This window comes from Kamptonema formosum PCC 10802 (assembly GCF_000332335.1).
Classification (GTDB): domain Bacteria; phylum Cyanobacteriota; class Cyanobacteriia; order Cyanobacteriales; family Oscillatoriaceae; genus Oscillatoria.
On sequence record NZ_KB235948.1, the window covers coordinates 5605720 to 5654660 of the forward strand.

42 protein-coding genes and 2 tRNA genes are annotated in these 48941 nt (G+C 54.9%); 20 read left to right on the forward strand and 24 right to left on the reverse strand.

Annotated elements, in window-relative coordinates:
- Positions 1-1057: 1057 nt before the first annotated feature.
- Positions 1058-1414, forward strand: coding sequence for a hypothetical protein (locus tag OSC10802_RS0124600; protein ID WP_017719434.1), 357 nt, complete (start codon positions 1058-1060; stop codon positions 1412-1414).
- A 364-nt stretch (positions 1415-1778) separates the two neighbouring features.
- Here OSC10802_RS0124600 and OSC10802_RS0124605 read toward each other — a convergent pair whose 3' ends face one another.
- Together OSC10802_RS0124605 and pdxA are read right to left on the reverse strand one after the other, a co-directional pair.
- Positions 1779-2003, reverse strand: a complete 225-nt coding sequence (locus tag OSC10802_RS0124605) for a DUF4327 family protein (RefSeq protein WP_017719435.1) — start codon at positions 2001-2003, stop codon at positions 1779-1781.
- Between the two features lie 60 nt (positions 2004-2063).
- Positions 2064-3134 carry a 4-hydroxythreonine-4-phosphate dehydrogenase PdxA gene (gene pdxA / locus OSC10802_RS0124610; protein WP_017719436.1) on the reverse strand — a complete coding sequence of 357 codons (1071 nt, stop codon included), beginning with the start codon at positions 3132-3134 and terminating at the stop codon, positions 2064-2066.
- A 268-nt stretch (positions 3135-3402) separates the two neighbouring features.
- Between pdxA and petM the strand changes: the two genes are divergently transcribed.
- Positions 3403-3507 (forward strand): cytochrome b6-f complex subunit PetM, encoded by a 105-nt coding sequence (petM, locus tag OSC10802_RS0124615; RefSeq protein WP_017719437.1) that lies wholly within the window; start codon positions 3403-3405, stop codon positions 3505-3507.
- 178 nt (positions 3508-3685) lie between these two features.
- Here the strand turns inward: petM and OSC10802_RS0124620 are convergent, their stop codons facing one another.
- Positions 3686-4096, reverse strand: a complete 411-nt coding sequence (locus tag OSC10802_RS0124620; RefSeq protein WP_017719438.1) for an ArsR/SmtB family transcription factor — start codon at positions 4094-4096, stop codon at positions 3686-3688.
- A gap of 295 nt (positions 4097-4391) precedes the next feature.
- On the opposite strand from OSC10802_RS0124620, the gene OSC10802_RS0124625 reads away from it, so the two are divergent.
- Positions 4392-5363 carry an SDR family oxidoreductase gene (locus tag OSC10802_RS0124625; protein ID WP_017719439.1) on the forward strand — a complete coding sequence of 324 codons (972 nt, stop codon included), beginning with the start codon at positions 4392-4394 and terminating at the stop codon, positions 5361-5363.
- 162 nt (positions 5364-5525) lie between these two features.
- Here OSC10802_RS0124625 and OSC10802_RS55830 read toward each other — a convergent pair whose 3' ends face one another.
- The gene (locus OSC10802_RS55830) at positions 5526-5657 is read right to left on the reverse strand and encodes a hypothetical protein (RefSeq protein WP_255349169.1); all 132 of its coding nucleotides are present in this window, start codon (positions 5655-5657) and stop codon (positions 5526-5528) included.
- Between the two features lie 27 nt (positions 5658-5684).
- On the opposite strand from OSC10802_RS55830, the gene OSC10802_RS0124630 reads away from it, so the two are divergent.
- From OSC10802_RS0124630 to OSC10802_RS0124650, 5 genes are all read left to right on the forward strand, one after another.
- Positions 5685-6602 (forward strand): NAD(+) kinase, encoded by a 918-nt coding sequence (locus OSC10802_RS0124630; protein WP_017719440.1) that lies wholly within the window; start codon positions 5685-5687, stop codon positions 6600-6602.
- Positions 6603-7458: 856 nt separating this feature from the next.
- Positions 7459-8154 carry a response regulator transcription factor NblR gene (nblR, locus tag OSC10802_RS0124635; RefSeq protein WP_017719441.1) on the forward strand — a complete coding sequence of 232 codons (696 nt, stop codon included), beginning with the start codon at positions 7459-7461 and terminating at the stop codon, positions 8152-8154.
- A 78-nt stretch (positions 8155-8232) separates the two neighbouring features.
- Complete coding sequence (locus OSC10802_RS0124640; RefSeq protein ID WP_232731749.1) at positions 8233-8811, forward strand: DUF192 domain-containing protein; 579 nt, start codon at positions 8233-8235, stop codon at positions 8809-8811.
- A gap of 820 nt (positions 8812-9631) precedes the next feature.
- Complete coding sequence (locus tag OSC10802_RS0124645; protein ID WP_044171500.1) at positions 9632-9823, forward strand: DUF2949 domain-containing protein; 192 nt, start codon at positions 9632-9634, stop codon at positions 9821-9823.
- A gap of 57 nt (positions 9824-9880) precedes the next feature.
- A complete protein-coding gene (locus OSC10802_RS0124650) occupies positions 9881-10210 on the forward strand; it encodes a hypothetical protein (RefSeq protein ID WP_017719444.1) in 330 nt (109 codons plus the stop codon).
- A 626-nt stretch (positions 10211-10836) separates the two neighbouring features.
- On the opposite strand, the gene OSC10802_RS0124665 is transcribed toward OSC10802_RS0124650, so the two are convergent.
- The 4 genes from OSC10802_RS0124665 to lpdA all read right to left on the reverse strand — a co-directional run bounded on the left by OSC10802_RS0124665 (position 10837) and on the right by lpdA (position 15175).
- Positions 10837-11991 carry a pyridoxal-phosphate-dependent aminotransferase family protein gene (locus tag OSC10802_RS0124665; RefSeq protein ID WP_017719447.1) on the reverse strand — a complete coding sequence of 385 codons (1155 nt, stop codon included), beginning with the start codon at positions 11989-11991 and terminating at the stop codon, positions 10837-10839.
- Between the two features lie 106 nt (positions 11992-12097).
- Complete coding sequence (locus tag OSC10802_RS0124670; RefSeq protein ID WP_017719448.1) at positions 12098-12379, reverse strand: DUF5340 domain-containing protein; 282 nt, start codon at positions 12377-12379, stop codon at positions 12098-12100.
- A 293-nt stretch (positions 12380-12672) separates the two neighbouring features.
- Entirely contained in the window at positions 12673-13569 is an 897-nt protein-coding gene (gene trpC, locus OSC10802_RS0124680) for an indole-3-glycerol phosphate synthase TrpC (RefSeq protein WP_026098769.1), read from the reverse strand.
- A gap of 172 nt (positions 13570-13741) precedes the next feature.
- Complete coding sequence (gene lpdA, locus OSC10802_RS0124685; protein WP_017719451.1) at positions 13742-15175, reverse strand: dihydrolipoyl dehydrogenase; 1434 nt, start codon at positions 15173-15175, stop codon at positions 13742-13744.
- A gap of 1111 nt (positions 15176-16286) precedes the next feature.
- Here lpdA and OSC10802_RS0124700 point away from each other — a divergent pair.
- The gene (locus OSC10802_RS0124700; protein WP_017719454.1) at positions 16287-16544 is read left to right on the forward strand and encodes a hypothetical protein; all 258 of its coding nucleotides are present in this window, start codon (positions 16287-16289) and stop codon (positions 16542-16544) included.
- On the opposite strand, the gene OSC10802_RS0124705 is transcribed toward OSC10802_RS0124700, so the two are convergent.
- Positions 16534-17319, reverse strand: coding sequence for a TrmH family RNA methyltransferase (locus tag OSC10802_RS0124705; RefSeq protein ID WP_017719455.1), 786 nt, complete (start codon positions 17317-17319; stop codon positions 16534-16536). The two genes, OSC10802_RS0124700 and OSC10802_RS0124705, sit on opposite strands and share 11 nt — an antisense overlap.
- Positions 17320-17553: 234 nt before the next feature.
- Positions 17554-17637: transfer RNA gene (locus OSC10802_RS0124710), tRNA-Leu, on the reverse strand.
- Between the two features lie 212 nt (positions 17638-17849).
- Between OSC10802_RS0124710 and murA the strand changes: the two genes are divergently transcribed.
- The 4 genes from murA to OSC10802_RS0124735 all read left to right on the forward strand — a co-directional run bounded on the left by murA (position 17850) and on the right by OSC10802_RS0124735 (position 20570).
- The gene (murA, locus tag OSC10802_RS41670; RefSeq protein ID WP_044170193.1) at positions 17850-19241 is read left to right on the forward strand and encodes a UDP-N-acetylglucosamine 1-carboxyvinyltransferase; all 1392 of its coding nucleotides are present in this window, start codon (positions 17850-17852) and stop codon (positions 19239-19241) included.
- 36 nt (positions 19242-19277) lie between these two features.
- On the forward strand, positions 19278-20153 hold the full coding sequence (locus OSC10802_RS46615) for a M48 family metallopeptidase (protein WP_026098771.1): 876 nt from the start codon (positions 19278-19280) through the stop codon (positions 20151-20153).
- Positions 20132-20213, forward strand: a tRNA-Leu gene (locus tag OSC10802_RS0124730). The genes OSC10802_RS46615 and OSC10802_RS0124730 overlap by 22 nt, the downstream gene beginning before the upstream one ends.
- Positions 20214-20336: 123 nt before the next feature.
- Positions 20337-20570, forward strand: coding sequence for a hypothetical protein (locus OSC10802_RS0124735; RefSeq protein WP_017719458.1), 234 nt, complete (start codon positions 20337-20339; stop codon positions 20568-20570).
- Between the two features lie 24 nt (positions 20571-20594).
- On the opposite strand, the gene OSC10802_RS44790 is transcribed toward OSC10802_RS0124735, so the two are convergent.
- Entirely contained in the window at positions 20595-24392 is a 3798-nt protein-coding gene (locus OSC10802_RS44790; protein ID WP_017719459.1) for a putative Ig domain-containing protein, read from the reverse strand.
- A 769-nt stretch (positions 24393-25161) separates the two neighbouring features.
- Between OSC10802_RS44790 and OSC10802_RS50950 the strand changes: the two genes are divergently transcribed.
- Together OSC10802_RS50950 and OSC10802_RS0124750 are read left to right on the forward strand one after the other, a co-directional pair.
- Positions 25162-25335: a hypothetical protein gene (locus OSC10802_RS50950; RefSeq protein WP_017719460.1), complete on the forward strand. Its 174-nt coding sequence runs from the start codon at positions 25162-25164 to the stop codon at positions 25333-25335.
- A gap of 120 nt (positions 25336-25455) precedes the next feature.
- The gene (locus OSC10802_RS0124750) at positions 25456-27645 is read left to right on the forward strand and encodes a DEAD/DEAH box helicase (RefSeq protein WP_017719461.1); all 2190 of its coding nucleotides are present in this window, start codon (positions 25456-25458) and stop codon (positions 27643-27645) included.
- A gap of 51 nt (positions 27646-27696) precedes the next feature.
- Here OSC10802_RS0124750 and OSC10802_RS0124755 read toward each other — a convergent pair whose 3' ends face one another.
- The 5 genes from OSC10802_RS0124755 to OSC10802_RS50955 form a co-directional block, all read right to left on the reverse strand.
- Entirely contained in the window at positions 27697-29214 is a 1518-nt protein-coding gene (locus OSC10802_RS0124755) for a DEAD/DEAH box helicase (protein WP_017719462.1), read from the reverse strand.
- 182 nt (positions 29215-29396) lie between these two features.
- On the reverse strand, positions 29397-29660 hold the full coding sequence (locus OSC10802_RS0124765) for a WD40 repeat domain-containing protein (RefSeq protein ID WP_017719463.1): 264 nt from the start codon (positions 29658-29660) through the stop codon (positions 29397-29399).
- A gap of 131 nt (positions 29661-29791) precedes the next feature.
- Entirely contained in the window at positions 29792-30280 is a 489-nt protein-coding gene (locus tag OSC10802_RS0124770) for a heavy metal-responsive transcriptional regulator (protein ID WP_017719464.1), read from the reverse strand.
- A 78-nt stretch (positions 30281-30358) separates the two neighbouring features.
- Positions 30359-30652 (reverse strand): hypothetical protein, encoded by a 294-nt coding sequence (locus tag OSC10802_RS0124775; protein WP_017719465.1) that lies wholly within the window; start codon positions 30650-30652, stop codon positions 30359-30361.
- Between the two features lie 451 nt (positions 30653-31103).
- Positions 31104-31274, reverse strand: coding sequence for a CAB/ELIP/HLIP family chlorophyll-binding protein (locus tag OSC10802_RS50955; RefSeq protein WP_017719466.1), 171 nt, complete (start codon positions 31272-31274; stop codon positions 31104-31106).
- 208 nt (positions 31275-31482) lie between these two features.
- Here OSC10802_RS50955 and ald point away from each other — a divergent pair, with 208 nt between their 5' ends.
- Complete coding sequence (ald, locus tag OSC10802_RS0124785; RefSeq protein ID WP_017719467.1) at positions 31483-32571, forward strand: alanine dehydrogenase; 1089 nt, start codon at positions 31483-31485, stop codon at positions 32569-32571.
- Positions 32572-32607: 36 nt separating this feature from the next.
- On the opposite strand, the gene OSC10802_RS0124790 is transcribed toward ald, so the two are convergent.
- From OSC10802_RS0124790 to OSC10802_RS50965, 8 genes are all read right to left on the reverse strand, one after another.
- Complete coding sequence (locus OSC10802_RS0124790; protein WP_017719468.1) at positions 32608-33123, reverse strand: COP23 domain-containing protein; 516 nt, start codon at positions 33121-33123, stop codon at positions 32608-32610.
- 168 nt (positions 33124-33291) lie between these two features.
- Positions 33292-35295, reverse strand: coding sequence for a dynamin family protein (locus OSC10802_RS0124795; RefSeq protein ID WP_017719469.1), 2004 nt, complete (start codon positions 35293-35295; stop codon positions 33292-33294).
- A 137-nt stretch (positions 35296-35432) separates the two neighbouring features.
- Positions 35433-37964 (reverse strand): dynamin family protein, encoded by a 2532-nt coding sequence (locus OSC10802_RS0124800; RefSeq protein ID WP_017719470.1) that lies wholly within the window; start codon positions 37962-37964, stop codon positions 35433-35435.
- Positions 37965-38032: 68 nt separating this feature from the next.
- Entirely contained in the window at positions 38033-38866 is an 834-nt protein-coding gene (locus tag OSC10802_RS41685) for a C39 family peptidase (protein ID WP_017719471.1), read from the reverse strand.
- 620 nt (positions 38867-39486) lie between these two features.
- Complete coding sequence (locus OSC10802_RS0124810; RefSeq protein ID WP_017719472.1) at positions 39487-41418, reverse strand: dynamin family protein; 1932 nt, start codon at positions 41416-41418, stop codon at positions 39487-39489.
- A gap of 255 nt (positions 41419-41673) precedes the next feature.
- Positions 41674-44355 (reverse strand): type I DNA topoisomerase, encoded by a 2682-nt coding sequence (topA, locus tag OSC10802_RS0124820; RefSeq protein ID WP_026098772.1) that lies wholly within the window; start codon positions 44353-44355, stop codon positions 41674-41676.
- A gap of 164 nt (positions 44356-44519) precedes the next feature.
- Positions 44520-44783 (reverse strand): hypothetical protein, encoded by a 264-nt coding sequence (locus tag OSC10802_RS50960; RefSeq protein ID WP_155968337.1) that lies wholly within the window; start codon positions 44781-44783, stop codon positions 44520-44522.
- A 123-nt stretch (positions 44784-44906) separates the two neighbouring features.
- The gene (locus OSC10802_RS50965; protein ID WP_155968339.1) at positions 44907-45209 is read right to left on the reverse strand and encodes a hypothetical protein; all 303 of its coding nucleotides are present in this window, start codon (positions 45207-45209) and stop codon (positions 44907-44909) included.
- Between the two features lie 384 nt (positions 45210-45593).
- Between OSC10802_RS50965 and OSC10802_RS0124825 the strand changes: the two genes are divergently transcribed.
- From OSC10802_RS0124825 to OSC10802_RS0124840, 4 genes are all read left to right on the forward strand, one after another.
- The gene (locus tag OSC10802_RS0124825; RefSeq protein WP_017719475.1) at positions 45594-45848 is read left to right on the forward strand and encodes a hypothetical protein; all 255 of its coding nucleotides are present in this window, start codon (positions 45594-45596) and stop codon (positions 45846-45848) included.
- Between the two features lie 31 nt (positions 45849-45879).
- Positions 45880-46134 (forward strand): hypothetical protein, encoded by a 255-nt coding sequence (locus OSC10802_RS0124830; RefSeq protein ID WP_017719476.1) that lies wholly within the window; start codon positions 45880-45882, stop codon positions 46132-46134.
- On the forward strand, positions 46115-46534 hold the full coding sequence (locus tag OSC10802_RS0124835) for a PIN domain-containing protein (RefSeq protein ID WP_017719477.1): 420 nt from the start codon (positions 46115-46117) through the stop codon (positions 46532-46534). Before OSC10802_RS0124830 ends, OSC10802_RS0124835 begins: the two co-directional genes overlap by 20 nt.
- Before the next feature lie 251 nt (positions 46535-46785).
- Positions 46786-48351 carry an NAD(P)H-quinone oxidoreductase subunit N gene (locus OSC10802_RS0124840; protein ID WP_017719478.1) on the forward strand — a complete coding sequence of 522 codons (1566 nt, stop codon included), beginning with the start codon at positions 46786-46788 and terminating at the stop codon, positions 48349-48351.
- Positions 48352-48941: the final 590 nt, after the last annotated feature.

The window sequence follows — 48941 nt, forward strand, 5'->3', positions numbered from 1 at the left end:
ATAGCCGCGATTTCCAATCGCCAGGAACCTACCGATTCTCGAAAAAAACCCCCACATTTTGAGAGCCTCGCTCTAGTATAAAAGCCCGCGTAGGCGGGCTTTGTTTGTATAGCCGCGATTCCCAATCGCCAGGAACCTACCGATTCTCGAAAAAAACCCCCAACATTTTGAGAGCCTCGCTTTACTTTGAAAGCCCGCGGAGGCGGGCTTTGTTTGTATAGCCGCGATTTTCAATTGCCAGGAACCTACCGATTTTTGAAAAAAAAACCCAACATTTTGAGAGCCTCGCTCTACTCTGAAAGCCCGCGTAGGCGGGCTTTGTTTGTATAGCCGCGATTTCCAATCGCCAGGAACCTACCGATTCTCGAAAAAAAACCCCAACATTTTGAGAGCCTCGCTCTACTCTGAAAGCCCGCGTAGGCGGGCTTTGTTTGTATAGCCGCGATTTCCAATCGCCAGGAACCTACCGATTCTCGAAAAAAACCCCCAACATTTTGAGAGCCTCGCTCTACTCTGAAAGCCCGCGTAGGCGGGCTTTGTTTGTATAGCCGCGATTTCCAATCGCCAGGAACCTACCGATTCTCGAAAAAAACCCCCAACATTTTGAGAGCCTCGCTCTACTCTGAAAGCCCGCGTAGGCGAGCTTTGTTTGTATAGCCGCGATTTCCAATCGCCAGGAACCTACCGATTCGCCAACAGCTTCATAGCATTGTCCCCCAGAATAGGAAGAGTCACCCCTAGCTGGGGAAAAAGACAAAGGTATAATTGGCTCACCGCCTCACCTGTTTCCACAATAGCATGTTTTTTGGAGCGTGGGGGAAAAGCAGCATTTATTATTTAGCGCTATTTCCCGCTATTTCCAGCAATTAAACCCTATATCCCGCTCGCTTCAGCTATTTTTGCATCGCTCCAGCTAGCAAGTCCTATTTTTTGCTCTTCCCGACAATTCCAGCCTGAAATATCGCTCTGCAAAAGTGATAGACAGCTATTTGTTTACTCGCTCTTACTAGAGATAAGAGAGCTTTGAGAGCTTACAATAATAAGCGAGGTAAAACCGATGACTGTTTTGCGCCCAACCCACAAACAAGAGTTGCCGAATCCCCAATCAGCCCAAAGGGAGCTGACAAACCAAAGCCAACTGCCCAAAAAATATAAGAGAATCTGGGAGCTATTCGATTGTCTTGCCCTTAACATTGTAGGATTTTGGGTCAACCCTTACCTGAGCTTGTGGTTGAGCCTCATCTGGCTGCTGCTGTCGTGGATAATAGAAGACATCGCCGAGAAACGGCGAGCCGGTGAGCGGAAAAAGACTGGCGTGCCGGCACTCGCCCTCTACCTAGCCCTGCTCGCCGGCACCCCAATTCTCACCTTCCAACTCCTCTCCCAAAACCCCACAGAACAGCTCAAACAATAACTGCCAATTCCATTGTAGGGTGGGTTAGCGCTTCCCCCAGCCCGCGCAGGCGGGCTTCGTTTGTCGCAGTGAGTTTCAATCGCCAGGGATCTATCGCTTAAAGCTGGGGGGCTTGGCGGTTATAAACCGCAGCTATACAGACAAAACCCGCCTTCGCGGGTTTCAAGAATTTCAAAAGTCCGCGTTGGGCGAAGCCCTTCCCGCAGGGTAGGCGGACTTCGTTTGTCGCAGTGAGTTTCAATCGCCAGGATCTTAGCAACAAAGCCTTCTACGGAAGCACACGAACATCCTACAGTAGGGGCGGGCTAACCCGAACTCTTTATACCACAGCAAAGAGTATTAGTCAACCCGCCCCCCACAGAGATCAATCATCGTCCCAATCCTCTCTGCCCATCAGATCGCCAATGCAATCTCTGAGCAAGAAATTGTTTTGTTCCAGCTCCGACTCCACCGCAGCCCACTCACGGGCGGGAATATAGCGGCACAGATTGTAAATCGGTTGCTTGCGACTGACAGCTTGGCTGCGCACCAGCCGGCGAGCCTCCTCTTGGATAAGATCCAGGGAGTATTTGAGAGATTGGAGCACCATAAGAAAAATTTTGTATTAAGCTCAGTCAAAGCCTAGCTTAACACAAAAAAGTAACAATTTTTACCCTGCCGGTGGCGAAACTTCCCCCCTGAGCGCCGCTCTCTGGTGAGCCAACTCAGCCCCTAGCTGAATTGCAGCTTTCATGCTAGAATCATCCGCTACCCCCCTGCCGGCAATATCAAAAGCCGTCCCGTGATCCGGAGACGTGCGGACAAACGGCAACCCGACAGTGGTATTGACAGCGCGGTCAAAAGCCATTAACTTTACAGGTATCAACCCCTGGTCGTGATACATCGCCAAATAAGCGTCGTGAGCGCCACCACCGGCACCCGATTTGTACCACGCTTGTGCCGGTTTAACCCACATCGTATCCGGAGGCACCGGCCCATCTAACTGCAATTCTGGCCACCACTCGCGCTCCTCTTGCAGCCAGGGAATCAGCCAATCTTTCTCCTCCACTCCCAACTGCCCATTTTCCCCGCTGTGCGGATTCAACCCCGCAATCGCAATCCGGGGTTTTTCTATGCCAAAATCCTGCCGCAAGCACTCCACCAGCAAGTCGAGCTTTCTGGCGAGCAATTCTGGCGTCAGAGCCGCAGGTACTTGACAGAGTGGAATATGTGTGGTAGCTAGTAAAGTGCGGAGAGTCCAGCCGGTGTGGGGCGAACGCGCCACAAACAGCATCCCAAATCGCCGCACACCGGCACGCTCAGCCAGGAGTTCCGTCTGGCCCGGGTACTCGTGGCCCGCTGCCTTCCAGCACGCCTTGGAAATTGGGCCGGTGACAATCCCCTGGAACGAACCGGCAAGGGTGCCGGCAATCGCCGCCTCCATATAAGCAAAGCTCGCCGCCCCACTGGCAGCACTGCCGGTGCTGGTGGCCATCCCCGCCTCACCGGCACCCGCCTCCAAAATGTCCAGCCCCTCCGGGTTGGCCAGCACAGTCGCCCCCACACCCCGATCCAAAAGCTGCCGGTGCAGCTGGGCATAGGTCCGCTCCAGCACAGCCCGACTCCCCACCACCGTCACCTCACAGGTGCCGGTGACTGCTGGATCGGCCAAAGCCTTCAGAACCACCTCTGGCCCAATCCCCGCAGGATCGCCCAGAGTTACAGCGAGCTTCGGACGCATATTCTTGATTATCCGATTGATTAGTGTAAGTTATTAATTGAGTGGCGTTAAGCTGAAACCCAATCCTATTTTGGATTATACCAGGTTTCCCCTCCCCGCCATCTAAAACCTAAACTCTCGAATCCGGCGGGCCGGCTTCCCGGGCAAAAATCCCCCTCACTCAGTGCCGGCGTTCTTCAAGTGCCACAACAGGGTTAGAATAAATCGCGTAAAGGGGACTGCAAAATCCCAGCTGACCTTAAAGTGATTGTAAAGGAGCGTTAAGAAAATGAGCGGCGAGATTTTCACCACGGCATTTCTGTCTTTTAGCCTGATCCTGGTTGGGATAGTCCTCGGTTACGGATTGCTGAAACTGCAAGGCGGCGAAGAATAGCCCGCCCGGTGCCGGTGGGGCTAATGCCCCACTGCAAACTTTTGGGCATTAGCCCAACTACGAACTTTTGGGCATTAGCCCAACTACGAACCTTGGGGCATTAGCCCAACTGCGAACCTTGGGGCATTAGCCCAACTGCGAACTTTTGGGCATTAGCCCAACTGCGAACGGGGCTCGCTCACTCCGCCGGCTCATCCAAGTGCTCCGCCACCTCCCGGTAAAGGTTGAGGACGTGGCCATCTTTCAAACAGTAGAAAACATTCCGCCCCTGCTTGCGATAGCTCACCAGGCGCATCGCCCGCAACAGACGCAGCTGGTGGGAAACAGCAGACTCACTCATTTTCACCGCCGCCGCCAAGTCGCAGACGCACAGCTCTCGCACCGCCAAGGCAGACACGATGCGCAAACGGTTGGCATCGCCCAGCAAACTGAAAAATTCTGCCATCCGCTGCGCTTTTTCCGAGCTGAGAATGTCCCGGTGCAAAAGACGCACGCTGCTCAGATCCACGGGATGCGCCACCTCGCAGCCGAGGTCATCTGCTACCGGCACAGAAGCACTTTCAGTTTCAGCGTAAAGCGGGTTGGACATAACAAGCTTGGGAATATTGCAGCCGACTCTTAACTTTACCTTAGCTTTAACACGTCTCAGCTGTCAGGGCATAGGGCATAGGGCATAGGGCATAGGGGTTATATGCCCAATGCGAGCGTGCCCAATGCGAGCGTGCCCAGTGCCCCACGCCCACTGCCCCATGCCCACTGCCCCATGCCCACTGCCCCATGCCCCATGCCCCACACCCCTGTCCGCTTTTTGTTAAGTTTTGTGTCAAAATGAGAAAAGGTCTGATAGCATTTAAGAGAACTTTTAAGATTCCTAATAATCCGGCATGAGTTTATTGGTTGTCGGTGCCACCGGCACATTAGGCAGACAGGTCGCCCGTCGTGCCTTGGATGAAGGGCACCAAGTACGCTGTTTAGTCCGCAGTCCTAAGAAAGCAGCCTTTCTCAAAGAATGGGGCGCTGAACTGGTGCGGGGAGACCTGTGCGACCCCGAAAGTCTGCCACCGGCCCTTGCCGGTGTTACTGCTGTCATCGATGCGGCAACTGCCCGCCCCACGGACTCCCTGAGCGTCAAACAAGTGGACTGGGACGGAAAAGTGGCACTGATTCAAGCAGCCAAAGCCGCCGGAGTCGAGCGCTACATATTCTTTTCGATTCTCGACGCCGAGAAATACCGTCACGTCCCGCTGATGGAGATTAAGTGCTGCACCGAGCTTTTCCTGGCGGAATCCGGCTTGAACTACACCACCCTGCAGCTTTGCGGCTTCATGCAGGGGCTGATTGGCCAGTACGCCATTCCCATATTGGAGAATCAGGCGGTTTGGGTAACAGGCGAATCCGCGCCGGTCGCCTATATGGACACCCAGGACATTGCCAAATTTGCCATCCGCGCCCTTTCCGTTCCAGAAACCGAAAAGAAAGCTTTTCCCGTTGTGGGGACTCGCGCTTGGAGTGCCGATGAAATTATCGCTCTGTGCCAGCGACTGTCTGGGCAGCAGCCAAAAGTCACCCGCCTCCCGCTCAACCTGCTGCGTACCGTCCGCAAAGCCACGATGTTTTTTCAGTGGGGCTGGAATGTGGCTGACCGGCTGGCCTTTGCCGAAGTGCTCGCCACCGGCAAACCCCTAACGGCTGAGATGGATGAGGTCTACAGCGTCTTCCAGCTAGACCCCAGAGAAACCACCACCCTCGAAGAGTATTTTCAAGAATACTACAGCCGGATTTTGAAAAAGTTGAAAGAGCTGAATTACGAGCAAGCTAAGCTCAAGAAGGAGTCAAAAAGAAAAGTTCCTTTTTAATATTAGTCTCACTTCCGAGAGGTTTATTGGCATATAGCCGCGCCGGTGACAGCCACAAGGCCCCTCGGCAGCAGTGGCTGCATTTCCTGGAAGGAGAGGGTTGCCGGTTTGGGGTGTGCCTAGCAAGCGCCGTCAAAATGTGGCAGGATAAACCTAACCAACTCAGCCAACAACTTGCTGGAGGGGCTGAACGCTCTCTGACGGAGAGCCGGCGCAGCCAGCAGTAGCGGCGATCAGTTCCATTGGCCCCCGGCGCACCGGCAGCCGTGGGTGGCAACCAGATTCCGAATTCAAGCAACATCTCAACTCTAACCCAGACTCGTGCCCAAAGCTGGCATTATCTACAACGACGTTAAACCCGTAGCTTGTCGAATTGCCGAAGAATGGCAGGACAAGCTAACTTCCTGCGGTTGGGAAGTGTGTGTGACCACCGGTGCCGGAGGGATTCTGGGCTATTCCAGCCCGGATAAGCCAGTCTGCCACACACCCATCGACCACCTGGTCCCTCCCGGTTTCGACAGCGAGATGGCTTTTGCCGTGGTGTTGGGGGGAGATGGCACAGTGCTGTCGGCCTTTCGCCAAGTAGCCCCCTGTGGCGTTCCGCTGCTAACCGTCAATACCGGCCACATGGGTTTCCTGACGGAAGTCTATATCAACAACCTGCCGCAAGCGATGGAAAAAGTGCTCGCCGGCGAGTACGCCATTGAAGAGCGGACAATGCTCTCAGTGCAGCAGGTCCGCGACGGTGTGGCGCAGTGGGAAGCGCTGTGTCTCAATGAAATGGTGCTGCACCGGGAACCGCTCACCTGCATGTGCCACTTTGAAATCGAAGTGGGCAGGCACGCGCCGGTGGATATTGCCGCCGACGGCATCATCGTATCCACGCCCACCGGCTCGACAGGCTATGGGCTGTCTGCCGGCGGGCCGGTGATCACCCCCGGGGTGCCGGTGTTGCAGCTGCTGCCCATTTGCCCCCACTCCCTGGCCTCCCGCGCCCTCGTGTTTGCCAACACCGAGCCGGTGACCATTTTTCCCGCCAATCCCGACCGGCTGGTCATGGTGGTGGATGGCAACGCCGGCTGCTACGTCCTGCCAGACGATCGGGTGCGCGTGCAGCGCTCCCCTTACCCCGCCCGCTTCATTCGCCTGCAACCCCCTGAGTTTTTCCACCTGTTGCGCGAAAAATTGGGCTGGGGTCTGCCCCACATCGCCAAACCCACCTCTGTCGAGCTGCCCTAACACCGTTTCCGGCTTTCAGCTTTGCTGTAGCGGGGCAGCTTCCCAACTGCCCCCAAAAGGCGAGAAACCCCTCAAATTTACCCTGCGATCGATAAAATGATATCGTATCCGGTTGTATATTAATTTTAATAAACTATCGGGTTCAGGGAACAATCTAGCCAGCTAGGAATTGCGTCTAATACTTAGTTTTCAAAGTCAGTATTAACCCAAGTTACTACTTAGAAAAAATTCTGGCTTTCAGCCCTTCTAACCCCTCCTGCAGACTAGAAAAGCCCCCTTCTCTAGTCTCCGTTGGTGCGGCACGACCGATCCGTCTGGGGGGAGCGAAAAACTTGCGGTTTGGAACTAGCAACTTGAGTTAGCCCAGAACCCCGGTTTCTTAAAGAAACCGGGGTTCTGAAATTTACGCGAAGGTTATTAACGCGCTATATCTCAGGGAGAAAGCCGGCCCCTTATTTCCTGGCTGTTAACCAGAGAGAAGCCTGGAAACCGATTTGCAAGCAGTCATCACAGGGCATTGCCGGCGTCACCGGATAAAAAAATCCGCACTTCACTGAATGCCCGACTCCCCACACCCGACCTTAAACCCCAACCCCTAACCCCCGGGACTGAGGCGCAATTCAACCTGTAAATTTTTCACAAGAGGAATCCAGAACGGGAGGGGAGCACCTCAAAAGTAGCTGAGAGAGACACAGGCCGGCAAGTCTCTGGCGGGGTGCTGTTAACAATTCTTCACCATTCAGCCGCATGGTCTTGGTGACAGGAGCCGGCAGTGCTGCGCAACTGGTCGAGAAGATGCTACAACAGATAAAAGACAAAACCGTCACAGTATTTATACTCAACTTGGCCCATCTCTATGAGTCACGTCACCGTTGAGCGCAGTCCTTGCCTGCTGGTGATTGAAACGGACGAAGTGCTGGCGCAACACGTCAGTCTGGATTTGAAAGAAGCGGGCTATGACCCAGTTGTGGCGTATGACGCCACCACCGGCCTCCAGAAAGCCCGGGAACTGCAGCCGGCTCTGATAGTCGTAGATCGGATGCTGGCGGGAGACTCGGGGCTGTCTGTGTGCAGCCAGCTCAGGAGCGCCGGCAATCGGGTGCCGGTGGTGATATTAATGGCCCGCGATACAGTCGAAGATCGAGTGGCTTGCTTGGAGGCGGGGGCGGATGATTACTTTCTCAAGCCCTATCGCAGCGAAGAGTTTTTGAAGCTGGTGCGCCTCTACCTCAAGCCGGATGACGGTGGTGCGGAGCAGTTGCGCTTTGGCGACCTGGCACTCGATTTGTCCAACCGCAGAGCCCTGCGCAACGGACGGGTGATTGAGCTGACGATGAAGGAATTTGAGCTGTTACGTTTCTTAATGGAGCACCCCCGGGAAGTGCTGACCCGCGAACAGATTCTGGAAAATGTTTGGGGTTACGACTTCATGGGAGAGTCGAACGTCATAGAAGTGTATATCCGCTATTTGCGCCTGAAACTGGAAGATGACGGCCAAAAGCGCCTGATTCAGACAGTCCGGGGCGTAGGTTACGTTTTGCGGGAATCCTAGCGGGGTGTGCGGGGGATTTTCCTGGTGTTCTCGTGGCCGGAGATATTTTCGGCAGCCCGGAAATCCAAAATCTAAAATATGAAGTCTAATATCGATATGAATGATTGTGACACTTGGTTGGCAATATTGCTCAGTATGTGGTTGACTGGCTGTTCGCCACCGGCACCGGCTCTCTCTGGGCCAGGAGGTGTCGGCGCGCCTCCAAGTCCAGCACCAGCGGCGCAGATGTTCCCGTCTAGGGGACAGCAGCTGCCCATTTCAGCGAAAGCCACCATAGCTGGCCAGGTGATTCAGCTGGAAGTGGCCACGACACCCGAACAGCAGGCCACAGGCTTGATGTACCGGACATCCCTGGCGGATGACCGGGGCATGCTGTTTCCCTTTGACCCGCCGCGCCAGGTCGCCTTCTGGATGAAGAACGTTCCCATTAAGTTGGATATGATCTTTCTGAGGAATGGGGAAGTCAAAGAGATCGCCGCCAATGTTCCTCCGTGCGAGGAAACGCCGTGCTCTGCCTACGGGCCGGCGGCAGCGGCTATCGACAGCGTGATTGAACTGCGGGGCGGGCGAGCCGCTGAACTGGGCCTCAAGGTCGGCGACCGCATTGCCGTCGAGTTTTTAGACGCTGACAGCAAAGGTGCCGAAGACGGGAGATAGGGATCTGCCGCTCTCCCCCAGACCGCACCGCAAGAGCCCCCTCTATCACTCGGGGAATGGTTATAGAAATGATTTAAAATGTATACCGATTGACTCCTCACACGGCTGTCAGGATTTGCTAGTCTGTTTGTCTTAGGAGAAGTAAATTTTATATAAGGCTTCTTCAAAAATTCTCAAAATTTCCAGACAATCTTGGCCCTCTGGTGGGGAAAACAAGGTACGGTTAGAGTACGCTTGCGCCCAAGGCGGTAGGGAGTTGGAGCTACAGCCGGCGCTTGAGTTGGGGGTTCCCCTCAACGCCCTTGCGCGGCTCTTGAAGTGAAAAGCGTGACTCGGAAGGGTTGGGACACTCAAGCTGAATTTTTTGTGGTGTGAGAGTGACAGAGGAGTGAAATCCCGCCGAAATACCCCTTAGGGTAGATACGGAGTCGCGCAAAATCGGTTCGGTCAAGTTGGCCGGATATGGCTGATTAAAGTTTCAGTGGAACAGCTGAGGCGCTAGTTGGGTTCCGATCTAACGAACTGTAAATCTACTGGTGTGGGAAATGGCAGAGCCTGATGTTCTGAGTCAGGCGCTTTAGAGCCGGCGGCTGCACGCTGCCTGGGTTTTTAGCCGCACTGCCACTCGAATGGCGCGCGCAATCGCCAGCTCCTTTGTCGCCTAGCGGCAGGTGTTGGAGATAGGAACCTCTCTGTCCCACAACTGGGCGGATTGCCACCCGCCCTTGTGTATAGACAGATAACAGACTGGCTACCTACTGCTAATGAAGGTTCTGTTTATGTAAGAAAATCAGGTTTAATGAAGGAGGTGAAAGTCTCAATGGCACCCGCAACTTATTCTCAATTCATTCGCTTTCTGCAAGAAGATTTGGCTATTTCGGCGTCTTCTATCCAAATCGCTCTGCGGCGTCGTGAGCAAGATCCAGGACCGCTGCCGATGATTCTCTGGCAGTATGGCTTGATAACGATTGAACAATTGGAGCGAATCTATGACTGGCTCGAAACCGCCTAGGATTCCAGGCGGGCGAAACTCCGCCGGGCAACACTCATCCCGAACTTTGAGATTGGGATGAGTGGCGGATTTAATCCAAAGTCACTCCAGCAAAAACAAGAGATTTTCCGATCCAATCTCAATTTTGTGCCGGAAGTCGGACCCCACCCTGCGGTAAGGCTGACGCCAAAGGAAATTCCGCAGGGGCGCGCAGGGCGAGCCAAACCTCCGAGGGAAAGCTGTAAGCTGCGCCGGCTGATCGCTTCAGCCCCAACAGCTGGGAAAATCCAGGTCTGCTCCCCCCCTCACCCGCAGCCAGAAGGAGCGCGGATGAAAAATGGGATGTCCCGCTTTCAGCTGACCGCCTGCATGCCGGCAGAGCCGGCTAAATATAGGCTTATAGTATAGGTCATTTATAAAAAAAAGTGAAGTCACAAGAAACCGGGTTTCTTGTGGCGGTCCGCCGGATCTAGGGGCGGGTTGACAAAGAATCTTGGATTCTCACAGAGATATTGGCTGAACCCGCCCCTACAACTGGAGCAAGAGTGCCGGTTTCTGGCCCCGGATCTGCCTTAACAATTATATCGGTTTTCAGTTGGATGAAGTACATGCCAGAAACCCGGTTTCTTAAAGAAACCGGGTTTCTCATTCCCTCACAAAGGATGAAAACCGCTATATTTTCTCAACTCGCTCTGACGCCCGGTTAATTGTTTCTAATGGGTTTATCTCTGCCGCACCGCGAGGAACGGGTGCGTCCGGCACTCTGAAACATTCCAGGAGTGGGGGCGAAAAGCGGAACCCACCTTGCGGCCAGCCGGCCAAAATTACCCACCGGCATTTCCTTGACAAATAGGCTAAAAAAAGCGGGTCTGGCAATCAGCCCGCAGTTGGTGATTTTAGATTTTTGATTTATATTAATATAGCAATGGACAGCTCAGTAATGAACACGCTCGTCCGATGGAACGCCTGTCCTGTGAGAGCAAGGGCGGACTGCCGGCAGGCGCTCGCCCCCGGCAGCCCCGATCTCAAATTCCCTAAGACCCGACAAAAACGCTGGCAGCAGCAGCCACACCGGCACCCGGGGTGAAGGTGTCGCAGCCCAGTTCGCGCAGGGCCACTTCCAAAGCGGAAATCGCCGCCAGAATATCCCGGTCGCTGACAAAGCCCAGGTGGCCAATGCGGAAGATTTTGCCTTTCAGGTGATCTTGCCCGCCGGCCATAGCGATATCAAACCGCTTTTTGAGCACAGAACGCACCTTTTCCGCATCCACCTGTGCCGGTGCCACAGCAGTAATCGCCGGACTGGCGGCCTCATCCGGTGCGAACAGCGGCAGACCGAGAGCCTTAACCGCCGCGCGGGTGGCCAGCATCAAGCGCCGGTGCCGGGCAAAAATATTGTCCAGCCCCTCTTTTTGCATCATCCCCAGGGTAGCTTGCAGGGCAAAAAACATATTCACCGGCGGCGTAAACGGAGTCGTATTTTTCGCCGCATCTTTGCGGTACTTGCCCAAATCCAAATAATAGCGGGGCAGTTTCGCCGTTTTATAAGCCTCCCAAGCTTTGGGGCTGACAGCCACAAAACCCAGTCCGGGAGGGATCATATAGCCTTTCTGCGAGCCAGACGCCACCACATCCAGACCCCACTCATCCACCGGCACGCTGACTGCGCCCAAACTGGTCACCGTGTCCACCATAATTAGCGCTTCCCCGTGCGCTTTAACGTGCCGGTTAATCGCTTCCAGGTCATTGAGGACGCCGGTGGACGTCTCCGAGTGGGTGACAATCACCGCTTTAATTTGTTTTTCCGTATCCGCTTGCAGTTTTTCGCCAATCTGGTCTGGATCGAGAGCTTTCCCCCACTCAGCTTTCACCTCGTCCACATTGAGGCCGTAAGCCAAGCTCACTTCGGCCCAGCGCTCGCCAAACTTGCCGTTGCTCGCCACCAGAACCCGGTCGCCCGGACTGAGAAAATTGATAATTCCCGCTTCCATCGCGCCGGTGCCGCTGGCGGTCAAAATCAGCACGTCGTTTTGGGTTTGGTGCAGCCACTTGAGGTTTTGAGTCACCTCTGCCATAATTTTGCTAAACTCGCCGCTCCTGTGGCCCATCGGGTGTTTTGCCAGGGCGAGTAATGCCTGCTCTGGCACCGGCGTCGGGCCAGGAATCATCAGCATCAGCTTGTCGTCCATGAATTCGTCCTACTGTCTGAAAAATCTATTTTTAGAGGCGCTGACGCCCCAGTAGCGGCCCCTTTCCAAGGCCCGTATTTTTTCCCTTCTTCCTTTTTCCCTCGCCCTAGACTGGTGGGTGCGGGCGCACGATCGGAAAATCCGAAACGGCTGCCGGCTCAACCCTGTAATCATTCACAGACCACCGGTATTCGATGGCCAAATTCGCTCGCTCGCAGCTTTCTTCCAGCTGTTTCTGCTGAGCGATAGCTTTGCGGAGGGTAATAATCAGCTGGCGTACCTGCTCCCGCTGAGGCGACTTTTGCCCCACAGCCAACATCGTCTGGCGCTCTAACAGCTGGAGTAACAGCTCGTAGTGCACATGAGAAGGAAGAGGAACAAACTCCATTTATCTACTCCCGCTGGGACAATCCCGCCTTTCCGAATAACGATGAATGATGTTTTAATTTTTCATTCAGCATTAATCAAGCTGCTTTCTTTTGGCGGCGAGGAGAAAGCGGGGCGGGGCGGACCGCTTCCCAAGTAAACAGATTAGCAGCCGCGCGTAAAAATTTGGATGCGTGGATACGAGACATGTCGCGTCTCTACTTTCAAGGGCTCCCCAAAAGGCGTCACTGGCTAACGCTATTTTATCACCGCCGCTCTTCCCAAATTTCCCCCTTGCCCAAAGCCTTTACAAAATTAGGGTTTGGCCTCACCGGCACACAGCTGCGCCACCGCACCGGCAATATCTGGCTGTTTCACCAGAGACTCGCCGACGAGCACCGCACCCGCACCCGCACCGGCAACCAAACTCAGGTCATCCCTGCTGTGCAGCCCTGACTCGCTCACTACCAGGATACCCCGCTCCCGCAGCCGGTCGCCTCGCGCCAAGAGCAGCCCCACAGTTGTTTGCAGGTCCACTGAAAAATCTTCCAGGTTGCGATTGTTAATCCCCACCAAGGTCACGCCCTCGATCCCCAACACCCGATCCAGTTCCTCTATCGTGTGCACCTCAATCAGAGGAACCATCCCCAACCCCTTGACAATTTTCACAAAATATTGTATGTCTCTGTCCGGCAGGATCGCCGCAATCAGCAGAACCGCATCAGCGCCCCGGGCGCGGGCGAGATAAATCTGGTAAGGATAAATCAAGAAATCCTTGCACAGCACCGGCAGGTCCACTGCAGCGCGGACAGACGCCAAATTCTCAAAGCTGCCTTGAAAGAACTTTTCATCCGTCAGCACAGATATGCAGCTAGCGCCGCCCTTGCTGTACGCCAAAGCTATCGCCACCGGGTCAAAATCCGGACGGATCACCCCCTTACTCGGAGACGCCTTCTTCACTTCAGCAATAATAGCCGGTGAGGGTTTCCCCTGGCGCAGAGCGCCCAAAAAGTCGCGGGGTGCCGGTGCGCCGGCGACTTGGCGCTGCAACTCTGGCAGAGACAGGCGCTCCCGCATCTGGGCCACTTCAGTCTCCTTGTGCCAGACAATTTCCTCTAGGATATGCTTCGGTTCAGAATCAGGCAGCTTCACCTGATAGCGCAGGGATTCGACGGCAACAGCTGGGGAAGGCGGACGGCGACGGATTTGCATAGTGCGGAATGGGGCATTGGGCAGTGGGCGATGGGGCAGTGGGCGATGGGACATCGGGGTTTCGGCATTGGACATTGGCCATTGGGCATGGCGAATCATCTTTCCTATGCGCCATGCGCCATGCCCCCTGCCCAATCCAAAATCGAAAATCCACGCATCCACGCATCCAATTTTAATGGGTTGCGACCGCTCGTTTATAAGCTTCGTCGAGAACTTCCGAAAGTGTCGGGTGGGTGTGCACCAAAAACGCCAAGTCGCGGACAGACTGCCGGTAAGCGATAGCATTCGCTGCTTCCTGAATCAAATCAGCCGCGTGCAGGCCCAGGATGTGGACGCCGAGGACTTCGCCCGTATCCTGCCGGTAAATCACCTTGGCCAGACCTTCCGTTTCTCCCTCCGCAATCGCTTTGGAGTTGCCCTTAAAATACGTCCGCACCGCTGCCACCTGAAAGCCCTCGGCTTTGCCCAGTTCCTGGGCTGCCGGTTCCGTCAGGCCCACAAAGCTAATTTCCGGGTGGGTGAAAGCCGCCGCTGGGATGCTGCGATAGTCCACCGTGCGCTGACGCCCGCAGATATTCTCCACAGCGGTGATGCCTTGGGCGGACGCCGCGTGCGCCAGCATCATCTTGCCGGTGGCGTCGCCAATGGCCCACAAATTGGCCACCGGCTCCCCGCCGGCCAGCACCGCCATGCGGTCGTCCACCGGAATAAACCCGCGCCGGTCTGTTTCCGCACCGGCACTCTCCAAACCCAAGTTTTTCGTAGCTGGAATCCGGCCCGTGGCCACCAAGCAGGCGTCCACTTCCAGGACTTCCACAACTTCCTTCGTTTTCGTATCGGCGAGTTCGATCAGCACCGGCGATCCGGGGGTTACTTTCGCCGCCAGCAAGCCGGCGCGAGTTTCGATGTCCCGGGGCGCAATCAGCACCCGCTGCGCCTGCTTGGCGATGTCCGGGTCAAACGTGGGCATCAGCTGGTCGAGGGCTTCAATCATGGTGATTTCGCAGCCCAGTGCCGTATAGATGTCCGCAAACTCCAAGCCGATATAGCCGCTGCCAATAATAGCGATCCACGACGGGAGCGATTCCAGCTTCAGGGCGTCGTCGCTGGTAAACACGGTTTTGCCGTCAATTTCAATGCCAGCCGGCACCCACGGCACCGAACCGGGGGCGAGTATGATATCTTTTGCCGTGACAGTTTTCTCGCCCCTGTCTGTACTGACCGTCACTTTTTGCGGACCTGCCAGCTTGCCCCAGCCTTGGATACTATCAATTCCCAGGCGTTTGAGGCTGTTGGTCATGTCGCCGCGAATCTTGCTGACGATGTTAGCGGCGTGATTGGCTATCGCTTGCCGGTCGAAACCGACACCCTGCAACTGAATGCCCAGCGTCTTCAGGTGGTGGGCGTCGCGCAATTCCCGAACGCGACCGGCAGCGGACAGCAGGGCTTTTGAGGGAATGCAGCCCCGATTGATACAGGTGCCGCCCATCTCAGCCGCTTCCACAATGGCCACTTTCAATCCGCAGCTGACCGCGTGTATGGCAGCCCCATGTCCGCCCACACCTGCTCCCACAATCAGCAAATCATAATCAAATCCTTGGCTCACATTCCTCTCCTGGTGCGCGTCGCCCTACTTATTTTGAACTGGACTGGGGCGATCGGACAACTCCTTCCGGGAAGGAGCGAATAACCGGCCTTGACCCCAGCCTACCCCCTGCTTTCGGGGGTGGGTTTTTTAGATATGGGGTATTTTGAGGCTTCTCCGTTGGGGGATAACACCATTCCGACTCAGCTCCCACTGCGGGATGTTCGGTTTACCGCATGATAACTTACGGAAAACCGAATAAAAAGTGCGGCAGTGCGGCAGACAGCCGTCACCCCTCTCCCGAAATGCCAGCAGAAGGGGGATTTCACCATTCCGAATCAGCTGCCACTGGCGGTATGTTCGGTTTACCGCATGATAAATTACGGGAAACCGAAGCATAGGGGCTACCGGCTGCAGACAGCGGTCACCCCTCTTCCGAAATGCCAGCAGAAGGGGGATTTCACCATTCCGACTCAGCTGTCACTGGCTGTATGTTCGGTTTACCGCATGATAAATTACGGGAAACCGAAACAAAAGTGCAGATCTAACATGGATGAGTAACGGGAGTTGCACGCCCAACACAGAAAAAAAACTGGCCTCTGGAAGCCTACCCCCTCCCCCCAAGCGGGGAAGGGGAGAAAGAGATGGGGGGTTCGACTGATGGACCTCCGAGCTCGACTGATGGACCTCGGAGCTCGAACGATGGACCTCCGAGCTCGAACGATGGACCTCCGAGCTCGAACGATGGAGCTCGGAGAACGCCGAGTCGTGTCTCTATATAGTGATGGAGATTATCGACAGACAACCGCTCAAAAACTGACCTCTGAAAGGACTTCCCCCCCCTCTATTCTCTTGGCCCTCTAAGAAAGTAAGGAAGCCGTATGCCGGAAGGATTCGCGCTTTCTTGCCGCGCGTCCTGTGGCGGTTCGTTACAAACGCGCAGGTGTGCCTCACATGAATTCCAGTAGATCCACGCAAGAAAACCGGCTCAGCGCAGGATTATGATTTTTATCAAATCGCACCATGACTGGCGACATCTATTATTATTTCAAAAAACTGGCGGTCAGTCTCTCAATCACTTGTCAGGGCGGACAGTCTGGGTTTTTCGTCCTCAATTCAGGAGTCAACTATTATGGATAACTATCAGCGAGAGTTGCGTCGCGACGCCGCACGGTCTTTTTTCGAGTCGTTAGACAAGTTGCAGGACAATTTGCAATTGGGCGACCGGCAGCAGGCTAAATCTCAGGAGCAGTCTGGGATGGGCAGTCAAAGCAAGCCTCAGAGAGGGAGACCGGCGCGGTTCACATTTGCGGATTTGGAACAAGCAGCGGCTGACATTGAGGAATTTTTCCAAGAGCGGAATCGGTTGCCCACAGAACCTAAGGACTGAAACGCGCTTGGCGCTGAGCTTCGTAGAGGATTGCCGCCGCCGCTATCGCCACATTCAAAGATTCCACACCGGCACTCAGGGGAATTCGCACCTGCCGGTCGGCTAGGGCTAGTAAATCCGCTGACAGACCGGCACCTTCGTTGCCCAGCAAAATTAGGGTCGGCTGCCGGTAGTCCACTTCCCAGTAAGTGAGTGCGGCGCTGCCACTGGTGGCCACCACCCCGACGCCTTGCTCCTGGCAGCGGCGCACCTCAGCGCTCAAATCTGGACTCACCGCCACCGGCAGCCGGAACCAGGCTCCTGCGGACGCTCGCAGCACTTTGGGCCCTTCTGGATCGGCGCTGTCATCGCTCAGGCACAAACCGCTCGCGCCGGCGGCGGCGGCAGTGCGGATAATCGTGCCGAGATTGCCGGGGTCTTGCACCGTTTCCAAGGCCAGTGCCAGACCCGTTTGCGGCACCTGAAACTCAGCTTCCCGCTGTGACGCCGCTGCTACCACCCCGTCCGGGTGAACCGTGGTGGCCATTGCTTCTAAGACCTCAGGGCTTACCAGCTCCCACCGGCTCGCCCGCTGTTGCGCCAGCTCCCACAGCTGCCGGTGGGCCTCCGCCCACTTGGGCGTGCAGCAAACCGTTTCCAGCGGATAGCTGACCGCGCAAGCTTCCTCAAGCAGGTGCGTCCCTTCCAAGAGAAACAGCTGCTGCTCGCGCCGCCCTTTGGAGGCGTGCAACTTGCGGAAAAGCTTTACCAGAGGATTTTGAAGGCTGGTCAGCATCGGTTAGGGGTTTATCAATAAGCTGTTAGGCGTTTAATCTGCTTCTCCGCCATAAGGGACAGGGCATCTAGGAATGATTTACCAGCCATCCTGTAAACTCGGCCATGAAATTATTGTGCAAATTAAATATGCAATATTTTAATGGTTCAAGGGCAGGCGAGACGCCTGCCCTACGGCAACCTCTTTTGCTGTCGGGAGATATCTTGGGCGAATCCGCCCTTACTGGCCTTGTTATGCGGAACCCGGGACTTGAACCCGGAAGTCCTTGCGAACACTAGAACCTGAATCTAGCGCGTCTGCCAATTCCGCCAGTTCCGCGTCTGTGGTGTTAACCACCTGACAATTTCTTATGATGCAGCAGGAAATTGTATTTGTCAACCCCCTGAGCAAAAATTTTTTTTAGGGGGGGGGGGGGAGGTAGGGGACCGGCAACTTTTTTGGGCTGTCCCCTGGACATATGACATGTTTCCGGTAAAATCGGAACCAACTGTGAAATCACAGCTTATCCATCGATTCCGGAGGGTACGGCCATTTCTTCCTCACTTAGTATAACAGATAATCACGCTTCTCCCGCAGACAAGTCCGTGCTTCAAATCTGGGGCCGGTCTCCCCTGCAAGGCCATGTGCGGATTAGCGGGGCCAAAAACGCTGCCTTGGTGGTGATGGCCGGCGCTTTGCTGTGCCCCGAGGACTGCCGCCTGCGCAATGTTCCGGATCTGGCAGATGTGGCTCGCATGGCGGAAATTCTCTCCGCCCTAGGGGTGAAGTTAGAGCGGCACGGGGACATGATGGACATCAATGCGGCTGACATCGGCCACTCACAAGCCCCCTACGATTTGGTGAGCCAGCTGCGGGCGAGTTTCTTCGCCATTGGGCCCATACTGGCGCGGCTGGGAGTGGCCAGCATACCGCTGCCGGGAGGCTGCGCTATCGGTGCCAGACCTGTTGAGATCCACGTCCGGGGCTTGCAGGCGATGGGAGCTGATGTCCAAATAGAGCACGGGATGGTGAATGCCTGCGTCAGCGGGCCTTCGCGGAGGTTGCGGGGAGCCAAAATTTACCTGGACTACCCCAGTGTCGGGGCGACAGAAACTTTGATGATGGCGGCGACTCTGGCAGAGGGAGAAACGATCCTGGAAAATGCCGCTCAAGAGCCTGAAGTGGCGGATCTGGCCAATTTCTGCCGGTCGATGGGGGCCTCAATTCACGGTGCGGGGACTGGGACGATTGTGATTTCTGGGGTGCGGAGCTTGCACTCGACAGATTACAGTATTATTCCCGACCGGATAGAAGCGGGGACATTTTTGGTGGCGGGGGCGATTACCCGTTCGGAAATCAGCCTGTCGCCGGTGGTGCCGGAACACCTGACTCCTGTAATCTCTAAGTTGCGGGATATCGGGGCCACAATTGTCTCGGACGAGCCTGGGATGCTGCGGATTATTCCAGAACTGCACCAGAAAGCAACTGATATTAAGACGCTGCCCTATCCGGGTTTTCCCACGGACATGCAGGCGCAATTCATGTCCCTGCTGACGCTGTGCGAGGGGGACAGCACCATTACAGAGACGGTGTTTGAAAATCGTCTGCGCCATGTGGCGGAGTTGAATCGCATGGGGGCGGACATTCGCGTCAATGGCAATCTGGCAATTGTGCGCGGGGTGCCTCTGCTGTCAGGTGCGCCGGTGGTGGGTACGGATCTGCGGGCTTCTGCGGCTTTGGTTATCGCTGGACTGGGGGCAGAAGGCAAAACGACTATCCAAGGATTGCAGCACTTGGATCGGGGGTACGAGAAGCTGGAGGTTAAGCTGCAGCAACTGGGCGCTCGCTTGCAGCGGGTGCCGGCTGAGGCTGATGCTGAGGCTGATGCTGAGAAGCCGAGCGCCCCACCGGCAGGCGAGCCGGCCCAATCGGCATTAAACTAGAGGAGTGGAACTGTTTACCTGGTTGAACGCACCGGCATGGACTTTTTTAAGACACCGCTGATCGGTCTGAAAGCAGACCACTTCCGCCATCCGCTTGACTTGGAAGCGACTAACGCTCTCAAGCAGCTGCCCGGTTTAGACCTGTTGGTGCGCAACCTGCTGGGCCCACTGGGTGAGCAGTTTTTTTACCTGGAGAATATTGCCTCTAGTGTTCTCGTCAGCGAACAGCAGCTGCCCCATCTCCACCACCTGCTGCTGGAAGCTGGCAAAATTCTGGATATTGAGCCGCCCCAGCTTTATGTGCGCCAGCATCCGGTTCCCAATGCCTATACGTTTGCCATGCGGGGGCGGCAACCTTTTATTGTCCTGCACACTTCTCTGATCGAGCTGCTGACACCGGCAGAGATTCAGGCGGTGATCGCTCACGAGCTTGGCCACCTGAAGTGCGACCACGGGGTTTACCTGACGCTGGCCAACTTGATGGTGCTGGCAGCGGGCCAGCTGCCGTCCTGGGGCGGTTTTATCGCCCAAAGCCTGCAAGCTCAACTGATGGAATGGTTGCGCTGTGCGGAATTTACTTGCGACCGGGCGGCTCTGCTGGCCACGCAAGACCCGAAGGTGACGATCTCTCTGCTGATGAAGCTTGCCGGCGGTTCCCCAACTCTGGCTCCGCAGCTGAATGCTGAGGCTTTTCTGGCTCAAGCTCGCGCTTACGATCAAACCGGCACCAGCCAGCTGGGCCAACTGCTGAAGCAGGCCCAGACAGCTGGCCTGACTCACCCGCTGCCGGTGCTGCGGGCCAGAGAAATAGATCGCTGGGCGAGCAGCAAAGATTATGAATCCCTGTTGCAAAATCGAAAAGTTGTGTATAATGAGAAGAGTGAACCCAAGGGCGGGTGGCGAAACTGGTAGACGCATCAGACTCAAAATCTGACGCCGAGAGGCATAAGAGTTCGATTCTCTTCCCGCCCACTCCTGAAAAGGGGGAACCCCAACCTCCAACCCCCTCTCCCACAAGGGGAGAGGGGGAGCAAGAGAGAAAGGCGTAGCACAGGCGTCTCGCCTGTGCCGTTTGATTAGATGAGGTTAAGGACAATGGCTCAACGACTGAAAAACTGGGAGTCGCCTCGCCGTGAGGGGCGGAACTCCAAGGGTAAAGGTGGCTCCGCACGAGCGCGACAGCTCAAGAAGCAGCAGCAGATGATGCGGAACAAGCTGAAAGGGGAAACCCAAAGCAAAAATCAAGGAGGGAAGAGGACACCGGTTCTCTTCCCTTTTTGTTTGCCGGCAGCCGGCACCTCTTGTGAGGCGGGCGTGGGAGCTGGCTAGGAAAGCCAGACTCACAAGAATGCCCTACCACACCGGCGTGAAATCCTGAGCGCCAATCAGGTTGGATTCCACGCCCTGGAGGAACATTAACACTTCGCCGGTACTCGCCAGACAGATATTCGTGCCGGTGCTCCCAGAGGTAATGGACAGTTCAGAGAATTGGAAACCTTTGCGCAATGCCATCAAATCTGTGCCATCTTCAAAGTCGGTGATGGTTTCACTGCCGTTGTTTTTTCCTAATGAAAAAAGGTCGCGCCCGCTGCCACCAATGAGGGTATCGTTGCCCAGTCCGCTGTTGAGCAAGTCATCACCGGCACCTCCGCGCAAGACGTCATCTCCACTGAGTCCGGAAAGGGTGTCATTCCCGCCCTGACCGTTGATAGTATCGCTGGAGTTATCGAATCCGTGAGTGAAATTATTCAGGTCGTTGAGGAAAGTGGTGGTGTTTTCCTGGTAAATGGTGCGGTTGAATGGCAGTTCAGAATTGATGACATCGAAGCCATCTTGATTTTCGGTTTCTCCGTCAAACAAGATATTCCCCAAATCTGCATCAGATCCCGTGGATTTGAGTATGTTATCCAGGTTTTCTAGAGCAAAGTTTTTCAGGGTGACAGAGGTGTCGGGAACTCCCTCGAATGAGACAGTCAAGTCGGCACCGTTTTGAGTCAGGAGCATGTTGCTGGCGGTTAAACCGGCACCATCAAATTGCAAGATATCGGCAGCGGCTATAGTGGCTTGACTGGGATTGCCGCCCCTTCCCACACCGGCAAAATCTGTAATAATATCAGCGCCGTCTCCCCGCCGGATGACAAATACGTCGTTTCCGCGCCCGCCGGTGATTGTGTCGCTGTCAAAAAGGCCGATTATGGTGTCGCTGCCGGCACCGCCATCGATGCTGTCGTTTCGGGCGCTGCCATAGAGTGTATCATTTTCGGCAGTGCCGGTCAAGGTTTGTCCGGCAGCCGGTTTAGCGGCGAGAATTTGGCTGTCTAAAGCTGCGCCGGTGTTTTCCGCAACGGCTTGCTCAATTGTCTTCGTTCCCGCTGTGACTTCTTGCAGGTCTTTGGTGATTTCACCGAGGGTGATGACTTGTGCGCGGGCTACTTCTTTGGTAATATTGCTGCCAGTATTGTTGGCTGCGGCTTTGTCGATGCTTTGATTGCTTTCCGCCATGATTTGGGCGGCTTGGGTGGCAGCGCTCAACACCGCCTGCAGGTTGAGATTGGGGTCAATCTGTTGCGCTTTAGTAGCCGCCTCCCGAATCAGTTTGTCTAAGGTTGCAGCGCCGCTTAAATCCAGGGGCTGATCTGTCTGAATTTGAGTGGCAATTGCTCCGACTGCTGCTTGAGTCAGCTGACTCACAGAAGCTGAGGATGCGCCGTCTAGTAAACTGACAATTTGGGTGACGGTGTTTTGCGCTTTAATCATCGCCGAGAAGACTTGAGCGCCACCCGGTTCATTGCTGTTCGTCGCGGCGACGGGATCTAGAATGGCGAGGTCAAGATCAGCCGGCAGTGAGAGTGCGGATTTTAGCTTTGTCTGCGCTTCATCTGGGGTTAAGCCCCGGTCAACTAAGTCTGCCACCACGCTGGTTAACATGGTGACGACAAAGGAATCGGGTAGGGCTGTTATAGGGGTTGCTAGGGGCAAGCCGGTGGCTACATCTGTGCCGCCGGTGACTACAATGCGGCCTTCTTCTGGGTCGAGGGAGCCATTCTGATTGGTGTCGAAGGTATCGAAGTTGATATCGATATCAAATTCGCCGTTTTCAGTGGTAGTGGCAAAAGGTTCACCGGCATCCTGCACCCCATTCTTGTTGGCGTCGAAGAAGGCGGTGCCGCCAGAGATGTAGTTGTCAATACCTAGGCCCCGGCCAACGTTATAGATATGGAATAAGTCCTTAGCTGTAGCGCCAGCTTTGTCTATTGCTTTTACCTCAATCCAGATATCACCTCGCAGCGCCGGAGAGATAGTGAAAGTGCGGGTTGCGGAGTCGAACTGGATTGTGTTGGGCAGGGGGGTTTTTTGAGCCGCAGAGAGCAAAACAGGTGAGTTTGTCCACCCACTAACATTTTGCCAATTCCAATTGAACCCATGAACCCAATTAGCCGTGTATGTCAGGCTGTCACCTGGATCGGAGTCAGTGAAAGTGTTGCTAGCAAAAGTAAACTTGCCGCTCTTCTTTAAGTGATAATTTTTTGTCCACTGAACGCCCTGCAAAAAGAGGGGATTCTTCAGCACCGGCGCGTGATTTATGACTCCCAGGTTAAAGGGAGTGCTGGCGCTAGCACCGGCTTTGTCGGTGGCGGAAACTTTCAGGCTGAGATTGCCGGCATTGGCATTGGCAACTGTCGGTGTGCCGGAGAAGGTGCGGGTTGCGGGGTTAAAGCTCAACCAGCTGGGGAGAGGAGAACCATTCGCCAGAGTTGCCGAATAGGTGAGGGTGTCACCGGCATCCACATCAGTAAAAGTGTTGCTGGCTAACTGGTAGCTGAAGGCGTTCCCAAAACCTGTGGTTTGCGTCGGAATGGCGCTGCTAACAGTTGGCGCTTCATTAACATTCGTGACGCCAAGTGTCAAGTCTTTTTCAAAAGTCTTGCCGCCAATATCGGTGGTTCTCACCCGAATAGTATGGCTGGTGGCACTTTCAAAGTTCAATAAGCTGCCATTGGCAACTTTTAGCTTGTTCCCGTCAATACTGAAGCGTCCGCCGGCGTTATTGAGCAGAGTGTAAGTGTGGCTGTCGTTTGAGTCGGGATCAATAGCAGACAGGTTGCCAATAACCGTGCCGGTGGGGCTGTTTTCGGCAATGCTGTTCTTGCTGAGAGTAATGTCAGTGGGCGCGTAATTTACTCCGGGGTTGACTGTCAGGTTAAAGGGAGTGCTGGCGCTAGCACCGGCTTTGTCGGTGGCGCGGACTTGGAGGCTGAGATTGCCGGCGTTGCTGTTGGTGGGTGTGCCGGTGAAGGTGCCGGTTGCGGAGTTAAAGCTCAACCAGCTGGGTAGAGGAGAACCGTTCGCCAGAGTTGCCGAATAGGTGAGGGTGTCACCGGCATCCACATCAGTGAAAGTGTTGCTGGCTAACTGGTAGCTGAAAGCAGAACCGGCGGTTGTGGTTTGGTTAGAGATGGCATTGGCTACTGTTGGCGCTTCATTAACATTAGTGAGGGTAATTGTAAAGGGTTTCCACGAACTGATTTTGTTGGGAGTCCCGCTATCCGTGGCTTGCAGGAAGATATTGTAACTGCTGAGTGTCTCAAAGTCGAACAGGCTGCCATTGGCAACTTTTAGCTTGTTGCCGTCAATCGTGAAGCGCCCGCCAACGGTATCGTAGAGTTTGTAGGTGTGGGTGTCTGCTTTGTTGAGGTCAATAGCAGACAGGTCGGCAATAACCGTGCCGGTGGGGCTGTTTTCGGCGATGCTGTTCTTGCTGAGAGTAATATCGGTGGGTGCGTGGTTGTATGGACTGACGGTAATGTTAAAGGTGGTGGGGCTAATGTTGCCCCCCTTGCCATCAGTGGCGGTGAAGCTAAAGCTGTCGCTGGTGCTTTTGGTGCCGTCGTGGGTGTAGGTGAGCCGGTTACTGTCAATGTCAGCTTGAGTGAAAGTTTTGTTGCCACTCAAGTTGAGCGCAGTACCGTTGAGCTTGAGGGTGCCGTGCGCCGGCAAAGCCGTCAGGGTGTAAGTAATCGCATCGCCGTCAGCATCTTCTGTTCTGAGGAGGCTGTTAGGAATGGTGGCGTTATTGCCTTCATCCAGGTTTAAGTTCTTGTTGCTGTAAAGAATCGGGTCTGTGTTGGGGGGTAAGTTACTGGCTGGCATAAGATTAGTGTGGGTGATTTGTACAGTGCGGTGGCGCGGCGGTAGGGCTCACCGGCGAGCGCTGGTTCCAGATCCACCGGCTCTCAGTTCCGCAGGGGCGAATCTAAGTGCAGCGCCGGTGCTCGCAATGCCGGTTTGACATCCTCTCTTCCCCCCCCTCCCCGCAAGCGGGGGAAGGGGTTGGGGGGTAGGGTTCCCCAGTTTTCATCACTGTTCTGGTTTGGCGACGCTTTGCGCCAACGACGCCAAGCGGTCTGAGGACTTGGAGCAGCGGTTTGAGGCTATCTCACAGCTGACTCGATTTATCATTTGCGTGAGTCTTGCCGATGAGACTATCTTATCCAGGCTGAGCGGCGCTGTCAAGGGGTGTGCGGAAAAATTTTCCTGGTTTTCTCACAGGAGTGTGAAATTGTGCCGGAGGGCGGGGGCGGAGCCGCTCTCACTCTTATGTTTGCGGCTCGCCCCACCGGCTCTATATGAGATAAGCGAGTCCGAAGAAATCGCACAAAAATGAGTGCCGGTGCGTGATTCCCGGAAAATACCTTAAAGTTGTGGCGACTGAAGGCGGCGTCTCCGGGCGGTGGAGGGCCAACCGGCAGGGGCAATCGCCCCCTAGCCACTCAGCTTAATGATCGACCGCCGAAGGGACACCCAGAGGAAGCTTCTTGACGTCCTTGGCCTCTTTGGCGTCCTTGGCGGTTGATTAGAAGATCAATCAATCATAGGCTAAAGCCCAACTACAAACTGTGGGGCTTTAGCCCAACTGCAAATGGGTGGGGCTTTAGCCCAACTGCAAACGGCTGGGGCTTTAGCCCAACTGCAAACGGCTGGGGCTTTAGCCCAATTGCAAACGGCTGGGGCTTTAGCCCAACTGCAAACGGCTGGGGCTTTAGGCCAACTGCAAACGGCTGGGGCTTTAGCCCAACTGCAAACGGGAAGGTGAAACCCCCTGAGGGTGTCGGCACCGGCAGCCAGCCGGCGCGGATTATTTAAATATTGTTAAAATCCCCCCAACCCATGCCACCAGAGACTATAGTGGTAAATAATTTATTCTTTCATAAAAATGGCTTTAGGAATTGAAGATCGGGAGCGCAAATTTATCACCACGGAGCCGGTGGGCTCAACTGCGAACGGTTCGGCTCAGAAAGTTTGGGATGCTGTCCGCAGCGCCTTTGCTGACAGGAATTGTGTCGGCTACTGGCGCTATCCCATTTTTGCGAAAGCGGGAGAGATGAGCAAGGAGCCTGACATCCTCATTGCCGATAAAGAGCTGGGGGTGATAGTCATTGAGGTCAGCGGTGTCACGATTGACCAAATTGCGGAAATAAACGGCGATCAGTGGAAATTTAAAAACGCTGAAAAACAGGCGGAAAACCCCGCCCAACATGGGAAAAACCAGCTTTTGGCCTTGCTGGCAAACTGCGACCGCGAACCGGCAATCTGGCGCAAAGTCACCGGGCGATCGCTGGTGGCGCTACCGCTAGTGACAGAGGAACAGTGGAAGCAAAAAGGCTTTGATAAATTGCCTAACTGTCCGCCGGTTATCTTCCAAGAGCAACTGGGGAAAGCCGGCTTGCTGGAGCGCATTCAAAAAGCTGCTCCAGCCGTTGCGGGAGAAACCCTGAATGACGAGCAGTGGGGGGTGCTGGGTTCTGCGATTGGGGGAGCGCCGGTGCTGAAAAAACCTCCGAGAAACGCAGATTCTACCAGCAGCAAAAGCCGCTCTGGCGTCATGGCGAGTTTGGAGAAACAGCTGTCTGAGTTAGATTTTCACCAAGAGCATATCGGGAAAGAAATCCCTCCGGGACCTCAGCGAATTCGCGGCATTGCCGGTTCGGGAAAAACTGTGCTCCTCTGCCAGAAAGCCGCTCACATGCACCTGAAACACCCCGACTGGGATATTGCTCTGGTGTTTTTCACTCGCACACTCTATGATTTGATCGCCGGCTTGCTGGACAGGTGGGTGCGCCGGTTTAGCAGCGGTGACGTTCAGTACGACCCAAAAACTAACCCGAAGTTGCGAGTGCTTCACGCCTGGGGCGCTAGCGACCAGCCCGGTTTCTATGGGACGATTTGCGAGTCCCACGGCATCCGCCGGCGAACGGTTCGGGACACATCGGAAAGACTGCCTAACCGGGGACTGGCAGACCTCTGCAAGCGCCTGCTGGAAGAAATAAAAATTGAACCGCTCTTTGATGCGATTTTAATTGATGAAGGGCAAGATTTAGTAGCGGAAGATGATTTAAAATTTGAGGACAAACAAGCGATTTACTGGCTGGCGTATCAGGCTCTGCGACCGGCTGACCCGCAAAATACAGAGGAGCGGCGCTTGATTTGGGCTTACGACGAAGCGCAAAGTTTAGATAGCTTGGCAGTGCCAAAGGCAAAGGAGGTATTCGGCGAGAAATTGAGCAATCTCTTGAGCAAGCAACCGCAATACCCCGGCGGGATAAAACGGTCGGAAGTGATTCGCCGGTGCTACCGCACTCCGGGTCCGATTCTCACCGCCGCTCACGCTATTGGCATGGGATTGCTGCGCCCAGACGGAATGCTCGCCGGCATCACCAATCAAAAAGCTTGGAAAGAAATCGGCTACGAAGTTTTGGGAAATGGCAAGTTTATTTCTGGCCGGCAAATTACCCTGCAGCGTCCGGCAGAAAACTCACCGAATCCGATTCCGCAGCTTTGGGGGAAAGAGGTGTTGGAGTTTAAAACATACAATTCCCGTCAGGCAGAAATGACAGCTCTGGCTGAGAACATCACCCACAACCTCCTAGATGACGGTTTTAAACCCAGCCGGGATATTTTGGTGGTCGTTTTAGGCTCTATTGCTGACGCACCCGAATTAGAAACTCAGGTGGCTGGGTTCTTGATAGAACAGGGCATTGATGTTTATATTCCGACGGCTTTGCAGCTGAACGACCCGCTCCCTGAATGGCCAAACAATAACCCGGATAAATTCTGGCACGATGGCGGCGTTACCGTATCTCGCATTAACCGGGCAAAAGGGCATGAGGCTGATATGGTGTATGTCGTGGGGTTCGATCATGTCGCTCGCAATGAGGATAATGTGAATCTCCGCAACCAGCTGTTTGTGGCTTTAACGAGGGCGCGGGGATGGGCGGCACTCAGTGGCATTGGCAGCTATCCCATGTATGAGGAAATGCGCAAAGTGATAGCGAGTGGGGACACTTTTACCTTTACCTACAAGCGCCCGCCGAAGCGCGATATCGCTGAGGGAGAAGGGATTTAGTTTGGTGTCAGAAACCGGGTTTCTTCCAGAAACCCGGTTTCTACACTCAATTTAACCCTGCCGTTCACTGGTGACTCTTTTAAGTGATTTCTGATTAAACGCAGTGAAAATCAAATTTGGGTACTGAGATTTAGCGGTTCGCAGCTCATCAAAAATTGGGTCTTCCAGTCCTGTTACCGCACACCAAATCCGGCTGCGAGTCAGGGCAACAAATGCCTCATTTCGCTTGCGCAGTTCTGCCTCATCGCGCTCGCGAGTCTCGCTATCTGGACTTACAATGGGGCGAGTAACGTTATGGAATCTGCAAGCATAGACTTTATAAGCTTCATTGCCTTTCGCACTGTGGATGCCGCATAGTGTCACGCACCCCTCAATCCGAAAAATATCAGGGTTGCCATCCACACCGGCAATGAAACTGCTGACTCCGCGACTGCTGAGCGCTGCTTTAAGCCGTTCAAAATAACTCGCGGTTCCCTTGCCCTTTATCGCCGTAATCAGGATGTGTTCTGGGTGTAAACCGCGCTTGATATCGGTAGCAACTGCCTCAGCAACCCACTCTATCTCCTCAGACTCATCGCTGAAAGTTTCAATAATTAGCAACTCACCGGCAGCTTCGCGCAGATCAGCTTTTAGGTCTGTGGGGTGAGGGCTAAATTTATCGGGGCGCGTGATTTTTACCGGCTTTCCCGCTTTAACGCTAGCATCGGTAAAGTCGCCTTCCAGAACTTCATACCCCAAATTCGCCCAATCTTTTTTATCAGTCACTCCCTGCAACGCCCCTTGTTTGCGGAACAGTCCCATATTCACCGCATGTGCAGCCATCAGCAGCTGTTTCGGAGTGCGGTAGCAAACGTTGAGATTCTTGGCAGAACCTCTTAAATCTACCGCCAGTGTTCCATCAGGTTTCAGCCCAAATATCTCTGTAGCTGTCGGCACTATTAAGGAGCCAATCCCTTGCGCCTCATCGTAAGCCCAGTAAAGCCGCTTCGCTTCAGATAGGGTTTTCCACGCTAATCGGTAAAACGAGGCTGGCAAGTCTTGCCCCTCATCAATTAAAATCGCATCGTAGAGGACGGGTATAGTGGGGACTTCTTCCTCCAGCCGGTTGCAGACATATTCAAATGCCTCCCCAGGGGAAATGTTCCGTTTTAGGTGCTGCAGCTCTCTTTCCACATCCTTGACACTCAGTGGCTTTTTGCCACACGCAAGTGCTAGATTGCGGTAGAAGCCATTGAGCTGGCTTGAACCCCAAGCGTGGAAAACATTAATTATATCCCAGTTTGGCTCCTCATCCGTTTTCTTAAGGTATTCTTTCTCAATCCGCTCTCGAATCTGTTCGTAAAGAGATTGCGTGAAGAAAACGAAAGCGACTTTCCATTCTGGATGGCTGGCGTGTATTTTGGCGAGCCGTTTTGCCAGTAAAATAGTTTTGCCCGTGCCGGCAATTCCGCGAATGCGCTGAGGAGCGCTGGGAATTTGACTGGCAATCGGGCGCTGCTCTTCATCTAGTTTTTCCAGCTGCTCTTGGAGAGAAAGAATTACTTTCAGTGGGTTGGGCAGAGATTCCATAGTGTTCTGTATGCCGACATCATTCAGTATAACATGGCTTCTCCCAAGAAACCCCTGCTAAAAAGCCCCTTGATGTTCGTTAAATCTGGGAGCGAGGGTTTTTGGTCAGCGCCGGCTTTTCGGGTGAAGGGCCAATTTGCCAAATCTTAACGGTGGGGAGCATCCCATTTTTGTAATGCCCCTCACCCCCAACCCCTCTCCCACTTTGGGGAGAGGGGAGAATTCTTGATTTTTCCATCGGGGCTGAAGGCAAGAGCCTCCACTGTTCCTTTATGTCTTTCCAGGGTGAGAATCAGTTGGGGGTTGACCCTAGCTGCCGCATTTAGGGTGCCATTTAGGGTGCGCGTTGCGGACATTGCCATTTTAGTTGCCGGCGCGGCAGCTGCCGCTGCAACTGCTCCCCACAGTGCGAGCCGGTTGCGGAAAAAGTTGCGCCTTCGTGGCATGAAGAACCCGGCACCTCAACCCCCTCCCCGCGCACGGGGAGGGGGAGCTTGAGGGGATTTTCGATGAGTGGAAAAAGTTTCAGCGATCTTTCTAGTGTGGGACGCTGTTTGTTCTGCCGGTTGAGAATCCTTCATCCTCGATCGTTCCCAAACTGAATGTTTGGGCAAATCGTCTGGGCGATCCGCTCTGCTGGCGGTTGCTCTTGCCAGCCAGAAAGAACGCCTTGCAACTCTGCCTTCAGGGTTTGCAGCGCTTCAATCTGTTCGGAAATCGCCTCTAGCTTGGCTTGCAGGCGCTGTTTGACCTCACCGCAGGGGAGATCGCCCCTGTCGTGAACGTTAAGAATTTCTTTAATTTCACTCAAGCTCAGCCCCAGGGATTGAGCCCGCTTGATGAACGCCAGCCGGTTGAGTACCTGCCCATCAAAGAGCCGGTAGCCTGACTCTGAGCGCTCCACCGCAGGCGTCAGCAGACCGATCTCTTCGTAGTAGCGAATGGTTTTCACCGGCAGGCCGGTGCGGGCGGCTACCGAGCCAATTTTGAGCAATTTAGACGTGGCGGGAGTGCCGGTGAGTCCGGGTGGAAAGCCCGCCTGCGGGTGCTTAAAACTGTGTTCCATGCGGTAGGGGCAGTGCCGGCTGCCCTTATTTTATTCAAGCGCTCGCCCTTTTGAAACACTTAGTTTGCATAACTAAAATTAATGGGGGGGGCGTTTTTTCGCCGGCATCAGCACCGGCAGTTGCGGTCGGGAGGAGGAGGGAGGCAGATAGAGTTCGGGGACTCGTTCTGGCTGTTCGGGCTGGCTGCGCTGCATTTGCCACCAGCGCAGCGCCAGGGCAATGCCTGCCACAGTGAGTCCGAAACTGAGCAAAGACCCGCGCCCCCCGATTCCCCCAATTACCGCATCTACGGCCCCAACCGTAATGATAAAGCTGGTAATGGGTTCTCTACGATAGGCTGACTTTAAAATTCTAGGCAACGCAACGTTCATCACTGTTTGCTCTGTTTCGCTTTATTTTCTAGTTTAGATTTATAGCAACTAGCCAAATTGCTTAGGACATCAGACATTCAGGGCAGGCGAGAAGCCGTACCTGCGGATATCCCTCGCGGCGACAGGCCGAAAAGCCTGTCCCTAGCCCATTGAGAGTGTGAGCGCCAGCGGCGCGCCAGCGCTGCCTTCCGCCCGTGTCCATTCCTCAGCTGTCCATTGCTATAAGTGTTACGCTTTAACGGTTCTAGTTCTACCGCTACTCTAGCTCAAAGTTACCCGTTCAGGTTTGGGCAATCCTGAAAAAGCGCCTGTAGTTGGGCAAATTGGCAGCCGGCTGGCAGCCTCCGCATCCATTCTGGGGGTGGGAAACCCAACCCCTGCCTGGTCTTAAGCACAAAGACTGACCGCCGCCGGCAGTTGTTTCTCGATCGGGTTGGGCTGGGGCGTCAGCCTAGTTGAGGCCGAGCCATGTCAGCAGCCCTTTGCCGGTGAGGTATTCCACGAGCAAGGTCAGGGCGAAGCCTATCATGGCCGCTCGGCCATTCAAGCGCTCTGCATATTCATTGAAGCCGAACTTCGGCTGTTCCAGTTTGGGGGTGGCGGTGGGTTGCGGTTGAGTCACGGTCCTGCCTCTTCGTTACAATTCTTAACTATCCATTGTCCTCCATTTTGGAGAGGGGTGGCGCAGCGTCCGTCAAAAAATCTGGGTGCGTCAGTTTAAGACATGGGTATTGGGCCATGCCCTCTGTCCGGGATGGCAATCAATGGCTGGAAAAACTGGTATCGGCTGACCGGCTTAAGCTAAAAACAAGGGTAACAAGAGGTAGCACATGGAAATAGGCGTCCCCAAAGAAACGAAGGATCAGGAGTTTCGGGTTGGGCTGAGTCCAGGCAGCGTCCGGGTGCTGTGTGAGAAAGGCCATGCGGTGTTTGTGGAAACCGGCGCGGGGAATGGTTCCCGGTTCCTAGATCGGGACTACATTCAGGCAGGGGGTACAATCGTCCCCACCGCAGAGGATGCCTGGAATCGGGAGCTTGTCGTTAAGGTCAAAGAACCGCTTTTGCCGGAGTACAAGTTTCTCCAAAAAGGGCAGGTGCTGTTCACTTACTTGCACCTGGCAGCTGACCGGGCATTAACTGAGCATCTGATAGATTGTGGCGTCACTGCGATCGCTTACGAAACCGTAGAGCTGCCAGACAAGCGACTGCCGCTGCTCACTCCCATGAGCGTTATAGCAGGTCGCCTCGCGGTGCAGTTCGGTGCCCGCTTCCTGGAGCGCCAGCAGGGCGGGCGGGGCGTACTTTTGGGCGGCGTTCCCGGGGTGATGCCAGGAAAAGTCGTGATTTTGGGTGGCGGCGCAGTTGGCACAGAAGCCGCCAAAATTGCGGTCGGGATGGGTGCCCAAGTTCAGATTTTGGATATTAGTGTGGACCGGCTCGCCTATCTGGAAACCCTGTTTGGCTCCAGAGTGCAGCTGATTTATAGCGAGTCTTTACATATTGAAGCGGCGGTTCGTGACGCCGACTTGCTGATCGGTGCGGTGCTGGTGCCCGGGCGGCGAGCGCCGGTGCTTGTCTCCCGCAGTTTGGTGCGACAGATGCACCCCGGTTCTGTGATTGTCGATGTGGCCGTGGATCAGGGAGGTTGCATCGAGACATCGCGACCCACTTCCCACACCCATCCGACATACGTCGAAGAGGATGTTGTCCACTATGGCGTGCCCAATATGCCGGGAGCCGTTCCCTGGACAGCAACGCAGGCGCTCAACAACAGCACCTTGCCTTATGTGCTGAAGCTGGCCAATTTTGGCGTGGGAGCTCTGGAAATGGATTCGGCTTTGGCGGGGGGACTGAATGTGGCCAATCACCGGCTGGCTCACCCCGCAGTGCGGGAAGTGTTCCCAGATTTGGCGGTGTAGCCGGTGGGGCGGACAAGTGTCCCGCCCCACCTGGATTTACTCAACCGGCGCATTTTTCAGGAAATTTCTCATATTCACAACAGGAGCGCCGGCTCTTATGCCCCCTAAAACCGGGCCCGCAGCAGCATCCCCGCGAGCAATCTGTCGCAGCTGTTCCAGCAGGCGAGTGGCGTCGTCTCCCGGTTTGAGGGTGAACAATAGCGCACAGTCCTCAGTGTGCGTGCTGCTTCTCAAGGCGCAGAGAACCGGCTGACCGTTTTGACGACCGGCGCTCAGATAATTTAGCCTTCCAGCACTGTAGAGTTGTTGGAATCGTTCCGACACCTCCTGACAGCGCTGTTCCGGGTTCCAGCCCGAGCCGGTGAAATACTCAGAAATCCACTTAATCACAGAAACTCGCCCTCGCGAGGTAACAGCGAAAGTTGTGGGAATACCGCTGAGGTCTTTATCGCAGACGAAAGTTGTGCTGTTAGGGGGATTAGCGACAGTCGAATCACAGCCTAATAGAATGCCTGCTGCTGTTAGAGTGGATGCCAGTAATTTCAGTTTCATAGCTCTGAAGTTTTTTGTAATTCTACCATGTTAGTAGTTGGGCTTTAGCCCCTGTTTGTAGTTGGGCTTTAGCCCCTGTTTGTAGTTGGGCTTTAGCCTGAGAAACCCGGTTTCTTTAAGAAACCGGGTTTCTGGGCAAACACGTTCATCCAACTGAGAACCGCTATATCAAGGCATAGCCACCTGAGCGATCAGTGCGTCCAGATCGCTGTCGAGCGCGTTGACTGAGCGAGCCAGGGCGTCCAGCTGGCGCAGTTTTTGGTCAACATTAACCTGACCTTTTTGCTTTTCCTCCAAGATAGAATTAACCTGATCCCGAACGCTTTGGATTTCTTTAGCGAGTCCCATATCTACAGCGTTCTGGAGCTGGGATAGCTTCTCAGCAACGGCATTGGCAATCTCGGCGGATCGGTCAGCATTCGACTGGCGGAGATGCTCGGCGTATTTCTGAGCGAATGCCTTCTTAATCTGCTCATTTGTCGATTTAACTCGGATCAGCCCGTCCACAAAACCCCCACCCACCATCACTGGAACTAAGATCCAAGGATTGACGGCACCAACCACCAATATAGTTGCTGTAGCGAGAGCGATTTGCTGCACGAGACTTACTAGCATTGCTTTAAACCCGAATACCCCGCCGATAGTAGCTGTCACGAAGTTTCCCAAAAGATAGCCGCCGGCTATAGCGAGTATTCGCTCAATGGGAGACATATTACCCATATTAGTTTGCAGCGGAATAGAAGTACCTGAAACTTGTAAGCGCAGGTTATCTAACTGAGACAAAAACATACTTGCTCTGGTATCGATATCGCGTTTTAGGTCTTCTAAACGCCCGCTGAGGAATGGCTCTAGCTCGGACTTCTGCCACGCCGCAAACTCCCCCTCTACCTGGCCCGATATATGCTCCGTCAATTCTTTAATTACTCTTTCGATTGCGCCTTTCAGTTTCAAAGCGTCTTGCAGCGTCACCGGCTCTTTAATTTTATACTCGCTCACCCACTTGGCAATTTTACTGTCGTATTGGTCGATTTTGACGTCATAAAGTGTGCGATAAAAAGAGCGAGCTTTGTCACTGACGTGCAGCTGCATGTCCGCCCGAAAGTTAGAGACTTTGGCGACTATCTGGTGGCGCAGCGTTTCCAACTGTTGCAGCGGACCTTGGGCGTCTGCATATAGGGTTTCCAACGTTGTGATATCGGTGCGCAGCATCGCCTCCCGCTGCGGGATAATTCCCCGTGCTTCCCGAATGGCATTTTTCAGTTCCATTGCCGGTCGGATAATCTTCATCCGCCCCCGCTCACTGGCCAGGAATTTCTCAAGTTCCTTTTCTAAATGCGGCACACCCGATTGCTCTACTTCAGCAGCATTCCCGCTGGTACGCCCCTTTAAAGCACCTAAGGCGTTGATGAAAAACACTCGCTCAGCACCCCTTGCGGTGCGGGGTGCTAGTTTCGAGAGTCCGTGCTGCTTGATATCCTCTCGCTCATCCGCGTCAATCATGTTGAAGCGATTGCAAATAAAAAAGATGTCTTCGTGACCCATACTCCTGAGGGTGTTGTCGATCACATCTATTTCCGACTGGGAGCCAAGAACCTCGCAGGAAAGAACAAACAGTATCGCATCGACAGTTGACAAGTAATCCATCGTCACTTTCTGGCGAATCGCATGCTCGTTTAGCCCCGGAGAATCAATAATCTCCACATTATTGCGGCAAATTTCCAAAGGCCATAACAGTTCCACTTTCTCGTAAGGGCTGCCATTGATTGCTTCGCTCTCGCTGACGCCATCTTGAATCACCACATAGTTTTGTATCTCCTCAACGGGAATCTCCAAGGACGGCTGTAACGGGCCACTCTCGGACTGGATAAAATGCAGTAATGCCCGCCGGGGTTGGCCCCATTTCACCTCGTTGATAATGGCAGTGCAGGGTTTGGCATAAGCCGGTAAAACTCTTTCCCCCAGCAGGGCATTGATAAAGGTGCTTTTGCCTCGCTTGAACTCTCCAAGCACAAGCACTTTGAAGTTTTCCGCACGGATGCGCTCTTCTAATCGCTGCAGGGTTTCTTCCCACCCTTTCATGCTCAGCGAGCGCACGGCTGCTTCTAGCCGCTGAATGATGTTTAGCAGTTTGTCGCGCTTTTTCTGGAAGTCTTGATATTGCTGGTTTGCCATAACAGTTTTGCGGGTTTGGTTTGGAGGGTTTTGTTTTGCGGTTGTTTGCCGGCGGCTCACTCACCGGCACAAGGGGCGAGAGGCTGTGCGCCTCTCCTGGTAACGTGGCAAGGATTTCCTCGCTAGGGCGAAAAATCTTATGATTGCAAAGCCGCAAGAATCTCCTGTCTCAAATCAGTAGCTCCTTGAATCAATTGCTGCCAGACTCTATCATCCGAGCCGGTGCCGGCTGTCTGAAAGGCTGCATTCTTAGTATACTGCCAAATGGATTCCTCCCGTTTCGTGTCTTCCCCTAATTGGGAATATAGCTGGCGCACCCGCAAGGATATCTGAGTGCAGTATTCGTCGAGGGCTTTCCCCACAGTGCGCTCTAATTCTTCGGATAAAAGCCGTCGCTGCGCTTCTACTTCTTTGTTGATGATTTGCTCGCCTAAGAGCCAGACGCCGGTGCTGAGCACAATGCCAACTGGCCCGCTCAAAACATACCCGCAAATTGTAGCGGCGCTGCTGCCCAGTCGGGTGAAAACACGATACTGGTGAGTGTTGGAGAGATTAATTTGCCGAAACTCTGGCCGGATTTCTGCTCTTTCTTGGTTTGGGGCGGCTTTCTTTTGTATTTGGGTGGCAAATGTCCGGTTAATTTCTCCCTGAAGCCACTCAAAGTCCTCAGCTAAAGCCTTCAGCAACAAGTTTTCCAATTGGCGGCTGAGAGCCATTAACTCGCGCCGCATCTGGAAAGGCAAGTCCCGCTCCCACCAAGTCTTTGGTTCTGGTGCCCTGCTCAGCTCAAAAGCCAGTCTCTCCACCAAATCTTGTTTTGATTCCACAATTTTCAGCCGCAACTGGCGTTCGCGCAGCAGTCGCCGCCGCTCCAGTTCCAGTCGCAGTTGCTCCCACTCCAGCTGTGCGGTGCGCAACTCTTCTTTTGCTTGGCGCAAAGCTCGCTCTCGCTCGGCGGCGCTCATTCGCGCTACAGCAATCGCCCCTTCCCCCACTTCTACCATCTGGTTCAGTCTATCGGCGAGCTGTGCCGCTATTTGCCGGCTGCGCCACGCCCGCCGGTCGCCTTTTGCCACCATCGCGGCAATCTGACTCCGCACCCTTGACAGCGCTTCCTCTTCTGTGGTAAGGGCATCCGCTGGGTGAGCCGGCAAAATCGGTATGGCTGGGGAAATTTTACCCACACGCTGGCGAATGGCACTGAGCACGCTTTCTCGCTCTTCAAGACCAATAATGTCCAGTTTGGACACAGCGGCCACAATGCGGGGAACGTGTCGCCCCATGACTTCTTGCTCCAAAAAGGCGGCTTCCGTCATGCTGAAAGGCAGAGTGGCGCTGACCAGCAGTACCGCGGCGTCGCACTGACTGAGCAAGTCGAACACCAGCGCCGCCCGACGCCCATTCAAATCACCGGCACCCGGAGTGTCAATCACCTCGGCGTCGAGCTCCCGCAGCCACGGACTGTCCAGGGCTATCCGCACTGCCGCCAGCACTTCCCGGTCACTCCCGGCGCGGTCAGTGGCCAGCAAGTCGTCCCATGAGGACTCCTGCAGCGGTCGCACTTCCTGGCGCTGTTTGGAAAAAGTGACTTCCATCCGCTCTGGCGTCCCAGCTATGATAGAGGTCAGGGTTGCCGTAGTTGGGGGCGCAGCCACCGGCAGCAGTTCCCGACTCAAGAGCCGGTTGATCAAAAAACTTTTGCCGCGACTGAACTCCCCGAGAAACGCCAGCCGAAACCCGGGCGTGCGCTGTCTGGCTTCCAGTGCTTGCAGCTGAGCAATTATATCGCCTCTCAATCCCCCCTGCTGGGCGGGGGCGGGGGGGATTGATTCTGCCAGCTGCAAACACCGGCGCAGCCAAGGCCCAGTCTGCAGCTCCTGTGGGGGCGCAACGCTTGCGCTCAGGTCAGCTGCCTCTGCCGGTGTTGCTGTTCCATCCCCCACAGACGAGTTATCGGAGGGCGCACTGTCCTGATTGGGCAAGTGGGACTCCCTCAAACTCCCCCTCCCCACCTGCGGGGAGGGGGTTGGGGGGTGGGGTTCTTGATCGTTTTCTGGCACCGGCATCCCCTCAGTTTCCGGGGGAGAAGGCAGCGCGGCAGCCGGCGCATCTGGGCGCAGCCACTCCCTGCACGAGGGAATCAGCGCCCAGTAATAAGGATAGACCTCAGCCGGCAGGAGTCCAGCGTAGTGACCGGCCAGACTGGCCAAACCGGCACTGCCGCCACCACTCCCTGAAAGGAACTCATCCAGGGCGCGAAACAGGGCATTTTCCCTCCGGGTGCGCTCCACCGGATTCAGCGTCACATTTTTATCCGCAGGGCGTGCGGTAAAAGTCTCGCACTCGCGAAGGGATGCGATTTCCTCTCGCAACCGCAAGTCAGTGGTTTGCGCCAGCTTCTGTCCTGGCCATGTCCACTCCACCGCACCCCACGGGGCCATATATCCATCGGAACCGTCATCCAGCTTTGTGGGGATAGCAATCGGCGAGACAATCCCCCACTTCGCCCCCCGCTTCACCGGCACGGGTGCCAGTGCCACCGACTCCAGAGTCACCCACTCGCGCACTCCCGGCATCCGGTGGATGCCGCGAGGTAAAGCCCCGATGCCGGTTGGCTTGCCGGCAGATTGAGCAGACAGTTGCCGCAGCTTTTCTCTATCAATAGCCATAACTATTTTTCCCCTGTTATTGGTTATCGGTTGCCGGTCAAAAGCAAAGAGCCATTTTTACGCCATTTTTACGCCCACACCGGCTGATCGGGCGCGTCCGCAACCACCAACAAGTTGCCGTAATCCTGCCAAGCATTGAGAAAATCCGCCGCATCCACTGCCTTCATCCGACCGTCAGGCGTGCCGCTATCATTAAGGATAATCTGCACTGAACCGTCCGGCTGTTGGTCGATGCCTGTAACCCAAACTGCATGACCCCCATTCGACTGTTCAACTGGAGAACCCGTCGCCGGATCTCTAATTGGAGTCCAGATTTCGTTAGCGTCCAGGGCCACAATCACCTTGTCGCCTCGCTCCAGGGCTGTAGCAATATCCTCAAGATTTGCCTCGTAACGTTGCTCTGTCGGGATACCCAGCGCTTCCAAAAGTTTTCCCACGTTGTCTGGGTATGTTCCGATTTCTGGGTCAAACCAGCCATTTTCCTCGGCTATCTGGCACGCTTCCGCTTCCGAGATATCCTCTCCCGTAATTGACTCGTAGACGCCGATCTGCGCCACCACCGCACAGGAGTTCTGGCCATCCTGCAGCTGCCAGCAATCGGCGTCCTCAATGGGATTTCCCCAACCCTCAAATCGATCCGGTTCCCAGCAGGCATCTGGCGCGTACTCCCAGCCGGTGTCCCACAAGAAGCCCAAGTTGCTGACATCTGGATCGGCTTCGTATCCCTCAGCGGTTTCGTCACCGGCAGGAGTCTCCCTCTGCAAACTGTAGTCCCAATCACTCTTTTCCTCCACCGGCACCAAATCCCATTCAGGGAGAGTCTCTACCGTCTGGTCTTCTCCTGCGGCATCATATTCGGGACTGAGCCAGTCGTCAAGCGTTGAAAAGATGTCGTCAAACATAGTTCCCCTTTGGGTTTTTAGCTGGCTGTTTCTCTATTGGGCTAGAACCGGAAAATTATGCGTGATTGGGCTGGGGGCGATAGGGCGTGCGGCTTTCGGGCATTGGACATGGGCTGTCAATTGCCGGCACTCCCCGACTTTATATTTTCTATCACATCTTTTTTTCAATACATTCTCTCGCAAATAATCTTTACAATGCATTTAGCCCGACGCGCCTCAAACCGTGCTATTGAAACCTGCCGGCGAGGGCTGAAGCGGTAACAAACCGGGTTTCTTTGCTCCTATCCAAACCAGCCCGGTTTCTGGTATTGCCAGACCGGCGCTCTAAAAGGTGAGATTGTGGTTTCTGGCAATTTCCCCCTTGACAAACTTCCCTTTCTCTCCTATAATATCATGTCCCGTAGCACCGTTGCGCGAGGGAGGGGCGGGTTTATTCATATTCTGCTCTGTGCCAAAAATATCTTGGCAGAACCCGCCCCTACAAGGGTATGTGCACACAACCCATGCAAGCGGACATGATATATAGCGGCTCTCAGTTGGATGAACTATGGCCCAGAAACCCGGTTTCTTAAAGAAACCGGGTTTCTCTGTACCTCACAAAGGATGAGAAACGCTATAATTTATCCCGCCAGTCTTTCCTGCTGTGCGGATAGAGACTTTTGCCGGCGCTCTAATTCGGAGAGAGTTGCTTGCGCTGACTCTTGCCACTGATTTAAACGCTGCAATTCTGTTTTCTGCTCGTCTAGCATCGCGTCAACGATTGCCTGATACCGCGCCACATGAGCGTCAATTTGCTGCTGGAGCGCACAAGCAACCCCCCGCTCGCACGTTCGCACGGATTCCTGAGCTTGTGTCTTAGCGCTGTCAAAGTAGGCATCCAAGCTGGGGTGCAAATTCTCCCAAATTTTCTGCTTGCGCACATCAAGGGACATAAAAAAAACCGCCGCAACTCCCCCCAGAAAACCGCCAATGAGAATTCCCACTCCGGGCAATATCATGTTGCCTATCACCGCACCGGCAGTCATCCCACCCACTGCGATGTTGCCATCTTTACTGTCTAATTCTTTGTTCACTGACTCGGCAGAAGAAAATACATCCTCTACATTCAGTTCCATTTTTGTCTCAATCTCTGCCTCCGGTTCGAGAAAGCCTGTAATACTTTGCAGCCGGCGGTAGGCATCGGAAAACTTCTGTTTGAATAAAATTTCGGCTTCTTTGCCGGTGCCGGACAGTAACTCGGCTGATTCTTGAAGCTTCTGGCGGAGCGACTGCTGGCCGGTGTTGAGTATCGATTGGGCTTCTGTTTCCACAAACTTTTTAAGCGATTGTTCGTCAGCGGCGTCAAAGATAGCTTTCTGTATTTGCGAGACAGTTGTTTCTCGCTGAGACTCCACGCACTGAACTATCTCCGCCATTGAACTTGAGAGAGCGTCTGAAAGCATTTGCCGGCAGATGGCGTGCTGTTCGGCGGCGAAGGAAGGCAAATCCGGGATAGTTTCGCGTTTAATCGCTGCTTGGCGAGTCTCATATTCCTGCCACATATCCCGCAGCTGCGTCTCCAGCTGCTCAAAGAGTCGTGTCAGCAGGCGCAGCAAGCTTTCGGCAATGCTGAGGGTGCGCTCTTGGCGGAGGCGATTGATAATAACGCTCTCCAATTTAGAAAATCGGTCTTTCCAAATGAGGCTGTGTTGCGGGATTTCCTCGGTGCCGGTTAAACTGTCTGCCATCACCTGAGCGGCACAAGCGTACAGCATGGGTGGTTTGATGTTCAACCCAGCGACAAGGCGGGAGCGCAGATTAGTCAGAAGTCCGCTGACTTCTTCGGGCGGGATCTGATCCATGCGCGTCACGACAAAAATGCAGCGGTGCAGGTAGGGGCGCAGTGAGCCGGCGAGAAAGTTTGTCATGGTTTGGGACAGGGGCACCGTTGCCGGTATAATAATCGCAGCGGCGTCGGCTTCATTTTCCACCACTTGTCGGGTAATCGCGCCGTGTTGCGGGTTGGTGGCGTTGGTTCCCGGCGTGTCAATGATCACAATACCATTGGCCAGAAATGCTGCAGGGTGAGTGACTGTCACGCTCACAACGTCTTTCGCGACTTCCTCGTTGGAGGTGACTAGGCGGATGAACTGCCGGTTGTCAATTCCGCTCACTCCGGGCAGCCAGGGAATGGTAATATTGGTGCTGTTGGGATTGGTTTTGACGGTGCCCGGTCGAGATCCGGCCAAACGCACTTCCACTTGCAAGGCATCGCCGTAACGCAGTCGGGTTGCTGCTGCAGTGGCGACGAGGGCTGAGGTTCTCAGCAAATTATCGCGCAGCAAGGCATTGATGAAGGTGCTCTTGCCGCTGGAAAATTCTCCAATCGCCGCCAGGTAAAGATTGGGATCGGCGCGGCGCTGTTTGATGCGCTCGATGTGCTGGCGGCACTCTGTGGCTGCCGGTTCGGGAATCTCTGAGCGGTTGATGACTTCCAGGGCAAACTGCAAGTGTTCGTCGCATCCCGTCAAGGCTTCCAGTAAGTCCGTGCTGTCCTGTGCGGTTGCTGCCATTTTGGCCTTCCGGTGGGTTTTGAAAAAAGGGTGAGGGGGACTCCTCGTTTCTGTCTGGAATTCGCACCCGATTTTGGCTGTCAGTATATCTTCTAGCAGCGGAAGCTGTCACTAATTTCTTAACAATTTTTTACTGTTGAGCTTGTGGGGTGCGCTTTTGCGCTCCCACGGGCTGTTGCTAGCTCCCAAAAAAAAGCGTTCCCGGGCGAGGGCGCGGGAACGAGAGGGGGGGTGGCGCTCTGTCGCTGGCGGCATCTAATCGCTGTTGCTGGCGCTGGTGGCTGCGGCGGTTTGCGCCGCAGCGGCTGCCGGCTCGGCGGCTTCGGCTGCCGGCTCGGCGGCTCGCTCGGCAGACTTGCTCGACTTGCGGCTGGATTTCTTGGATGCCGCCTTAGCGGCTAGCAGTTCCACCGCTTTTTCCAGGGTCAGATCCTCCACCGGCAAGTCTTTGGGCACAGAGACATTGGTCTTGCCGTGCTTGAGATATGGCCCGTACTTCCCTTCGTAGAGATTCACCGGCTCCCCATCCCCCGAGTGAGGGCCCATTTCCCGCAGCGGTGTCTTGGGCTTGCTGCGATTGCCCCCCCGTCCCTTCTTGGGCTCCGCCAGCAGTTCTAAAGCACGTTCTAGGGAAATTGTCAATACATTATCGCCGGCTTTCAGGGAGCGGTAGTCTTTGCCCTCCTCCCCCATGTCGTGCACCACATAAGGGCCAAACTTCCCCAGTCCGGCCAGGATTTTGCCGCCGCTCTCGGGATGGACTCCCAAGCTGCGGGGCAGGGAAAGCAAGCCTGCGGCCATTTCCAGGGTTACGCCGTCGGCGCTCACCCCTTTGGGCAAAGAGGCTCGCTTGGGTTTCTTGTGATTTTCAGAGGCTTCACCCAGCTGGAGGTAAGGGCCGTAAGTGCCGTTCATCAGGTAGATAGGCTCGCCTTTTTCCGGATGAATGCCTAACTTTTTTGGGCCTTCGGTTTTCTGCCGCACCAGCTCCTCAACGAGCTCGGGGTCGAGATCTGCCGGCGTTAAGTCTCTCGGGAGAGAGGCGGTCACCGGCCCATTGCCATTTTGGGCCTCGATGTAAGCGCCGTAGCGACCGATGCGAACTTTTGCCTCCAGGTTCTCCAGCTCCACGGTGCGGGCTTCGCTGGCATTGATCTGGCTCTCCCGCTCTTTTACTTGGGTTTCCAGGCCGGTTTGGCCCAAATAAAATTCCTGCAGGTAGGGGAGCCAGCAAGCTTCGCCGGTGGAAATGTCGTCTAGAGTCTGCTCCATGCGGGATGTGAAGCGGGTGTCCACCAGGTCGGGAAAGTGTTTTTCCAGCAGGTTGGTGACGGCAAACGCCGTGAAGGTGGGAACTAGGGCGCTGCCAACAGCTTGCACGTAGCCCCGGTCAATAATGGTGCCGATGATGCTGGCGTAGGTGCTGGGACGCCCGATGCCTTCGCTTTCCAGGGTTTTCACCAGGGAAGCTTCGCTGTAGCGAGCCGGCGGCTGGGTTTGGTGGCCGAGGGCAACGAGTTCGCGGCAGCTGGGGCTCACCCCAACTTTTAGGGGGGGGAGAATCACCTCTGAGTCTTCGAGGGCGGCTTCTGGATCGTCGGAGCCTTCCACGTAGGCGCGCAAGAAACCGGGGAAGTCGATGCGCTTGCCGGTGGTGCGGAAACCGGCATCTCCCACAAGCAGGTCAACAGTGACGAAGGTCTGGCGGGCGTCCGCCATTTGGGTGGCGATGGTGCGCTTCCAGATCAGGTCGTAGAGTCTGAATTCCCGACTGTCCTCGCTCAAGCCAGTTTGCTGCGGGGTGCGGAAGCTGCTGCCGGCAGGGCGGATGGCTTCGTGGGCTTCTTGAGCGCCTTTGCTCTTGGTGGTGTGCTGCCTCGGCTGCGGGCTGAGGTACTGTGGCCCGTACAGCTGCTCGACGCAGGCGCGAGCCGCCGCGATCGCTTGCTCTGACAGGTGTACGGAGTCGGTCCGCATGTAGGTGATGTACCCCTGCTCGTACAGACTTTGGGCAATGCGCATTGTCTCCCGGGCGGAGAGTCCCAGTTTGCGGTTAGCTTCCTGCTGCAGCGTCGAGGTGGTAAACGGGGGGGCGGGTTTGCGAGTGACCGGTCGCTCTTCTGTGCCGCTGACTGTCCAGGGAATGCCGGTCAGTCGCCCCTGCAGGGCTTTGGCGTCCGCTTCGCTGAGCAATGTCACGTTGCGACCGGCAGCAAGAAGGCCGGTCCCTTCATCGAAATCGCTGCCTTGGGCTAGCCGCGTGCCGGCTAGGGTGACGAGTTTGGCGTCAAAGAGGGTGTTTTCGTGTGTTAGGGTTGCCTTGAGATCCCAGTAGCTGCCCTGGCGGAACGCCCGGCGCTGGCGCTCCCGCTGCACCAGCACCCGCACCGCTACGGACTGCACTCGCCCCGCCGACAGTCCGGTAGCGATTTTCTTCCACAGCAGGGGGGAGAGGGTGTAGCCCACCAGCCGGTCAAGTATCCGCCGCGTTTCTTGGGCGCGCACCACCTGCTCGTCGATCAGGCGGCAGTTGTTTAGGGCTTCCTGGATCGCTTCTTGAGTGATTTCGTGAAACACCATCCGCTTCACCGGCACCTTGGGCTGCAGCACTTGCAGCAGGTGCCAGCTGATGCTCTCTCCCTCCCGGTCCTCGTCTGTGGCTAAAATCAGTTCATCTGCGCCTTTTAGGGCTTCTTTGAGTGTTGAGACAACTTTTTTCTTGTCTTTGGGAATGACATATAGGGGTTCAAAGTCAGCCTCCACGTTGACCCCCAGCTGCGCCCATTTTTCTCCCTTGACCGCTTCGGGAATTTCGCTGGCCGACTGGGGCAGGTCACGCACATGGCCCATCGACGCTTCCACCCGATAGTTAGAAGGCAGGTAGTTACGGATGGTGCGTGCTTTCGTGGGAGATTCGACGATGACAAGGGTTGACATGGCACCTTCAGGGAAAAATAGCAGCTAGGCTAGAGAGTCCAAATTAGATAATTTGAGCGATATGTCAAGGGGGACGGTTCCACACGGGGATTCAGGGGTGGGACGCTCGCCAGCCTTTAATGGTAAAAGTACCCCACTCTCTTTATATCGAATATTAATGGTCATCATAATTTTTCCTCTGGCCACTGCTCTGTCTGTTTAGCGGCTAGCGGCGATTTCTTTCCATCGCGCCCAATTGATAGGTCTGTTGCCCGCCTTGGCGGCGAACAAGGCCACAGGGGCGGTGCTCCAGGAGTGCCTGCTTCTCTATCCGGGGAAGGATGGGTGCCGGCAATCGGTTGCGTTTTCAACCCTGAATCAGGCGGCGCAACGGGATCGAGCCGGCGCAACCCCTGACAGAAAGGGGCTCTGGTGTAAAGACGCGACATGTCGCGTCTCTACAGGGGGTTAAGTATAATTTCTACGTTCAGCCGGCTCAGAGAACAGGAAAGCAACCGGCTCAATCTCAGGTTTTATCCCTGCGGGTAGATGGAGATACAAACCCGCGCAACTTATTGGATAGCGGCATTGGGATAGGGGGATCTGTGTGACGTGCCGGCGCTGCAAATCCAGCCTGCAAAAGCCGGGCTGGGGTTCTCCCGCTGCCACTCTCCAGATTCTAGCAAAAGGCGAAGCAACCGGCGATCTCCGCACCCGTCGGGCGCTGAACTGTACTGTACATATGGCAGGGAACGCGAGCGAGCCGGTGTTTTCCCAGGTGCCGGCTTGAATCGGGGAGTGTCAGGCGGGTCAAAGTATTTAACCCAAGCTGTAACTTTTGGAGGCAGTCGCTTCGGAACTTCGCACACCGCCATCCATAAAAATGTCTGGGCCAGAACCCGACGGTAGAGCTAAAGCCCAACTACGAACCTTTTCCAGTCAGAGCCTCCTTAACGGCCTTCCCAGGCTCTGCCCGGGAACGAGGGGTGTGTCGCAGAATCCATTGCAGTTGCCAGGCTTTCTGTCGAGCGAAAAGCCCGACTTACTGCTAGCAGGTAAAAGTAGAAAACCACCCCACTCTTAACTGTGCCGGCAGAATAGGAAAGCGTTTAAAAAACGGCCAGACCTGCCCGCGCCACAATAAGCAAAAAAGGCCGATAATTTATTATAATTCTAACACCTAAAAGTGCGGCTGTCTACAGGGTGCCGGTGGAAAATGCTAGACTGGCCGGCAGTGGGGATAGAAAAGGGAAGGCAGCATGGAAAAAATTGAACTAGAACTGGACGGATCCACCCTGGCGCGGGCCCGGGCGATGGCCAATCAGCGCAATTGTGCGCTGCCAGAACTGATTGCAGAAGCCATCAACAAGCTGGCCGTGGCAGAACCCCCAAAAGACAGTATACTGGGAATGTTCGCCGATGACCCGGAATCGGTGGACGAGATGCTAGCAGAAGTTATGAAGGATCGGGCAGCACACCCGTTAAATCAAAGATTTGGACCAATGCTAGAATGACGGGTAGCTGGGACGGAAAAGATGAGGTAGCATGGAAAAGATTGAACTTGAACTGGACGGACCCACCCTGGCACGGGCTCGGGCGATGGCCAATCAGCGCAATTGTGCGCTGCCAGAACTGATTGCCGAAGCCATCAACAAGCTGGCAGTGGCAGAACCTCCAAAAGACCGTATACTAGGAATGTTCGCCGATGACCCCGAATCGGTGGACGAGATGCTCGCAGAAGTTATGAAGGATCGGGCAGCACACCCGTTAAATCAAAGATTTGGACAAAGCACTACTTGACACGGATATTTTTTCTGAAATCTTCAAGCGGATCGACCGGCGGGTCGCCGCTAGGGCTACGGCTTATCGTTATGCCTTTGGTGGCTATACTCTCTCTGTCATCACAGTCCTAGAAGTTGTCAAAGGCTGGCAGAAGCTGCATCGGGAAGACCGCATTCAGCGGTTTTTAGTAGATATTTCTGATGCGGAGGTGCTGGCACTAGATCGGGCTACTGCTGAAATAGCAGGGCGCATCTGTGGGGATTTGGAAGGCACAGGACAGCCCATTGGTCTGGCTGATGCGATGATTGCCGCAACAGCATTACAGCACAACTTAACTTTAGTCACCGGCAACCTATCCCACTACCAGCGCATTCAAGGACTGGGTTACAGTCTGAAACTGGATAGCTGGCGAACCTAGAAATTAAAAAATTAAAGAGATTAAAACTTAACAAATTGTCACAGTTAGAGCGGCATCCCGGGAGTGGCTGTGGGAGTGCGGCGAGAATTTATATCCAGGGGTAGAGGTCGCCAGCAGGGGCGAGACAGAAAAGCCGGCACGAGTTCGGATAGGGGCAGAACGCGGTAAAATTCAGTATTGTAAAGGATTATTAAGCTAGCCAACCTCACCCAGGTGCTGCCAAGCGATACTGTCCAACCTGCCTGAACCTTATGAACTTTGCCAATCTTGCAGCCCAGCTGAACGCCGGCACGATTTTGCCAGAGGGGATTGTCATTCTCACCCTTCTTGTGCTAATCGTCGGCGACCTGATTGTCGGGCGTTCCTCCAACCGGTGGACTCCCTATGTGGCGATTGCCGGTCTGCTCGCTGCCGTCGTCGCCCTGTACTATCAGTGGGATACCTCCAACCCCATCTCCTTTCTGGGCAGCTTTAACGGCGACGCCCTCAGCGTCGTGTTTCGCGGGATCGTCGCCCTGTCTGCAGCGCTGACGATTTTGATGTCCGTCACCTACGTCGAGCAAAGCGGCACCTCTTTGGCGGAATTCCTCTCAATTTTGCTCACCGCCACCCTCGGGGGGATGTTCCTCTGCGGTGCGGACGAACTGGTGACGATTTTTGTCTCCCTGGAAACCCTCAGTATTGCCTCTTACCTGCTCACCGGCTACATGAAGCGCGACCCTCGCTCGAATGAGGCGGCGCTGAAATACTTGCTGATAGGGGCTTCCAGTTCGGCAGTCTTCCTCTACGGCGTTTCCCTGCTGTACGGCATGTCGGGGGGAGAGACAGCCCTGAGCGCGATCGCCACCGGCATCGAGAAGGCCAATGCCGGTCAGTCCCTCGGTGTCGTCATTGCTCTCGTCTTTGCCATCGCCGGCATTTCCTTCAAAATTTCCGCCGTTCCCTTCCACCAGTGGACCCCTGACGTTTACGAAGGCTCTCCCACCCCCGTGGTGGCGTTCCTCTCCCTCGGGTCCAAAGCAGCTGGGTTCGCCCTCGCCATCCGCCTGCTCACCACCGCTTTCCCCGTGGTGGAAGCGCAGTGGCACTTTGTCTTCACCGCCTTGGCGATTCTCAGCATGGTGTTGGGCAACGTCGTCGCCCTCGCCCAAACCAGCATGAAGCGGATGCTGGCGTACTCTTCCATCGCTCAAGCCGGCTTCGTGATGATTGGTTTGATTGCCGGCACCGAAGCCGGTTACTCCAGCATGATATTCTACATGCTGGTGTACCTGTTTATGAACCTGGGCGGCTTCGCGTGCGTGATACTCTTCTCCCTGCGCACCGGCACCGACCAAATTAGCGAATATTCCGGCTTGTATCAAAAAGACCCACTGCTCACCTTAACACTGAGCATCTGCCTGCTCTCCTTGGGTGGGATTCCTCCCCTCGCCGGTTTCTTTGGCAAGATTTATCTGTTCTGGGCCGGCTGGCAAGCAGGACTGTACGCCTTAGTCATTTTGGGGTTAATCACCAGTGTTGTCTCGATTTACTACTACATCCGCGTCGTCAAGATGATGGTGGTCAAAGAACCCCAGGAAATGTCCGATGCCGTGAAGAACTATCCGCCAATCCGCTGGAATTTGACCGGCATGCGTCCTTTGCAAGTGAGTTTGGTGCTGGCGCTGGTGGCGACTTCTCTGGCGGGAATTCTGTCTAACCCGCTGTTCACTCTGGCGAATAATTCCGTCAGCCGCACCGCGATGCTGCAAGCGAGCGTCTCGCACGCCAAGCCGGTGGCTTCTGTGCCGGTTGCTGAACATATCTCTGCTAATTAAGCGGGATTAATTTTCGCGAGTTATTGGAATTTTTGCCAGACGCCCGACTCCTGCAGTCGGGCGTTTTTTGTTAGTGGGCGTTCGCTCAGAGCCTGGCGATTGAAATCGCGGCTATACAGACGAAGCCCGCCTGCGCGGGCTTTTTGGAGAATGCGGGGTGCCGGTGCCAGGTGTATTGGGGGTAATGTAGCGACAACTAGACGGTTTGTTGCTAAGATCCTGGCGATTGAAATCGCGGCTATACAAACGAAGTCCGCCTAAGAAAGCGCGGCGTGCGCCAACCTTTTGAACTTCTTGAAACCCGCGAAGGCGGGTTTTGTCTGTATAGCTGCGGTTTCCAACCGCCAAGCCCCTCAGCTTTAATTTCCAGATCCCCGGCGATTGAAATCGCGGCTATACAAACGAAGTCCGCCTAAGAAAGCGCGGCGTGCGCCAACCTTTTGAACTTCTTGAAACCCGCGAAGGCGGGTTTTGTCTGTATAGCTGCGGTTTCCAACCGCCAAGCCCCTCAGCTTTAATTTCCAGATCCCCGGCGATTGAAATCGCGGCTATACAAACGAAGTCCGCCTAAGAAAGCGCGGCGTGCGCCA

Excerpts from the sequence above, each read along its gene's own strand:
- OSC10802_RS0124600 (WP_017719434.1), top strand. The coding sequence starts at position 1,058 with ATGACTGTTTTGCGCCCAACCCACAAACAAGAGTTGCCGAATCCCCAA.
- OSC10802_RS0124605 (WP_017719435.1), bottom strand. The coding sequence starts at position 2,003 with ATGGTGCTCCAATCTCTCAAATACTCCCTGGATCTTATCCAAGAGGAG.
- pdxA (WP_017719436.1), bottom strand. The coding sequence starts at position 3,134 with ATGCGTCCGAAGCTCGCTGTAACTCTGGGCGATCCTGCGGGGATTGGG.
- petM (WP_017719437.1), top strand. The coding sequence starts at position 3,403 with ATGAGCGGCGAGATTTTCACCACGGCATTTCTGTCTTTTAGCCTGATC.
- OSC10802_RS0124620 (WP_017719438.1), bottom strand. The coding sequence starts at position 4,096 with ATGTCCAACCCGCTTTACGCTGAAACTGAAAGTGCTTCTGTGCCGGTA.
- OSC10802_RS0124625 (WP_017719439.1), top strand. The coding sequence starts at position 4,392 with ATGAGTTTATTGGTTGTCGGTGCCACCGGCACATTAGGCAGACAGGTC.
- nblR (WP_017719441.1), top strand. The coding sequence starts at position 7,459 with ATGAGTCACGTCACCGTTGAGCGCAGTCCTTGCCTGCTGGTGATTGAA.
- OSC10802_RS0124640 (WP_232731749.1), top strand. The coding sequence starts at position 8,233 with ATGAAGTCTAATATCGATATGAATGATTGTGACACTTGGTTGGCAATA.
- OSC10802_RS0124645 (WP_044171500.1), top strand. The coding sequence starts at position 9,632 with ATGGCACCCGCAACTTATTCTCAATTCATTCGCTTTCTGCAAGAAGAT.
- OSC10802_RS0124650 (WP_017719444.1), top strand. The coding sequence starts at position 9,881 with ATGAGTGGCGGATTTAATCCAAAGTCACTCCAGCAAAAACAAGAGATT.
- OSC10802_RS0124665 (WP_017719447.1), bottom strand. The coding sequence starts at position 11,991 with ATGGACGACAAGCTGATGCTGATGATTCCTGGCCCGACGCCGGTGCCA.
- OSC10802_RS0124670 (WP_017719448.1), bottom strand. The coding sequence starts at position 12,379 with ATGGAGTTTGTTCCTCTTCCTTCTCATGTGCACTACGAGCTGTTACTC.
- trpC (WP_026098769.1), bottom strand. The coding sequence starts at position 13,569 with ATGCAAATCCGTCGCCGTCCGCCTTCCCCAGCTGTTGCCGTCGAATCC.
- OSC10802_RS0124700 (WP_017719454.1), top strand. The coding sequence starts at position 16,287 with ATGGATAACTATCAGCGAGAGTTGCGTCGCGACGCCGCACGGTCTTTT.
- OSC10802_RS0124705 (WP_017719455.1), bottom strand. The coding sequence starts at position 17,319 with ATGCTGACCAGCCTTCAAAATCCTCTGGTAAAGCTTTTCCGCAAGTTG.
- OSC10802_RS46615 (WP_026098771.1), top strand. The coding sequence starts at position 19,278 with ATGGACTTTTTTAAGACACCGCTGATCGGTCTGAAAGCAGACCACTTC.
- OSC10802_RS0124735 (WP_017719458.1), top strand. The coding sequence starts at position 20,337 with ATGGCTCAACGACTGAAAAACTGGGAGTCGCCTCGCCGTGAGGGGCGG.
- OSC10802_RS44790 (WP_017719459.1), bottom strand. The coding sequence starts at position 24,392 with ATGCCAGCCAGTAACTTACCCCCCAACACAGACCCGATTCTTTACAGC.
- OSC10802_RS50950 (WP_017719460.1), top strand. The coding sequence starts at position 25,162 with ATGGGTGGGGCTTTAGCCCAACTGCAAACGGCTGGGGCTTTAGCCCAA.
- OSC10802_RS0124750 (WP_017719461.1), top strand. The coding sequence starts at position 25,456 with ATGGCTTTAGGAATTGAAGATCGGGAGCGCAAATTTATCACCACGGAG.
- OSC10802_RS0124755 (WP_017719462.1), bottom strand. The coding sequence starts at position 29,214 with ATGGAATCTCTGCCCAACCCACTGAAAGTAATTCTTTCTCTCCAAGAG.
- OSC10802_RS0124765 (WP_017719463.1), bottom strand. The coding sequence starts at position 29,660 with ATGCCACGAAGGCGCAACTTTTTCCGCAACCGGCTCGCACTGTGGGGA.
- OSC10802_RS0124770 (WP_017719464.1), bottom strand. The coding sequence starts at position 30,280 with ATGGAACACAGTTTTAAGCACCCGCAGGCGGGCTTTCCACCCGGACTC.
- OSC10802_RS0124775 (WP_017719465.1), bottom strand. The coding sequence starts at position 30,652 with ATGAACGTTGCGTTGCCTAGAATTTTAAAGTCAGCCTATCGTAGAGAA.
- ald (WP_017719467.1), top strand. The coding sequence starts at position 31,483 with ATGGAAATAGGCGTCCCCAAAGAAACGAAGGATCAGGAGTTTCGGGTT.
- OSC10802_RS0124790 (WP_017719468.1), bottom strand. The coding sequence starts at position 33,123 with ATGAAACTGAAATTACTGGCATCCACTCTAACAGCAGCAGGCATTCTA.
- OSC10802_RS0124795 (WP_017719469.1), bottom strand. The coding sequence starts at position 35,295 with ATGGCAAACCAGCAATATCAAGACTTCCAGAAAAAGCGCGACAAACTG.
- OSC10802_RS0124800 (WP_017719470.1), bottom strand. The coding sequence starts at position 37,964 with ATGGCTATTGATAGAGAAAAGCTGCGGCAACTGTCTGCTCAATCTGCC.
- OSC10802_RS41685 (WP_017719471.1), bottom strand. The coding sequence starts at position 38,866 with ATGTTTGACGACATCTTTTCAACGCTTGACGACTGGCTCAGTCCCGAA.
- OSC10802_RS0124810 (WP_017719472.1), bottom strand. The coding sequence starts at position 41,418 with ATGGCAGCAACCGCACAGGACAGCACGGACTTACTGGAAGCCTTGACG.
- topA (WP_026098772.1), bottom strand. The coding sequence starts at position 44,355 with ATGTCAACCCTTGTCATCGTCGAATCTCCCACGAAAGCACGCACCATC.
- OSC10802_RS50960 (WP_155968337.1), bottom strand. The coding sequence starts at position 44,783 with ATGTCGCGTCTTTACACCAGAGCCCCTTTCTGTCAGGGGTTGCGCCGG.
- OSC10802_RS50965 (WP_155968339.1), bottom strand. The coding sequence starts at position 45,209 with ATGGCGGTGTGCGAAGTTCCGAAGCGACTGCCTCCAAAAGTTACAGCT.
- OSC10802_RS0124825 (WP_017719475.1), top strand. The coding sequence starts at position 45,594 with ATGGAAAAAATTGAACTAGAACTGGACGGATCCACCCTGGCGCGGGCC.
- OSC10802_RS0124830 (WP_017719476.1), top strand. The coding sequence starts at position 45,880 with ATGGAAAAGATTGAACTTGAACTGGACGGACCCACCCTGGCACGGGCT.
- OSC10802_RS0124840 (WP_017719478.1), top strand. The coding sequence starts at position 46,786 with ATGAACTTTGCCAATCTTGCAGCCCAGCTGAACGCCGGCACGATTTTG.